The following is a 57671-nucleotide window of genomic DNA, read 5'->3' as shown; positions in this document are numbered from 1 at the left end:
CGATCACACTACGAGCGCAGGGGCGAACGTGTGGGGTCGGCCCGACACGCCGTACCCTGTTGCCATGCCTTGGTTGACGGTGGATGGATCGCTTCTGCCCGTGGACGGCTTCTCGGCACTCGAAGTCGCGGCGGCGTCGCCGCAGGCGGTGCCGGCCGAAACCGAGGCCGTTGCTGCCGACGAAGCGCACGACACTCCGTGGGTCACCATCGTGTGGGACGACCCGGTCAACTTGATGCACTACGTGACCTACGTGTTCCAGAAGCTCTTCGGCTACAGCAAGGCCAAGGCCACCGAGTTGATGATGCAGGTGCACTCCGAGGGCAAGGCGGTCGTGTCGAGCGGCGAGCGCGATGCGATGGAGAACGACGTCAAAAGGCTGCACGCGGCGGGCCTGTGGGCCACCATGCAACAGGACAAGTAGTCAGCAGTTCGCCACCTCTACGTCAGAGAAGGACATCACCGACAGTGCGCACGTGGACGAGACGGAATTCGTTGTCCGGGGTCAAGATCAAGTCCGAGATCGACGCTCGTGAGGCGGCGGTGCTCAAGTCCCTGGTCGCATCCGTTCTCGGCCTGCTACGCGATCGTTCCGCCGCGGCACCCACCGACGAGCTCGCTGCGCTGACCGGGCTGCGTACCGGCCACAACAGCCCGCCGGACGATGCAGCGCTGGCCCGGCTGCTGCCGGACTTCCACCGCGCCGATCCCGAACACGACGATCAGGATCCGGCCGATCTGAACGGTGCCCTCCGCGGGTTGCACGAGCCCGAGATCATCGACGAGAAGTTGGCTGCCGGGGCAGTGATCCTCGCGACCCTGCCCGATTCCGGCGGAAAGATCGTGCTCACCCAGGAACAGGCCGATGCGTGGTTGACGGGTCTCAACGACGTGAGGCTGGCGCTCGGGACCACACTGGGCATCAGTGCGGACACTCCTGACGTACTCGACGAGGGCGATCCTCGTGCTCCCCATCTGGACGTGTACCACTGGTTGACCTGGATGCAGGATTCCCTCGTCCAGGTCCTCGTTCCCTAGGGTGCCGACGTGACCGCAGCCTTCTCGAAGCCCGGCCCCCGGGACTGCTTGACCGATGTGGCCGGTCTGTTGGTCGGCCATCATCACGAACTCGACGACGACGCCGCAATGGGGTCCGGTTCGGCCACCGGCTGCACTGTGGTGCGCGTTCTCGGTGGGGCGACGGCGGCCGTCGACGTGCGAGGCGGCGGACCGGGAACACGCGAGACCGATCTGCTCGATCCGAGCCATTCGGTTCAGCAGGTCGACGCGATCCTGTTGACCGCGGGCAGTGCGTACGGGCTTGCGGCCGCCGACGGCGTCATGCGGTGGCTCGAAGAGCACGAACAGGGCATCCCGATGGGCAGTCCGGCTCACGTCGTGCCGATCGTGCCGGCTGCGGTGATCTTCGACCTTCCGGTCGGCGACTGGGCCGCGCGCCCGACCGCGGATTTCGGCTACCGTGCTGCGGCCACGGCGGCGACCGAGTTCGCGACGGGATCGGTCGGGGCAGGAGTCGGTGCTCGCGCCGGCGTGCTCAAAGGTGGGGTGGGCACCGCGAGCACGGTGATCGAGGGCGGTCCGGCCGACGGAGTGACGGTCTCGGCGCTGATGGTCGCCAACCCTGTGGGCGCGGTGTTCGATCCGCGCACCGGGTTGTTGTGGGGCACCGGCACGCTGGGGCCTGCGGAATTCGGCATGCGCAGTCCCGACGTCGACGAGGTGCGGACCGCGGCGGCGCTCGAACCCAAGGCCACTGCTCTGAACACCACGATCGGAGTGGTTGCGACGGATGCGCCGCTGTCGTCGGCGTCGTGCAAGCGAATAGCCGTCGCGGGTCACGACGGACTCGCGCGGGCCATCAGACCTGCGCACTCGCCACTCGACGGCGACACCGTCTTCGCCGTGTCCACGGGCACCAGGGCCGTCACCGCCGAGTCCTCTGTGCCCGCAGCATTCTCCCCGGAACTACCGGTGTTGGCGGCGGTCACCGAAGCCGCGGCGATCGTCGTCGAGCGAGCCATCGTCCGGGCCCTGCTCGACGCCACGTCGGTGGCCGGCATCCCCACCTATCGCCAGATCTTCCCCTCCGCATTCACGGCGTCGCGTCTCTGACCGGCAGGTAGCCGCTACCGGTACCGTGGAGAGACCGAGGTTGGAGGCGATCATGAGTGAGACCGGCAAGCTTCCCGGTGAGCGAGTGCGGCCCGCGTGGATGCAGGCAGCCGTCTTCGTCGGAGGATTCGTGGCGCTGCTGTGGATCATCGAGATCATCGACGTCGCGAGCGGTTCACGGCTCGAGCAGAACGGTATCGAGCCTCGTTCCGCCGACGGCTTGTGGGGCATCCTGTTCGCGCCCGTGCTGCACGACGACTGGCAGCACCTGATCGCCAACACGGTTCCCCTGATCGTGCTCGGATTCCTGGTGTTGCTCTCGGGCATCGCGCGTGGTCTGGCTGCCACCGGGATCGTCTGGGTGATCGGCGGCGTCGGTACCTGGCTCACGGCCGGCACCTACAGCAACACGATCGGCGCGTCGATTCTGATCTTCGGCTTCATCACGTACCTGCTCGTTCGTGGATTCTTCACTCGACACCTCGGCCAGCTCGCGATCGGGGTCGTGGTGTTCGTGCTGTACGGCAGCGCGCTGTGGGGCGTGCTGCCGAGCGATCCGAACATCTCCTGGCAGGGCCATCTGTTCGGCGCAGTGGGTGGGGTCGTCGCAGCTCGGCTGCTGTCCGCCGACGCCCGGGCCGACAGAGCGCGCGCCAGAGCACTCGATCGTCCCACTCCGTAGGCGGTAGGTAACCGCGAGCACAGCTGTGTTCGGGCGTGAAATTCGCCGACTCGCGCGGTCAATACTGCCCGAACGTTTCGAGTGACGCGCTCGGCGTGGCAGCATGGCTTACATGCGAATTACCGTCCTGGGATGTTCGGGCAGTGTGTCCGGACCCGATTCACCCGCGTCGGGTTACCTCCTGGAAGAAGAGGAGACCGCGCCGGTCGTTCTCGATTTCGGGCCCGGCGTCCTCGGGGCGTTGCAGCGTTATGTCGATCCGGGTGACGTGAGCGTTCTGCTTTCGCATCTGCACGCCGATCACTGCCTCGATGTTCCCGGTCTGCTCGTGTGGCGTCGCTACCATCCGAACCCGCCGGAAGGGCGCGCGATCGTCTACGGACCGAAGGACACTGCGTTTCGGCTCGGAGTGGCGTCGGCCGAGTGCGGCGGTCAGATCGACGACATGTCCGACACCATAGATCTACGCCGCTGGGTGGACGGCCGGACCATCGAATTCGGACAGCTGTCGATTCTGACCCGGCAGGTGTTCCATCCGCCGGAGTCGTACGGCATGCGGGTCACCACCGGTGGCGGAAAGACATTCGCGTACAGCGGCGACACCGGTATGTGCCGGGCGGTGCAGGATCTGGCTCAGGGTGCCGATGTCTTTCTCTGCGAGGCGTCGTGGACCGACAGCCCGGATCGGCCCGAGGGCGTCCACCTGTCCGGTATCGAGGCCGGTCGCATCGCTCGGGAAGCCGGAGTGGGGGAGCTGCTGCTCACCCACATTCCGCCCTGGACGTCTCGCGAGGATGTCATAGCCGAGGCGAAGGCAGAGTTCAGCGGACCGGTGCATGCCGTCGAGCCAGGGGACGCCTTCACCGTATGACGACGCGCTAGGCTTCGAGGCGTGTCCAGACGAGAAGACGGCAGAGCGGACGACGAGCTCCGCACCATCAAGATCACCCGCGGATTCACCACTCACCCGGCAGGGTCGGTGCTGGTCGAATTCGGCAACACCAGGGTGATGTGCACGGCCAGCGTCGAGGAGGGCGTACCGCGCTGGCGGAAGGGATCCGGCCTGGGCTGGCTCACCGCCGAGTACGCAATGCTTCCCGCTGCTACCCACACGCGCAACGGACGCGAGTCCGTCAAGGGCAAGGTCGGCGGACGCACGCAGGAGATCTCCCGACTGGTCGGACGCTCACTGCGCGCGTGCATCGATCTGGCAGCGATCGGCGAGAACACGATCGCCCTCGACTGCGACGTGTTGCAGGCCGACGGCGGCACCCGTACTGCTGCCGTGACCGGGGCGTTCGTGGCTCTCAGCGACGCCGTCACCTACCTACGAGCAGCTGGACGCCTGGCCGACCCGCAGCCGATCTCGTGCATGATCGCCGCGGTCAGTGTCGGCGTCGTCGACGGCCGGGTGCGTCTCGACCTTCCGTACGAAGAGGATTCGCGAGCCGAGGTCGACATGAACGTCGTTGCGACCGACACCGGAACTCTGGTGGAGATCCAGGGAACCGGCGAGGGCGCGACCTTCCCGCGCACGACCCTCGACAAGCTCCTCGACTCGGCGTTCGTCGGTATCGACAAGCTGTTCGAGGTGCAGAGGGAGGCGCTGGCGTTGCCGTACCCGGGGGATCTGCCCGAGCCTGCCACCGCAGAAACGAAGAAGAAGTTCGGTGCCTGACACCAAGCTGCTGGTAGCCAGTCGTAACGCCAAGAAGCTGCGAGAACTGCGACGGGTACTCGACGCCGCCGGCCTCGTGGGTATCGAGTTGGTCGGTCTCGACGAGGTGCCGCCGTTTCCCGAGGCACCCGAAACCGGAGCGACGTTCGAGGACAACGCGGCGGCCAAAGCGCGCGACGGTGCGGCGGCAACCGGATTGCCCTGCGTCGCCGATGATTCCGGGATCGAAATCGACGCGTTGAACGGAATGCCCGGGGTGCTCTCCGCGCGCTGGTCCGGAACTCACGGGCAGGACGAGGCCAACACGGCGCTCGTGCTGGCGCAGCTGAGCGATACCCCCGACGAACGGCGCGGGGCGGCTTTCGTGTCGGCATGTGCGTTGGTGGTCCCGGGCGGAGCCGAGACCGTCGTTCGCGGCGAGTGGCGCGGCGTTGTAGCGCGAGAGCCGTTGGGGGAGAACGGATTCGGGTACGATCCGATCTTCGTGCCGGAGGGGGACGGCCGCAGTGCCGCGCAGTTGGCTCCGGACGAGAAGGACGCGGCCTCTCATCGTGGCCGCGCGCTGCGCAAGCTGGTTCCTGCTCTCGAAGCGTTGACGGGGCGATAAACGTGGCGGCGCGGGCAGTGTTGACGAGAACCACGGCCGTATTCGCTGCCGCTGTCCTGTGCCTGCTCGGCACCCCTGCTTCGGCAGCGCCGGTCGCGGGATCGTTCGCCGAGGCCTTGGTCTACTCGGTGGCTCATCCCGGTGCGACGCCGGCGGGCGCGAACGATTATTCGTGCGTTCCCAGCGCTCGGCATCCCGAACCGGTGATCTTGGTACACGGGTTCCTGGAGAACTCCTACGCGAACTGGTCGTCGCTGTCACCGGCCCTGGTCGACGCCGGATACTGCGTGTTCGCACTCGACTACGGCAACACCGGGCCGGTGCCCGCGTTGGGAGCGCTGGGAACGATTCCCGAGAGTGCCGCGGAGCTGTCCACGTTCGTCGATTCCGTCCTCGAGTCGACTGGCTCATCGAGGGTGTCGATCGTGGGTCACTCGAAGGGCGGGACGGTGCCGCGCTACTACGCCCGCTTCCTCGGCGGTGATCGCACCGTCTCGCGCATAGTGGCGCTGTCTCCGCCGAACTATCCGACCGCCGGTCCGCCGGTGCAGGACGACGTGCTCGAGCGGTTGAACGAGGGCAGCGACACAGTCGCGGGGATCGATTACACGACGATCGTGACTCGATACGACCAGGTTGTCGTTCCGCACACGGCGTCGCTCCTTACCGGAGCGGGGAATACGAACGTGGTGCTGCAGGACGTGTGCCCCGGCAATGTCGTCGAGCACACAGGAATCTCGTACGATCCGCTGGCGCAGCGGCTGGTGGAGAACGCGCTGGATCCGGAGAACGCACAGCCGATCACCTGCTGACGTCAGACGCCGAAGTCGGCCTTGACCTGCTTGGTGCGCTTGTGTTCGACGTAGAACGACAGGAACGGAACAGTTCCGGCGAGCAGCGTGCCGATGGTCCGACCGGCCGGCCACCGCACCTTGATGGCAAGGTCGATCGTCAGGATCAGGTATACGAGGTAGACCCAACCGTGCACTACCGCAATCCAGTTGGGCACATTCTCGACCTTGAAAATGTACTTCGCGACCATTTCGGTCACGAGGACGAGCAACCAGATACCGGTGACGTAGGCGAGCACGCGATAGCGCAGCAGCGCCGACGCGATCTTCCGAGTCTTGTTGGTGGACGCCTTGGTCTTGTCCGGTGCCGAACTCACGTGGTGCTCCTGTCGGTCCCGCGGGATTCGTTCAGCTCCGCGAGGTAGCTGTTGTACTCGAGAAGTTGCCTGGCCTCGGGGTCGTCCAGATCGCCGACGTCCGGGTCTGCCACGCGGCGCTGGGGGAGCAGATCGAGAGGGACCTCGGTCGGTCCTTCGGGCTGCCCGGCTTCGGGCTCGTCCTGGTCCTCGTCTTCGAGGCGGACGAACTTGCGGTAGGCGTAGACGACGAACGCCGCGAACAAGGGCCACTGGAACGCGTAGCCGAGGTTCTGGCCGTTGCCGCCGACCGCCTCGAAGCGTTCCCACTGCCACCAGCCGAGACCGAGACACACCGCCGCGGATACGATCACCAGCGCAATGAGCGCGGGTCGACGCTTCGGGCGGGATGAGGTCACCACTCGACGGTACCGGAGCAACTACTACCGAAGGTAGTCACGTCGGGTGGCCGGCCGGTGATTCTCACCATGGACGAGCCGGGTGCGACTCATGGCCGACGACGGTTCGCCCGTGCTTCGGCAAGTTGCTCGGCACCGGGGCCGGTGATGTCGGCGAGAGCGCTGCTGCGCCCCGTCAGCACCAACGCCAGGGTGCCCGCCGATCCTTCGACGACGGGGCCCTCGCCCCGACTCCAGTCCAGATCGGTTGCGCGCCACTGCAGTCGAAGATCGGGTCCTTTGAACGGTGCCGCACCGCTTTCCGGCACCAGGAAGTCGAGCATCGTAACCATGCGGTGCTCGGGAACGTGGTGCTCGATTCCCAGCGGCCTGCACACATCGAGCCCGTGCACGATGACGTCGGACAACGGGGCCAGCGGACCGTGGCCCGGCGGGGTGAACTTCTTGTCTGCGTGAGCTGTCAGGAGCGCGGGTAATTCGTCGCCGTGCTTGCGCTTGATTCGCTGGGTCATCATCTGATTGGCCCGGTCGAAGTTCCCTCGAGTGCGCACCATGGCGAGTCCGAACTGCCAGAGCGGGACGATCAGCGGCACCACGAGATGGGCGGCGACGTCGCGGACCGTCCAGGCGTCGCACAGCGATTGGGTGTCCCACTGTTCGGGTGTCAGGGTGTCGAAAGTGCGTGCGAGAGAGCGTCGTTCGTCGGAAGTTTCGGCGAAGATCGCGTCGTCGTCGGGATCGCTGGACATACGAGCCACCTTCACACGTTGAAACCGGTAGACCTGGGAGTCTCGAGAAAAGCCGGGTCGAACGACCGTTGTGCGCGAGGGGGGACTTGAACCCCCACGTCCTGAGACACTGGAACCTAAATCCAGCGCGTCTGCCAATTCCGCCACTCGCGCGTGCCGGTGAAGTCTACAACCGATGCTGCTGTGCGTGCGACGCGGTTCTTCGAGCCACGTCGACGTCCGATTAGGCTCGCCGGGTGGTGAAGAAGGAGAACTCGTTCGATCCGGCGCGCATCCTCGAACTGCTGTGGCGGGTCGACGCGAAACCTAGCCGAACCGGCCTGAGCGTCGACGCGATCGTCGACGCGGCAATCGAGATGGCCGATGCGAACGGGTTGGAGTCGGTGTCGATGCGCAATGTGGCCGAGCATCTGGGGGTCGGTGCGATGTCGCTGTACACCCACGTGCCGGGGCGTCAAGAGTTGACGGACCTGATGATCGATCGGTCTCTGGCAGATCTGTACGCACACGTCGACGAGCCGGCATCGGTTTCCGGAGGGTGGCGGCCCGCGTTGCGATTCGTTGCCGAGCGCAATTGGCAACTCTATCAACGACATTCGTGGCTGCTCGACGCCGTCGGTGCGCGTCCGGTGCTCGGTCCGCACACCAACGACAAGTACGAGGCAGAGCTGCGCACCCTCGTCGGTACCGGGCTCGGTGACGTCGAGATCGATTCGGTGTTGACACTGGTTCTCACTCACGTCTCGGGGACCGCGAGGGCCTCGGCCGCGGTCGATCGGGTGAAGAAGCAGTCGGGAATGTCCGACGCTCAGTGGTGGGCGGCTACTGCACCCGTCATCGAGCGGGTGATGACGCGCGAGCGTTTTCCGGTGTCGTCCCGCATCGGGACGGCCGCGGCGACGTCGTACGACGCCGCCAGCGACCCCGTGCATGCCTATCGTTTCGGTGTGGAGTGCATCCTCGATGGCGTCGAGGTGATGATTTCGCAGAGGTGATGATCTCGCAGAGTCAGCTCGCCGATCGGAGCGCAGCCTCGGAGTGACGCTGCGGCGGTCTGCGCAGCTTGTGCTGGTAACGCCAGAGCGCGTGCTCGAGCGAGGCGAGATCGACGTGAAGTGCGTCCGCTACGGCGTCGAGAATCACGGGGGAGCGATCCTCGGCGATGTCGGCGGCCAGGTCTCGATGGAGTGGTTCGAGAGCGTCGGCGACGAACGCGGTCAGATGTGCGGTCGCCTTGTCGGTGCGTACGCCCAGATGCATGAGCATGCACTCCCAGGTGGTCTCGCCGAGGCCAGGGATCGCGCGGAACGCATCGAAATGTTCCTTCGTGTGCTGCTCGAAACCGGTCGAACGGCTCAACCCCGACGTGATCAGCGTCTGCGCAGCCACAGCGGCTGCCGACGCCTTGGTTCGGCTGTTTCCTGGAACGAGCTGACGGTTGGACAGGATCTGCACGAGCTGATCCGGATCCGAAGTCAGTTCTGCAAGGGTTGTCAAGTCGTCGAGTCGGTTATCGCCGCGGTGTGACCGCCACCGTCCGATGACCGCTCGCACCCCACTGGTCGGTCCTCCGTAAGGAGCGCGCGCGGAGAAGATCGCGTCGAGTAGCGCCGCCTCGGATTCGCCGCGCCACCCCGGTGTCCAGTGCGGCGAATTCGATTGCGAGGCAAACGATTCGATGTGCGACAGCATTGCTTCGAGCTCGCCCGTCGTGCAAGTGTCCGTAACCGATGAATACATGAATTCCCCCCGGAGTTCGTGGACCGCCCTGTCGGATGCGGTTCGTAGGAGAAAGCTAGACGACCCCACCGACAGGTCACCGGACGCTCACGGAGTGCTCGAGATCACATCACAAAAAGATAACGAAAAATGCGAGGGTTCCCTCATGTTTCGCCCGCGCCGCCGAGTCTCCCGCCAGGGTCGATACGGGTTACTCACGAGTTGGGTAAACAAAAAGTAAAGGCGCTTGCGCGGACGTACTCGCTGGTAGCACTCGGACGTCCGAGCAAACCTGAGGATTTCCTCATGATTTTGTGTCAACCTGGAGCAGCGCGAAGGAGACCTGTCGACGAAGACAGGCTCACGCTTTGCCCTGTTGCCCACGACGCACCACGGCAGTCATCACAGCGAACGCCTCGACCCCCCGAGACGTCCACGAGAGGAATCTTCAGCCTTGACGATCAACGAGAGCACACCATCACACGGACGCGGCTCGCGAAGCACAGGCAACGCAGGCAAAGCCCCTAGAAGCAGTGGCGGCTCTCGGACTTTGGCAGATCGATTCGCCGCGGGCGAGCCGTACGCTCTGGCGTTCGGTGGTCAGGGTGCGCCCTGGCTGAGTTCGCTCGAAGAGCTCGCGCGCGATTCCGCACTCGAGCCCGAACTGACCGATCTCGTCAACGAGGCCGCTGCAGTGCTCGCGCCCGTGTCCGACGAGCTGCTGGTCGTCCGCTCGGTCGGCTTCGACCCGATCGGTTGGATGCTCGAGCAGGACCTCGCCGGCGACGACACCGCCGGCTCCTACGGGCCCTCCGAAGCGGCACTGACCTCGGCTGCGGTGTCTCTGCCGGGCGTCTTCCTCACTCAGGTCGCCGCGTTGCGTGCGCTGAAGCTGCAGGGACTCGACCCCGCCCAGACCCCGCCGGTCAAGGTGGTCGGACACTCGCAGGGCCTCATCGCCGCCGAGTCCGTCGCCGCGGACGGCGCACAGGACGCCAATTTCCTGGCCATCGCGCAGTTGGTCGGTGCTGCTGCCGGACTCGTCGGACGTCGCCGCGGCATCATCGGTGCCGGTGACCGTGCGCCGATGGTCTCGGTCGGCAACGTCGAGCCCGAACGTCTGCAGGCGATCGTCGACGAGCTCGAGATACCGGGAGCACCCGAACGCTCCGCTGCTCTGGCCATCCGCAACGGTCGTCGCCGCGTCGTGCTGTCCGGGCCGCCGGCTCAGTTGGCTCGCGTGCAGGAGAAGTGCGAGCAGATCGCGGCTCGGGAAGAACGTGAGCGCGATGCCAAGAAGCGCGGCGGCGCGGTGTTCGCACCCGTCTTCGAGCAGCTCCCGGTCGAGATCGGCTTCCATCACCCCGCATTGAACGACGCCGTGGAGCTCGTCGACGCCTGGGCGCAGCGTTGCGGTCTCGACGCCGCCCTGGCCCGCGAACTGGCGCAGAAGATCCTCGTCGAATCCGTGGACTGGGTCGACGCCATCGACGGTGTCGTCGAGGCCGGCGCGGACTGGATCCTCGACCTCGGACCCGGTGACCTCCTCACCCGCATGACCACCCCGGCGCTGCGTGGACAGGGCGTCGGCATCATCGCGGCATCCTCACGCGGCGGCCACCGCAATCTGCTCACTCCAGGAGCCGCACCCGAGGTGCAGCCGGCATGGTCGGCATTCGCACCCAAGCCCGTGACGCTCCCCGACGGCCGCGTCGTCGTCGAGACCTCCTTCACCAAGATGACCGGACGTTCGCCGATTTTGCTCGCCGGCATGACGCCGACGACGGTCGACGCGAAGATCGTCGCGGCCGCAGCCAACGCAGGCCACTGGGCCGAGCTCGCCGGTGGCGGCCAGGTCACCGAGGACATCTTCACCGACCGCGTCGCCGAGCTCTCCACGTTGCTCGAGCCCGGCCGTGCCATCCAGTTCAACTCGCTCTTCCTCGACCCGTACCTGTGGAAGCTGCAGCTCGGCGGTCGCCGCATCGTGCAGCGGGCCCGTGCAGCGGGTGCGGCCATCGACGGCGTCGTCGTCACGGCAGGCATCCCCGAACTGGACGAAGCAGTTGCTCTCATCGAAGAGCTCTCCGAGGCCGGAATCAGCTACGTCTCGTTCAAGCCGGGTACCGTCGCGCAGATTCGCGCCGTGATCCGCATCGCCAACGAGGTTCCGTCCTACCAGGTAAACGTCCATATCGAGGGTGGCCGCGCAGGCGGACACCACTCGTGGGAAGACCTCGACGACCTGCTGCTGACCACCTACGCCGAGCTCCGCTCGCGCCCCAACCTGGTGATCTGTGTCGGCGGCGGTATCGGAACACCCGAGCGGGCCGCGGACTACCTCACCGGAACCTGGTCTGCCGTGCACGGATACCCGAAGATGCCTCTCGACGGCATCCTCGTCGGTACCGCTGCAATGGCCACTCTGGAAGCCACGACGGCTCCCGAGGTCAAGCAGCTTCTCGTCGATACCCCGGGAACCCCCGACTGGGTCGGTGCCGGAACCGCCAACGGCGGAATGGCCTCCGGCCGCAGCCAGCTCGGTGCCGACATCCACGAGATCGACAACGCGGCATCACGTTGCGGTCGGCTGCTCGACGAGGTCGCCGGTAACGCCGACGCCGTGGCCGAGCGCCGCGACGAGATCATCGCAGCACTCGACGGCACCGCCAAGCCGTTCTTCGGCGACGTCGCCGAGATGACCTACCAGCAGTGGCTGAGCCGCTACCTGGATCTGGCCATCGGAACGGACTCGCGCAGTGATTTCGATTGCGGCGGTGAGTTCACCGATGCCGTGACCGAGGCACGCGAATCGGTCTGGCTCGACATCACCTGGCGCACCCGCTTCCTCGAAATGCTGCAACGCGCCGAGGCACGCTTGCACCCGGTCGATCGCGGACCCATCCCCACCCTGTTCGCCGACGCCGAGGTACTCGAGCGTCCGCGCGCAGCCCTGAAGTCACTGCTCGCTCAGTTCCCGGACGCCGGTGACGTGGTGCTGCACCCGGCCGACATCACCTTCTTCACCTCGCTGTGCCGCATGCCCGGCAAGCCGGTCAACTTCGTTCCCGTCGTCGACGGTGACGTACGCCGTTGGTGGCGCAGCGACTCGCTGTGGCAGGCACACGATGCCCGTTACTCGGCCGATCAGGTCTGCATCATCCCCGGAACCGTTGCCGTCGCAGGTATCACTCGCGTCGACGAGCCGGTGGGCGAACTGCTGAACCGCTTCGAGAAGGCCACCGCGGACCAGCTTCTCGCCGAGGGTGTCGAGCCGGCGGCCATCGCCAGCCGACGCCACGCCGAGATCGCACCGGGACTGCTGGGCATCGTGCTGGCAGCTCCCGACGTCACGTGGGCCTCGCGCATGACGCAGAACCCCGTTGCACGCCTGGGAGATCCGGCCGACTGGACCGTCGACTCCGATACGGTCGCCTCGCATCCGCAGACCGGCTCCACGTTGACCGTGCTCGACTCCGAGCACGTCGAACTGCTGGTCCCGCTCGCTCCGGGCAAGGAAGTACGGATCCGTCTGACGGTGCCCGCCTCCACCATCGACGGCGGCGCTCCCGTCGTCACCGCACAGGATGCTCAGCAGGCCATGTCGGCGCTGCTCGGAGTTGCTGCCGGACAGGAGCTTCCGACGGTCAAGAACGGTGTCGCGCGGCTGAACATCGCCTGGATCCCCGATCTGATCGCCGACCACGCCGGCGTCACCGGATCCGGACTGCCCGACACACTGACCGTCAGCGGCAAGGCCGTTCCCGACGTTCTCGTCGGTGCCTGCTGGCCCGCCGTCTTCGCTGTTCTGGGTGCCACGCGCAACGCCGAGGGCATCGACGTCATCGAGGGCATGCTCGACTTGGTTCACCTCGATCACAGTGTCAACCTCGTCGGTGAGTTGCCGACCGACACTTCGATTCTCGTGGTCAAGGCCGCTGCAGGGGAGGTGCTCGATACCGACCTCGGTCGCGTCGTCGAGGTCACCGTCGAGATCGGTGCCATGCTCGGTGAGGGGCTCGACGCCCCGGCCGTCGCAACTCTGGTGGAGCGCTTCGCCATTCGTGGACGCACCGGCAAGGGCGAGTTGGTGGATCCGGCTCGCGCCGGCGGTTCGCTGAGCGCCGATGCCAAGGACACCCCGCGTCGTCGCCGTCGCCAGGCCACCATCGTGGCCCCGCGCAACATGGCCGCATTCGCGCAGGTCTCGGGCGACCACAACCCGATTCACACCTCGGATGCCGCGGCGTTGCTCGCCGGCCTCGGGAGCCCGATCGTGCACGGCATGTGGCTCTCGGCTGCGGCGCAGCAGACCGTCACCGCGGTCGACCACGAGGACACCAAGACTCCTCCGCGTCGTCTGACTGCCTGGACGGCTCGTTTCCTCGGGATGGTCCGTCCCGGAGCGGAGATCGACGTTCGCGTCGACCGCACCGGATTCGACCAGGGTGCCGAACTGGTCGAGGTGTCCTGCCGAGTCGGCGGCGAACTGGTCATGGTCGCCACCGCGCGCACCGCCGCGCCGAAGACCGTCTACGCGTTCCCCGGCCAGGGCATCCAGCGCCCGGGTATGGGACTGGACGCACGCGCTCGCTCCAAAGCCGCGCGTGAGATCTGGGAGCGTGCCGACAAGCACACGCGCAGCGCGCTCGGCTTCTCGATTCTCGCTGTCGTGCGCGACAATCCGACGTCGCTCAAGGCCCGCGGGGTCACGCACAAGCATCCCGACGGCGTGCTGCACCTGACGCAGTTCACCCAGGTTGCGATGGCCGTTCTCGGTGTCGCACAGGTTGCCGAACTGCGTGAATCCGGTGCGTTCGTGGAGAATTCGATTCTCGCCGGCCACTCGGTGGGTGAGTACAACGCGCTGGCCGCCGTTGCCGGTGTGCTCCCGCTCGAGGCTGTTCTCGAGGTCGTCTTCCAGCGTGGCTCGGCCATGCACGCACTCGTTCCCCGTGACGAGAACGGCCGCAGTGACTACCGCATGGCTGCCATCCGCCCGTCCCAGATCGGCCTGGCCGACGAGGACGTGCAGGGCTTCGTCGCCGGTGTCGCAGAAGAGTCCGGTGAGTTCCTCGAGATCGTCAACCTCAACTTGCGTGGCTCGCAGTACGCCATCGCGGGCACCGTTGCCGGCCTCGGTGAGCTCGAGAAGAAGATTGCCATCCGCCGGGCAGAGTTCGGCGGCAAGGCGGCCTACATCATGGTTCCGGGCATCGACGTGCCGTTCCACTCGACGGTTCTGCGCGGGGGAGTCGACGACTTCCGTAGCCGCCTCGAGACCCTGCTGCCCGAGCAGCTCGATCCCGCGATCCTGGTCGGTCGCTACATTCCGAACCTGGTGCCCAAGCCGTTCTCGCTCGACCGGGCCTTCGTTCAGGAGATCGCCGACCTCGTACCGTCCGAGCCGCTGAACACCGTTCTCGCAGAGTTCGATTCGTGGGCCGCACGGCCGAGCGATCTGTGCCGCGTGATTCTGACCGAATTGCTCGCATGGCAGTTCGCCAGCCCGGTCCGGTGGATCGAGACTCAGGATCTGCTCTTCGCAGACGAGTCCGACGGCGGTATGGGCGTCGAGCGCTTCGTCGAGATCGGGCTCGGTGCAACACCGACCGTGGCCAACCTCGCGTCGCAGACTCTCAAGCTGCCCGGCCGCTTCGGCCACCCGGTCGAGGTGCTGAACCTCGAGCGCGAAGCCGCGATTGTCTACGGCACCGATACCGACCCGGCTCCGGCCGACGAGGACGAGGCGACTCCCGCTCCCGAGGCCGCTGCTCCTGCAGCCGCGGCCGCTCCGGCTGCAGCACCCGCTCCAGCCGCTGCACCGTCGGGTGGACCTCGTCCCGACGACATCGCGTTCGTCGCCGCCGATGCGACCAAGATCCTCATCGGACTGTGGACCAAGCTGCAGCTCGATCAGATCGGGCCCGCCGACACCATCGAGGCGCTGTGCGACGGCGTGTCCTCACGTCGTAACCAGCTGCTCGTCGACCTCGGTTCCGAGCTCTCGCTCGGTGCCATCGACGGCGCAGCAGATGCCGACATGGGCGCGCTCTCGGGCACGGTCAACAAGCTGGCTCGTACGTACAAGCCCTTCGGTCCGGTGCTCAGCGACTCCATCAACGATCACCTCCGCAAGGTCTTCGGCCCCTCGGGACGACGCCCGGCGTCCATCGCCGACCGCGTCAAGAAGACCTGGGAACTGGGCGACGGCTGGGCGCATCACGTCACTGCCGAGGTCGCTCTCGGTACCCGTGACGGCGCGTCGGTCCGCGGCGGTGCACTCGGTGGCCTGGCCGACGGCGCTCTCGCCGACGGCACTGCCGTCGACAACGTCATCGACGCCGCGGTTGCGTCGGTTGCCGCTCGTCGCGGAATCGCAGTGTCCATGCCGCAGGCAGGTGGCGGGGCCGGCGGAACCGTCGACGCTGCTGCTCTGGGCGAGTTCACCGAGCACATCACCGGTCGCGACGGCGTTCTCGCCTCCGCAGCCCGGTTGGTGCTCGAACAGCTCGGCCTGGCGGACGCACCCAACGCGCTGCTGGCCGAGAACCCCGATGCTGCTCTGGTGGAGCTGGTTTCGGCCGAGCTCGGCTCCGACTGGCCTCGCCTCGTCGCCCCCGCGTTCGACGCCAAGCGCGCCGTGCTGATCGACGACCGGTGGGCCACCGCCCGCGAGGATCTGGCTCGGTTGTGGCTCGGTACCGCAGGTGATGTCGCTGTCGAGTCCTTCGCCGGCGCAGGCAATGCCGTTGCAGCACAGGCTCAGTGGTGGAAGGCGAAGGCCGACTACGAGAACAAGGCCGTGCTCGCCGAGACCTTCGGACGCATCGCAGACATCGCGGTCGCATCCGAGGACAAGGGGCAGTGGGCCGACGACGTCGCAGTCGTCACCGGTGGCAGCAAGGGATCCATCGCCGCGGCCGTGACCGCTCAGTTGTTGGCCGGGGGAGCGACGGTCTTCGTCACCACCTCCAGGCTCGACGACGAGCGCCTGGGCTTCTACCGCTCGCTGTACCGCGACAACGCTCGCAACGGAGCGTCGCTGTGGGTGGTTCCGGCCAACATCGCGTCGTACACCGACGTCGATGCCCTCATCGAGTGGATCGGCAGCGACTACATCGACACTGCCGGTGGCGCAAAGACATTGGTCAAGGCAGCTGCCACTCCGACGATGCTGTTCCCGTTCGCCGCACCTCGGGTCATGGGCGAGATGTCCGACGCCGGAGCTCGCGCCGAGATGGAAATGCGCGTGCTGCTCTGGTCGGTCGAGCGTCTGATCACCGGACTGTCGAAGGTCGGCTACGACAACGACATCGACACTCATCTGCACGTGGTGCTCCCCGGATCGCCGAACCGCGGAATGTTCGGTGGCGACGGTGCCTACGGTGAGTCGAAGGCTGCACTCGATGCAGTCGTCGCGAAGTGGGGCTCGGAGAAGAACTGGGCCGAGCGGGTGTCCATCGCGCACGCTCACATCGGGTGGGTTCGCGGAACCGGCTTGATGGGCGGCAACGATCCCATCGTCGAGGCCGTCGAAGCCGAAGGTGTCCGTACCTGGTCGACCGAGGAGATGGCGACCGAGCTGCTGCGCCTGTGCACCTTCGACGCACGTCGTCGGGCTGCTCAGGAGCCCATCGTCGCCGATCTGACAGGTGGCTTGGCCAACACCAAGCTCAACCTCGTCGAGCTTGCTCGCGACGCGGCGGCTGCTGCGGCCGAGAAGACCGAAGAGGCCGTGGACAGTTCGGTCATCGCCGCGCTGCCTGCACCTCCGCGGCTAGCCCCGACGACCGCTCCGGCGTGGCCGACCCTCGATGTCGATCCGAAGGACCTGATCGTCATCGTCGGTGCGGGTGAGCTCGGGCCCTACGGTTCGGCGCGTACTCGCTTCGAGATGGAGGTCGACGAGCAGCTCTCTGCCGCAGGCGTTCTCGAACTCGCGTGGAACACCGGCCTGATTGCCTGGGAGAACGATCCCAAGCCGGGCTGGTACGACATCGAGTCCGGTGACCTCGTTCCCGAGGAGGACATCGCCGACAAGTACCACGACATCGTGGTCGAGAAGTGCGGTATCCGTACGTACGGCGACGACGGCGCAATGGTCGGTAACACCGCTCCGCTGATGACCTCGATCTTCCTCGACAACGACCTCACGTTCGTCGTCGGAACCGAGATCGACGCACGGTCGTTCGCGGCTGCCGATCCCGAGCACACGCTGATCACACCGGTTCCCGATTCGAGCGACTGGCAGGTCACTCGCAAGGCGGGCACCGAGATTCGCGTTCCGCGCAAGATGAAGCTCACCCGTACCGTGGGTGGTCAGATTCCGACCGGATTCGATCCCACCAAGTGGGGCATCTCGCCCGACATGGCGAGTTCGGTGGATCGTGTTGCCCTGTGGAACATCGTCACCACGGTCGACGCCTTCATCTCCTCGGGCTTCAACCCGTCGGAACTGATGCGCTGGGTGCACCCGACGCTGGTCGCCAACACTCAGGGCACCGGCATGGGCGGCATGGAGTCCATGCGCTCGCTGTACATCGACACCCTGCTCGGCGATGCTCGTGCGAACGACATCCTGCAGGAGGCTCTGCCGAACGTCGTTGCTGCACACGTGGTTCAGTCGTACATCGGTAGCTACGGCGCGATGGTTCACCCCGTCGCCGCCTGCGCCACCGCGGCCGTCTCGGTCGAGGAGGGCGTCGACAAGATCAAGCTGGGCAAGGCACAGCTCGTGGTCGCCGGCGGATTCGACGACCTGAGCACCGAAGGCATCATCGGCTTCGGCGACATGTCGGCCACCGCGGACTCGGCAGCGATGTCCGCCAAGGGAATCAGCGATCGACGCTTCTCCCGGGCCAACGACCGCAGGCGTGGAGGGTTCGTCGAATCGCACGGCGGCGGAACGATTCTGCTCGCTCGCGGCGATCTGGCACTCGAGATGGGCCTGCCCGTCCTCGGAGTGGTGGCCTACGCACAGTCGTACGGCGACGGAGTGCACACGTCCATCCCGGCTCCGGGACTCGGCGCACTCAGCGCCGGTCGCGGCGGCAGGGATTCGGCACTTGCGCTCTCGCTCAACGCACTCGGCGTCAGCGCAGACGACGTGGCCGTGATCTCCAAGCACGACACCTCGACTGCAGCCAACGACCCCAACGAGGCCGAGCTGCACACCCGCCTGGCCAAGGCCATCGGCCGATCGGACGGCGCTCCGCTGTTCGTCGTCTCGCAGAAGTCCCTTACCGGCCACTCGAAGGGTGGAGCGGCTGCCTGGCAGCTGATCGGCCTGTGCCAGGTGTTGGCCAACGGCGTCATCCCGCCGAACCGCAGCCTCGACTGCGTCGACGACAAGATGACCGGTTTCGAGCACTTGGTGTGGGCTCGTGAGCCGCTGCGCTTCGGTGACTCGGTTCCGCTGAAGGCGGGTCTGCTCACCTCGCTCGGCTTCGGGCACGTGTCCGGACTCATCGCGTTGGTGCACCCGCAGGCATTCCTCGAGGCCGTTCCGGCCGAGCGGCGTGCGGAGTACATCGCGAAGGCGAACGAGCGTCGTATCGCCGGTCAGCGCAGGCTGATCTCCGCGATGGTGGGTGGCGACTCCCTCTACGAGCGGCCCGACGATCGACGACTGGGACATGACGGGACGCCGGCCAAGGCGTCACGCGAACTGGAGGCCAACGTGTTGCTCAACGAGTCCGCTCGTCTCGGCGAGGACGACGTCTACTCCTCCGGTCTGCCGGGTGCCATCTGATGGCAATTTTGGGAGTGGGTTTCGACCTGGTGACGGTGTCCGACTTCGCCGAGCAGATGGAAAAGGTCGGCACGACGATGATTCGCGACAGCTTCACCGCGGGTGAACGTCGGCACGCGGCGACCAAGAGCTCCGACCCGACGCGGCACTACGCAGCACGGTGGGCAGCCAAGGAAGCAGTTCTGAAAGCCTGGGCGACATCACGTTTCGCACGGCCGCCGCAGATCGGCGACAATCCGTACCCGTTGATCGAGGTCGTCAACGATGCGTGGGGCCGACCGTCCATCAAGCTGCACGGCATGGCACAGGAGTTTCTGCCGACGGTCAAGATTCACCTGTCGCTGACGCACGACGGCGATATCGCCGCCGCGGTGGCGATCCTGGAGGAGTAACTCCGCGCTGAACGACGACAAAGGCCCGTCCGATCCACGATCGGGCGGGCCTCTCGTGTGGCTGAAGCGGGCGGGTCAGGCGTCGTCGGTGTTGACCGACCCGCCGGAGCGCCTGCTCTCCTTCTCCGCGACGAGCAGATACGCCATCATGATTCGCTTGAGTTCGGCCACGGCATCTTCGTGGCTCTGGCCGTCCTGCACCGAGAAGTTCAGCATCGAGTAGACGATGTGCACCAACACCTGGGCCATCAGATTGCGACGATGCCGCGGTGTGCGCGGCGTCAACGGTCCGAGCATGCGTGAGACCTGATCGGCGAACTCGCGCTCGTGAATGACCCCGGTGGCGCGGGTGGACGGTGTCGACTGCATCGCGAGCCAAACCTCGCGGCGCGACGGGTCCGTCATCCACATGCCGGCCATGTGGTCGACGAAATTGTTCAGGAACCGCACCCAGTCCAGGGACGGGACCTCGCCGTCGAACTCTGCCAATTCCTGTTGGACGCCCACGAGGTCCTGACGATTGAGTTCGCAGACGATGACGTACTTGTTGGCGAAGAACTGGTACAGCGTGCCGATCGGCAGCTCTGCCCGTGACGCGACTTCTTCACAGGTGAACGACTCGAAGCCCACGTCGCTGAGCAGTTCACGCGACGCCTGGAGCAACGCGTCGAATTTGCGTTGGCTGCGTTCCTGCGTGGGACGGCGCCTCGGCATCAGCTCCTGAGTCTGCGCCGTCGACTCGAGCGCGGCGTCGAGACGGCGCGAGGACTGGGCACGAGCAGAGGATTCCACCCGGTCAGGCTATCCGTCGCGGGTGCACGGTATCCACTTCTGTCGTGAGGGTCGCATCGCCCACTCCGGATTCGGTCGTTCTTGTGGGGGACCGCTGTGTGCGTCGACAGCTGTCGGACCGTCTTGCTGTGACAATCCCCAAGTTCAATATGGGCCAGCCAAACGGGGAACCGGTATGGTTATAGGTATTGAATCAATTTCCGTGCAGGGTGGCCGTCGTTCGTGTCCGTGGGACGACGTTCATGGTCGGGAGCCTCACCCCGAGCACAGGGAGACTGCAGTGGCAACAATCGGTACAGCGATCGAATCCGGCTCGATGCAGACGGTCCTGCTCGAGCCGACCTCGGGGGAGGTGCTCGCGCACTCCACCACCTCGCTCGACCCCGACGTGACCGCCGTTCTACCGCGCGCGATCTCGGATATGCGTGCCGAGGCAGCAACGCTGAACGTGTCGGTCGACGCCGTCGCCGTCGTGCATCGGTCCGAGTCCGAGCGCGCCGAACTCGCCACGGCAGTGACCGACGAGTCGACGGTGTTCGTCTCGGCATCCCAGTCGTTCCTGTCCTGGTTGGCCCGTACGAAGGACCTCGCCGACGCGAGCACGGTGCTGCTCTATTACATGGGCGAACGCGGCGTATCCATCTCTCTCGCCGACGCAGCCGATGCCACACTCACGCCCGCCAAGAATGCTGCCCTGGACTCGATGTCCCCCGAACGAATCGGCAGCACGATTCCGCTGGCCTGGGAAGTGGTCGACGAATCCGGCAAGAAACCACAGGCGGTGGCGCTGTTCGGAGACAGATCGAGCAACCGGGACTTGATCGACATTCTCTCCCTCGGTCTCGGTGTGCCCGTCGTGCGGGTGGGTGCCGCAGATCGAGTCGCCGCCTGCGGAGCGGCCTGGCTCGCATCGGTTTCGGTCGAGGATCAGACCCTCGTGGTTACGGAGGCAGTCGACGAGTCCGAAGAGGCCGCAGGGCCGGAGACGATTTCCTCGGTGCTCACGGCTCCGGTGACAGCAACGGGCAGGTCGAGTTCAGCCACCGGCGGCCGCAAACTGATCTTCGCTGCCGTGCTGCTCGCCGGGTTGGCCTCGGCAGGTGTCGCCGTCGCAGCCACGCTGCCGAGTAATGGGGATGCGACCGCCGGGCAGAGCGTCGACCGACGCAATGGCGGTGCCGATTTGGCCGGCGCAACGCGATACGTCGATCCGACGACTGTTGCGCCTGCGCTGCCGGTCGACGCCCTGCCCAAGACGCTCCCGCCCACGGCGGAATCGGCCCTCGCGCCGACCACCACACCGCCGACTGGGACGACGCAGCAGTGGACTCCACAGCAAGGGACTCCGCCGTCCTGGGTGCCGCAGGGCGCTGCGCCTGCAGGTACCCCGCAGCCCGCTCCGGTGACTGTGGATCCGCCGCAATTGACTGTGCCCACCGTCGTTCCCGAGCCGGGTAAATCCCAGGAGCAACTCGAGCAGGAAGCCTGGGATCGGCACTGGCAGCACACAGGTGATTGGATCGCGCAGGAATTGGCCGGAGGCTGACGTGTCGCTTCGGTAGGTGCGAGCAAATGACAGACTGGCGAGAGCCCGTCTGTCATTTCTCGTCTGGAGGAACCATGCCGACCGATGCACGCCCCGCCGACATTCGATCCGCGATCGCGGAGTCGATGACTCGCGCGAAATCGGAGCTGGCAGAACTGGTCCGGTTCCGATCTGTGCACGATCCTCGGCAGTTTCCGGTGGAGGAATGCGTCGGTGCAGCGCAATGGGTGCAGCGGGCGTTCGTCGACGCCGGAATTCCCGACGTGCAGTTGATCGAGACCAACGACGGCTCACTGGCTGTCGTCGGTTCTCGGCCGGCGCCGGCGGGGGCACCGACTGTTCTGTTGTATTCGCACTACGACGTCCAGCCTCCCGGCGACAGAAGCTATTGGGACAGTGAGCCTTTCGAGCTGACCGAGCGTGACGGTCGGTGGTACGGCCGAGGCGCGGCCGACTGTAAGGGCAACGTCTTGATGCATCTGCTGGCGCTGCGCGCGGTGGGGGAGTCGCTCGACGTCGGCGTGCGGATCGTCTGCGAGGGTTCCGAAGAGATGGGCACGGGCGGGCTCGAAGCACTCGTCGACGAGCGGCCCGAGTTGTTCGCTGCCGATGTCGTGGTGATCGGGGACACCGGCAACACTGCGGTGGGTCTGCCGACGGTCACCACCACCCTGCGTGGGATAGCCAACGTCGTCGTACATGTGGAAACGCTTGCCGGAGAAGTGCATTCGGGAATGTACGGGGGACCGGCACCCGATGCGCTCGGCGCGCTGATCCAGGTGCTGGCAACTCTGCGTAACGAGCACGGTGACACCACGGTCGACGGTCTCGATGGCACGCGGACCTGGGATGGGGTGCCGTACGACGCCGAGCAGTTCAGATTCGACGCCGGGGTGCTCGACGGAGTCGCACTGGCAGGTTCGGGCACCGTGGCCGACGCGGTATGGGCACGGCCGGCTCTGACCGTTCTCGGAATCGACTGCCCGCCCGTCGTGGGCTCGGCCGCCGCAATCTCCCCTCGAGCCTCGGCACGGCTGAATTTGCGAGTTCCGCCAGGGATGGATCCGCAGCAGGCGCAGGATGCGTTGGTGGCGCATCTGGAGGCACGCACGCCGTGGAATGCGCGTGTCACCGTCGAGCGTGAGGCGATCGGTTCGCCGTTCCGGGCCAGAACGGACGGCCCGGGCTACGCGGCGTTGTCAGGTGGCTTGGAAGAGGCATTCGGACGTCCCATGGGGACGGCGGGGCAGGGCGGGTCCATTCCGTTGTGCAACGCGTTGGCGGAGGCATTGCCGGACGCCGAGATCGTGCTCATGGGCGTCGAAGAGCCCCGATGCCGGATCCACGCCCCCAACGAGAGCGTGGACCCGACGGAAATCGAGAAGATGGCCGTCGCCGAGGCGCTGTTCCTGCAGCGGCTGGCCGGTTCAGACAGCTAGGTCGCGGCGGAGCTTGGCGACGTGGCCGGTGGCGCGGACGTTGTACTGCGCCACCTCGATCTTGCCTTCCTCGTCGACCAGGAACGTCGAACGAATGACGCCCTCGTAGACCTTGCCGTAGTTCTTCTTCTCTCCGAACGCACCCCAGGCCTGCAACGTCGTCTTCTCCTCGTCGGAGAGCAGCGGGAATGTCAGCTCCTCCTTGTCGCGGAACTTGGCGAGCTTGGCGGGCTTGTCGGGCGAGATGCCGATGACTTCGAGGCCTTCGCCGTTGAGCTCGGCGAGGCTGTCGCGGAAGTCGCAGGCCTGTTTGGTGCAGCCAGGGGTGCTCGCGGCGGGGTAGAAGTACACGATCACCTTCTTGCCGGAGTAATCGGCGAGAGAGACATCGTTGCCGTCGGCATCGGGCAGGGTGAACGCCGGAGCGGTGTCGCCCGGCTCGAGCTTGCTGTATTCGGTCACCGCACGAGAGTATCGAAATACCGCCGTGCTCTAGGCTCGAGTACGACCAAGACTATTTGCAGACAAGTTGGAGGACACGTGGCCAAGGACACCGACCGAATCGAGCGCGAGATCGAGGCCGCTCGCAATCAGCTGGCCAGCACGCTGGACGAGCTGAGCGTCCGTGCCAGCCCCAAGAACATCGTCGCCAACACCAAGCAGACGGTGGTGGCCAAGCTCAACGAGCCGGCCGTGAAGTTCACTCTGCTCGGAGTCGGCGCAGTGGTAGCAGTTCTCGTGGTTCGCAGGATCTTCAACTGACGCAACAGGTGCCTTGACCAGCCGATTTCACATCTGGCCGCATCTGCTGTTAATGTTTCTCCCGCACCGCAGAGAACACGCGGTGCGGATCGGCGCCATTAGCTCAGTTGGTTAGAGCAGCTGACTCTTAATCAGCGGGTCCGGGGTTCGAATCCCTGATGGCGCACAGCGAAATGCCCGTTCACCGAAGTTGGTGAACGGGCATTTCTGTTCGGTAGCCCGCGTCGTCAACCCATCTCGACCGTTTCCGCCGCTGAGTGCTCGGATCCAGTCGAGCGGCAGGGAGAAACAGTCAGCAACTCGGCCGGCCACCACGCCCCTTCGAGTCGCTCATCCCTCGGCATCTCGCAACAGCCGGCTGTACTCGGCTGAGCCCTCCACTATTTGCGGGAGTCGCCGACCTGAAACTGTCCGCTGCGCAACAGCTCTTGCGTCAGATCGATTCCAGTGTGGTTGACGATCATTGCTATGTAGACCTCCAGCGTGTGAAACAGGCCGTCGGGCATCGGACCCTCGCCGTCGGGGTCATAGCCAGCCTCACGCATGCGATCTCGCCAGGGGCTGTCAGGTTCGTCGAAACCCGGCCCGTCCTTCAGGAGCGCATCGAACATAGCGGTTCGAGCACCGTCGACCCACTGGGCGAAATTACTGTGGCCGACCTGATTGGCGAACGTGAGGGCCTCGCCACCGATCGACAGCGGTGCCATCAGCTCATCGGCCAACCCTGCCACCGACCTGCAAAGCTGTGCCCGTGGCGTTCACCATCAGGCTCACGACTTCGATCGCGGCGAACCCCGCTGACGTGTTCGATCTGGAGTCGGATGCAATCGTTCACGCCGAGTCTCAGGGAGCGTACGGAGAGAGTGTGCGAGTCGATTCGAAGCGGAGTGCTCTGCGTTTGGGCGATGAAATCCATATTCGCTCCAGGCATCTCGGTGTGTGGTTCACCTTGACCAGCTGCATCACCGAGTACGAGCCCGCGAGATATTTCGTGGACGAGCAGGTCACCGGACCCTTTGCCTCGATGCGCCACGAGCACTTCTTTCTCGCACGCCGGGGTCAGACGCAGATGGTCGACATCATGTCGGTCGAATTCCGTGGCGGACGACTCGGCGCTGCGGTCCTGGATATTCCAGGCAAGTTGTATCTCCGGCGCGTCCTGTGCGTTCGGAATGCGTACATCAAGAAGCGCGCCGAAGCGAAGCGTTGAAGCGACGGCTGGTAGGGGTCTGCAAACTTACACCGACACAACGGTTCTCGACCCTGTTTTTCGCCCCGTTCGGCTGCATTCGGTCGAAAGATGCTGATCGGTATTTTTTGATGCAGACTGGCAACTCGGACATAGTTCACGCGAACCAGGAGGATTGCCATGCGATCGACCAGTCGGATTCTGATCGGAGCGCTACTTTGTGCGCCAGCACTAGCGGCGTTTCCAGCGACGGCATCAGCGGCGCAATCGACAGACGTGACGTATGCGTTCGAGGTCGACGGATCGACGGTGACCAACACGATCACCAACAACTCCGGTAGCGACTTGGCCTGCGGCACATCGTTGGCTCCCGCACCGGGCGGAGTGCTGCCGCCGGTGTGGGAGGTCGTCGGTAACGGCCAGTCGCTGTATTCGACCGACGACGGGGGCCAGATCGGAATCAGCACCCAACACGTCACCGATATCCCGGCCGGCACCTATGTCGCGCTCGCATCGTGCGTAACCGAAGGCGTCGATCCGACAACAGCGTGGGTCTCCGATTACCCCGGGCTGCCCGACGTCCTCGCGACCCTGCCGTGGAACTCTTATACGGTGCAGCAGGCTTCTCCGATCGTGACGATCGAAGACTGAGCGCCTGCACTGGATTCGAGCCTCGGAAGCCGCAACCACCGAGGTGTCGCTGCCCCGTTCTTGTGGACGGTCAGCGGCCCTTGGATCGGAGGAAGTCCGCCACCGTGGTGACGGCGGCGGGGTTGCGTGGTCCTTCGACGAGCGCTGCGTAGGGGAGGGCAATGATGTTGTTCTCACGTACAGCGGTGGTGCCGGACATCAGTGGCTGTGCACGTAGTTGCGCGATCTTGGCGTCCACCGAATTCGACGGTCCGGCACCGTAATCGACGATGACGATGAACTCGGGGTTCCGTTGGGCTGCGGCTTCCCAGGACGCGGTGGTCCAGGAATCGTCGAGGTCGTCGAAGATGTTGCTGCCACCGGCTTCTCGGATGATCTGCGACGGAGCTGCGGTGCGGCCGGAGGTGAAGGGCTCGGGATCGGCGCTGTCGAATAGGAACACCCGCGCCGGGTCTCGGCCGTCCGGAGCCCCGGCGTTCGCGGCACCGATCTGGTTCTCGTAGTCGGTGACGAGTCGGTCGGCCCGGTCACGAACTCCGAAGAGGTCGCCGAGGTTTCGTAGGTCGGTGTAGAGCGCGTCGAGGGGCTCCATGACTCCGCGTGCAGTACTGCCGGGTTGCCGGCATGCTTCGGTGAGTTGGTAGGGAACTGCGCCTATGCTGCGAATCCAATCGGGAGTCACACCGGTCGACTCCTTGTAGCCGTAATTCCAGCCGGCGAAAACGAAGTCCGGGTTCGCCGACTGAATCACCTCACGGGTGAAGGCGTCGGCCAGTTCCGGTGCCGCGTCGAAGTCGCTCTTCCACGGCGAGGAGTCGATGTCTCGCTCCTTGCCCGGGTAGCTGGTGTATCCGACGAGGCGGTCGGCGAGGCCGAGGGCGAACATCATCTCGGTGATGCCGGTGTCGTTGGTCAGTACCCGCTGTGGGGTACCGGTCACGGTCAGCGGCTCGCCGCAGTTGGTGACCGTCACCTGATCGCCACCCTGCTCGGTGGCTGTGTCGACCTGGGCTCCGCACGAACTGACCAGTGCTGCAACAGCGGTCGCGGCAATGGCGATCGTGCGAGGCCGGCGAAAGAGGTGGGTCATCGAGTGTCCTTGTCGTCGAAGAGAACCTGGGGAACTCCGAGGCGTGGGTGGGTGACGATGTGTCCGCCGATCCCGAACCAGGTCGAGAGCACCTTCTCGGTCACGACTTCATCGGGTGAACCCGCACAGACGATGCGGCCGGCGTGAAGTACGACCAAGCGGTCGCAGAATTGGGCGGCGATATTCAGATCGTGAAGCGCGGCGATCACCGTGATCTGCAGGCTCGCAGCGGCGCTCAGCACTGCGTATTGGTGTCGTATATCGAGGTGATTGGTGGGTTCGTCGAGCACGAGCACGTTCGGTTGCTGGGCGAAAGCCCGTGCGATCAGAACACGTTGGCGTTCGCCTCCGGACAATGACAGGAACGATCGGTCCAACAAATGTTCCACGTCGGCGACGGTCGAGGCACGAGCGCACGCGTCGTCGTCGTGGGTGCGGTTGCGTCCGAACGTGGAGTTGTGTGGAAGACGTCCGGTGGCGACGACCTCGCGTGCGGTGAAGTCGAAGTGCATCGAGGAGTCCTGGGTGAGTGCTGCAACCTGACGTGCGTTCTCTCGCATGGTGATTGCGGTGATGTCGCGGCCACCTACCTCGATACGTCCGGTCGAGGGCTCGGTCGCTCGATACAGACACCGCAGCAGTGTCGACTTGCCGCTCCCGTTCGCGCCGACAATGCCGACGATGCTGCCGGCGTCCAGGCTCATGGTGATGTCGTCGATGATGCGGGTGCCGCCGATATCGACTGCGACGTCGGCGTAGTCGACGCGCATCAACGGTCGCCGATCATCGCGCCGCGGCGACGCATCAGCAGCACGAACGCCGGAACTCCGACTGCCGCGGTGATCGCCCCCAGGGGGAGCTCTTGCGGCGGTAGAACCGTTCGGGACACCAGATCTGCGGTGACGAGGAAAGCCGCACCCAGGACCGGGGTGATGACGACAAGCCTGCTGTGGTCGGCCCCGACCAGTAACCGTGCTACGTGAGGGACGACCAGACCGACGAATCCCACTGCGCCACAGATCGACACGTAGCACCCTGTCATCGCTGCGGATGTCACGAAGAGAGACAGACGTAGACGTGCCGCGTTCAAGCCCAGTGCCGCGCTGACTTCGTCTCCCATCGACAGCGCGTTGAGTCTGCGGGCCGTCAGAGCGGTCGCGGCTACTCCGGCCACGGTGACGGCGGCGGCCAGCGGGACGCTGGCCCAGGTGGCACCGGCGAGGCTGCCGAGCAACCAGAACATCACACTGCGAGCGCCGTCGCCCTGAGGTGCCAGGAAGATCAGCACGGTGGTCATTGCAGAGAATCCGTAACCCAACGCGGTACCCGTCAGGACCAGGCGCAGTGGCACCAGCCCTACCGGGGAGCGTGCCATCAGATACACGAGGGCGGTTGCGGCGAGTGCGCCGAGGAATGCTGCACTCGAGAGTGCGTAGATGCCCAGGGCACCGAATGTGCCGAACAGGACCACCGACGTCGCGCCTACCGATGCACCCGAGGAAATTCCGAGAACGTAGGGATCTGCGAGTGCGTTGCGCACCATCGCCTGCACCACCAGTCCGACCACAGCCAGACCTGCTCCGATGACCGTCGCCAGCAACACTCGAGGCAGCCGAGAATCGATGACGATGCGGTAGTCGGGGACATCGCCGACGGCGATCGTGCCGCCGGACAGCTGGGCCCACAGGTAGCCCATGGCGTCGGTTGCCGGGATGTGCGCGGCCCCGAACATCAGTGCCGAGAGTGCTGACACCGCCCAGATCGCGGCGGCGAGCACAGTGAGGGGCAGGACCGATCTGGACTGCATGCGCAACTTTCTCCGCTGATCCCTGACCTGGCGACCTGCGAAAAGCGCGGTATCCGAGGCGAATCCGCGCAGCGCGAACGACGACCTCGTCGACCGTGTCCCTCGGGATCGACAGGCGACCACGCCGGCGGCGCAGCCGCGGTGGCAGGTCTTCGGACTCGCGGACACGCCATCCGACGACGTTCTCGGACGACTCCTATTGGCGGTCGCTTCCCGGGACGAATCCCAGTGCTCGATGACCGCGGTCGTTTCCACTCACCGCTGCGGGGCAGTTCCGGGTTCTCACCGGATTCCCTCTTACGATCCGATGACCAGCACGGCCATCGAAAACCAACGCCCACGCACGATAACAGCTCAGGCGTGACGCGTTGTGTCGGTCGGCTTCGGTGCAAGTCAGCGGATGTACTTCGCGGCGGATGAGGCGAAGCGTTGGGGAGAGTAGTAGTTTTCTGCCCACCGTCCACTGGAATAATTGAACCTTCATCGACGCTGATGGGTTCGTCCATCCCGAATCGAGAGGTACCCAATGCACCTGGGCGTAGACAGCTTCGTCTCTTCCGTGACCGATCCGACCGACGGCCGCGTCATCGCGCCTGAGGAGAGGATGGGGCACCTACTCGAGGAGATCGCCCTCGCGGATCAGGTCGGTCTTTACTCGTTCGGCATCGGTGAGCACCATCGCAGCGAGTACTACGACTCCGCTCCGTCGATCATTCTGGCCGCAGCAGCCGCGCGCACCGAGAACATCCGGCTCGGCAGCGCGGTCAAGGTACTCAGTGCCGACGATCCGGTGCGAGTGTTCCAGGAGTTCGCCACTCTCGACCTCATCTCGAAGGGCCGGATCGATTTGGTGGTCGGCCGAGGCTCGTTCACCGAGTCTTTACCACTGTTCGGACTCGACTTGGCCGATTACGACTCCTTGTTCGCCGAGAAGCTGGATCTCCTGCTGCAGATTCGCGACAACGAGGAGATCACGTGGTCCGGCCGGCACCGGCCGGCGCTGAACCGTCAGGGGATCTATCCTCGTCCGCTGCAGGATCCGCTACCCATCTGGGTCGGTGTCGGCGGAACCCCCGAATCGTTCGCTCGTGCAGGGCTTCTGGGCCTACCCCTGATGATCGCCATCATCGGTGGAGAACCGCGCCAGTTCGCGCCGCTCGTTGACCTGTATCGACGCGCGGGCGCGCAAGCGGGTCACCCGCCGGAGAAGCTGAAAGTCGGATTGCACGTGTTCGGATTCGTCGCCGACACCACCGAGGCGGCAGCCGACACCATCTACCCGGGCTGGAACGAGATGTTCACCAAGATCTCTCGCGAGCGCGGCTTCGCTCGACCGAGCCGACAGCAGTTCGACGCCACGTCGGGACCCAACGGTGCGTTCTTCATGGGAGACCCGAAAACCGTCGCCGACAAGATCGTTCGGGTAAGCGAGCAACTCGGCGGTGTGGATCGACTGTCGCTGCAGATGACCAATCCGCGTCTCGCCCACGGTGATCTGTTGCGCGGCATCGAGCTACTCGGTACCGAGGTCGCTCCGCTGGTAGCCGACGCGTAAGCGGCAGCGAGCGAAAATCAGTTTGCGGCCCATTCCATTTCGTCCACACCGGCGACCGGGGTCGACAGCGAACGTATCTCGCTCGCGTACATCGTGCGCTTGATTTCGCCGAGCACAGGGCCGCGGGTTCCGATCAAATCCGTTGCCCGAGAGAGTGCGTCGTCACGCAGCCGATCCTCGGTGGACACTGCGTCCACCAAGCCGAGGGCGGCTGCGTCCACTCCGCCGTAGCGTCGGCCTGTGGTCAGTGCTTCGTGGAACGTGTGCGGGGCGAGCTTGGCTCGGACCATGTCGACTGTTCCCGGGCTGTAGGTGGCACCGATGTTGACGCCAGGAAAGCACAGGAAGCCGCGATCGGAGCGCATGACGCGGTAGTCGTGTGCCATGACGAAAAATGCGGCACCCCCGTAGGTGTGCCCCTGCATGGCCGCCACCGTCTGCATCGGGAGGGTCAAGAACCGCACCAGCAGTTCCTGCACCGTTCCGATGAACCGGTTGATCTGGTCCAGGTTCTCGGCACCCCAGGACAAGTCGACTCCGGTGGAGAAGTACTTGCCGGTGGCCGTCGTGACCAGTGCAGTCGGGCCACTACTGGCTTCTACCTCGTCGAGCAGAGCGTTGACCTCGGCCACCCAATCCGGCCCCATCCGGTTCTCGGTGTCCTCCACGTCGCGAGTGCCGAGATTCAATACGAACACGTCCGCGACACGATCCAGGTATGGCATGTCCCGAAGGTACCCAGCTTTCGTTGTTCTACCCCACAGCGACAGAAGGCAAGTGTGTTTGCCGGCAGGTACACCGGGTAGTTGTATCAGTACAAACGATCGAACGGAGGACCAGCATGCCCACCAACGATGACCAGCCCCAGCTCAAGGACCAGGATCTGTACGAGAAGCTCCGTGACGAAGGAAACTCGAAGGAGAAGTCGGCGCGCATCTCGAATGCCGCGGCCAACGAGGGCAGGAAGAACGTAGGCAAGAAGGGCGGCGAGTCCGGATCGTACGAGGACTGGACCGTCGACGAACTGACCGATCGAGCGAAGGAGATCGGCCTGGAGGGCTACTCCAAGCTGAACAAGAAAGAGCTGATCGAGGCGCTACGCAATCACTGACGTCATTCCGGCCGCAGAGACGAGTAGTACTCCTGCTGTGCGGGGTAGTAGTCGTCGAAGCTCGGCAGCGGTGCGGCGTCCCTGGATGCGATCAGCATGTCCAGGTAGTACTCCCAGCCCGGACCTATGTCGCCGATGCCGTCCGTGCTGTCGAGGCCGTGGGTCAACACGACGAGTGTGTCGCGGCCCTTCTCGGTGAGCCTGACCTCGAGCGGCCAGCCGCCCTCGTCCGACATACGGACGGCCAGTCGTTGGGGCGGCTCGCAGGCGTCGATTGCCATGTCGGCGACGGGTTCGCCGTCCTCGAAGATCATGGTGACGCGGATGCTGTCGTCCGTCACTCGTTCCCAGGGCCCGAACCACAACGCGGTCCGAGAGGATTCGGTGAGGCTGGCCCACACGTCCTCTCGTGACGCGGCGACGGTTCTGCTCAGCTCGAGGGCGTAGCCGGTCTCGGTCTCGCGCAGCGTGCCCGTGGGTATCGGTGCCATCGGGTCATTATGCGTCGTGCGACGATCCACCGTCGAGCACTCATCCTGTCAATCGGTGAAATCGATCCGCACAGATATCGGGTCGGTCTGGAGGGCGCGAAAACCTGCGCCGATGAGCCGCCTGAACAGTGGGTTCGCGGAAAAGGTACGCGCTCGCGCACTGACGTCATCCTCGGGTACGAACGTAGCTGTGCCCGCTCGCCACCGATCGCCGACGCGAATCCTGATACGCGGCTCGTCGCCGATGTTGGCTCCCCAACCGGACCTGGTTCCGTGCTGGGAGATCACCCACGCTCCTGCCCGGTCGAACGACGCAGAGACCGGTACCTGTCGGCGCAGACCGGACCGACGGCCCACGGTCTCGATGTCGGTGACCAACGATGTTCTGAATCCGACCGACGTCAGCCCGTTCACGAGCGGGTTGGCGACGTGCTTTCCGATCCACCGCTCCCGGCGGAACTTCGCGGCTGCGGCGGACGCTGTCGTGGTGCCCCCGGCGCGCCGACTGCGAAACGCGTCCCAGCCGTTGCGCTGCACCATTGCTATCGCTGTTCGCCAGGCGGGGCGTCCCGAATCGGGTTGCTTTCCATCGCCGATGAGCTGCAGTTGGTCGGTGTGCCACTGCAAGTCCAGAGCGCCGTTGATCTGTTTGAAAGCACCAGCTTTCGACGGAACTCGCAACGCGACGAGCGGAGTCTCGACCCGATCCAGTGAGCCGTCGACCAGTGAACGGGCTACTGCCGGGGCGAGAGCAGTCGGGCGACCGAGACCGACGACGTCGCACTCTCCCGATCGTACGGCCGCACTCATCACCGAGCGGGTGCGGAAACCACCGGTCACTGCAAGTGGAACGCTCCCGGCTGCCTCGCGCACCGTGTGGGCGTATTCCAGGAAGTAGGCTTCGCGATCGCGAGTGCTGGAGGTGCCCATCATCGCGGGTGATTCGTAACTGCCGCCACTGATTTCGATCAGATCGATCGCTTCCTCGACGAGATGCTCGACGGTGATGCGAGATTCCTCTTCGCTGAATCCGCCGCGCTGGAAGTCTGCGGAGTTCAGTTTGATTCCCACTGCAAAGCCGGGGGACACGGCCGCTCTGATGGCGCGCACGACGTGAAGAACGAATCGCATCCTGCCGTCGAGGTCTCCGCCCCACGCGTCCTCGCGTCGGTTCGACAGTGGTGAGAGAAACTGGGACACCAGGTATCCGTGGGCACCGTGGAGCTGCACACCATCGAAGCCGGCCGCCTCCGCTACCGACGCGGCCAGGGCGAACCTGTCGATGATGTCTCGAATCTCGTTCTCGCTCAACGCACGCGGTGTCGGTAGCCCGGGTACGCCGGACGCGATGGCAGACGGGGCGACGGGCGTGGCACGGGTGACGATCGGATTGGCCTGTCTTCCAGGGTGATTGAGCTGCACCCAGATGGGGACGCCACCGTCGGAGGTCGATTTCGCCCAGCGCGCCAGCGCATCGTGGTCGCGGTCGTCTTCGATGACGACGTTGCCGGGTTCGCCCAGGTGAGATCGGTCGACCATCACGTTGCCGGTCACCACCAATCCGTAGCCACCCGCGCCCCAACGGCGGTACAGCGTTTCGAGCCGGGTATCGGGCGCGTGCTCGGCAGTCCCAAGGCCCTCGCTCAAGGCCGCTTTCATCACGCGGTTCGGAAGGGTCTGCCCGCAGGGAAGTGGGAGCGGGGTGCTCAGTTCGACGACGTCGGTCTCGGTGGGCATGGCGTGACTCCGGTTCAGCGATAGCGTGACGGGATATGATTGCCGTCATAGTCACACGCGACTGTAGATGTAACTCGGTGTCACGTCAATGATCGTGTTCGGAAAGGTGATGGATGGCGAATCGAAGCAGTGCTCGTGAGGACATGCTGCGCAGTGCTGCGCAGTTGTTTCGGCAGCGCGGAGTCGAAGCGACTTCGTTGGCCGACGTCATCGAGCACGCAGGTGCGCCGAGAGGCTCGATCTATCACCACTTTCCACGGGGCAAGCCTCAACTGGTCGAGGAGGCCACGCGAACGGCCGGCGCGGCGATGGGGGCAATGATCTCCGAGGGGTTGGCTCAGGTCGGGCCGGCGGCGACGGTGCGCGCGATCATCGAGGGCTTTCGCAGTGAACTGTCGAGCACCGATTTCGTGTCCGGTTGCCCCATTGCTCCTGCCGCACTCGAGGGGGCGAACGCCCCCGGTGCCGTCACCGCGGCCGGGGAGTCGTTCTCGTCGTGGGAAGACACGATCGCCGCATCGCTCTGGCAGCACGGGTTGACGAGAGAGCGGGCCCAGGCGCTCGCGACGTTCTCCATATCGGCGATCGAGGGTGCGCTGATCGTGGCGAAAGCGCAGCGATCGACCACCGCGCTGGATCGGACCGAGGGGGAGTTGTTGGCTCTGCTCGACGCGGTCCTGGACGCAGCGGGCGGGCAGAGTTACCGATAGCGACTATTGCTATAACGCCGAGTTACAGTTACTTTCCCTTCAGGAACTATGTCATCCGTCATAGCCGGAGGGGATCTCATGCCGTCACTCACCACTTCTCGACACCGCGTAGAGGGTACGAAGCTTCGCGGCCGATATCTGGCTCTACTCGTGATCTGCGCAGCGGAGCTGCTCGTCGTACTGGACAACACCGTCGTCAACGTCGCCCTGCCGTCGATGGGGCTACAGCTACGCGCCGACATCAGCGGCTTGCAGTGGGTGGTCGACGCCTACACGCTGACGTTCGCGGGATTGCTTCTCGCTTTCGGCCACCTCGGAGACCGATACGGGCGCAAGAAGGTGATGATCATCGGCCTGGCGGGCATTGCGCTGATGTCGGTGGGCGGCGCGGTCGCCGCCGACCTCGGGCAGGTCGTCGCCGCCCGCGCCGCGATGGGAGTCTGTGCGGCGGCAGTCTTTCCGGCCACGTTGGCTCTCATCATCAATATCTTCACCGACGCCAAAGAGCGAGCGCTGGCCATCGCAGCGTGGACGGCGATGGCAGGTTTCGCCATCGCCATCGGTCCGACAGCGGGCGGCTTTCTGCTGGAGCACTTCTCGTGGCATTCGGTGTTCTGGATCAATGTTCCGGTTGCCCTGCTCGTTCTGGTGGCCGCACTGGCCTGCGTTCCGGAGTCGAGGGCCGAACATGTGGGCAAGTACGACCCTGTCGGAATCGTGCTGTCCTTGACGGGCATCACGGTCGTGGTGTGGGCGATCATCGAAGCGCCGCACAACGGTTGGTTGTCACCGGCGAGCATCGGAGGCTACATCGCCGGATGCGTCGCGCTTGCTGCGTTCGTGTGGTGGGAGTTACGAACACCGTCTCCGGTACTGGACCTGAATCTGTTCCGAATCAGACGATTCTCGCTGCCCGCCTTGGCCATTGCTGTGGGGTACTTCAGTATGTTCGGCTTCCTGTTCATGATCACCCAGTATTTTCAGGGTGTCATGGAGTTGACGCCGTTGCAGTTCGGCGTTCATTCACTGCCGTTCGCGGTATCCATCGCGGTCGGGGCACCACTCGCCACACTGATCGCGCAGCGAATAGGAACGACAGCCGTCATCGTCTTCGGACTCGTCGTGATGAGCATCGGCATGTTCATTGCCGGCCAGGTCGAGGTCGAAACCCCGTACCTGGGACCGGTCGTCGTCTCGATGATCTTGATGGGCCTCGGGTTGGCGATCGTGCAAGGCCCGGCCACCGAATCCATCATGTCGTCGGTGACGCTCGACGAAGCAGGTGCGGGCTCGGCGGTGAACGACACCACCCGTGAGGTGGGTGGAACACTCGGCGTCGCGGTGCTGGGCTCGATCGTCGCGTCGATCTACACCACGAAAGTGGGCCCCCGAATCGACGCCATTCCCGATGCAATCATGGAGCCCTACCAGAAGGCCTTTGCCCGTGAGACCGTCGTCAGCGTCATCGAAATCGTCAAAGCGCCGACCAACCCGATCTTCACGACGCAGAAGGCGGAGCTCGTGTATGCGATGAAAGCCGCGTCTCTGGAGGGATTTCAGCTCGCGTCGTTCGTCACCGTCGGGGCCGCCATGGCATGCGCGATCGCTGTGGCGCTCTTCTTGCCATGGCGGCGACCCGAAGGAGACGGGGTGCTGTTGGCGTGGCGGGCGTCGAAGTCCGGAGACCCCGAGATCAGTTGAACGGGGTGCCCCCGGTGACCGCAATGGTCTCGCCTGTGATGTAGCTGGACTCGTTCGAGGCCAAGAAGACGTAGGCCGGAGCCAACTCCGCGGGCTGGCCCGGGCGGCCCAACGGAACCGTCTCGCCGAACTCGCCGTACTTCTCGGCAGGCATGGTCGCAGGAATCAGGGGAGTCCAAATAGGTCCGGGCGCAACGGCATTGACTCGAATGCCGCGGCCGGCGAGGTCGCCGGCCAGGCCCTTGGTGAATGCGACGATGCCCGCCTTGGTGGTGGCGTAGTCCAGCAACTCCGGCGACGGATTCGATGCCTGAATCGAGGTGGTGTTGATGATGGTGGCGCCCGCACCCATGACGGCGGCGGCGTGCTTCGAAATCCAGAACAAGGCATACAAGTTGGTCTTGAGCACACGGTCGAACTGGTCGGTGGTGATATCGGCGATGCCGCCCATCTGGGCCATCTGGAACGCGGCGTTGTTGACGACGATGTCGAGGCCTCCGAGAACCTCCACGGCAGTGTCGACCAACTTGGTGCACTGCGTTTCGTCGGTGAGGTCGCAGGCGATCGCTCGGCCCGACCGTCCAGCGGCTTCGATCAGGTCGACGGTCGCTTGGGCATCGGGGCCCTCGGATTCGAGATGAGCAATGACGACATCGGCACCTTCTCGTGCGAATGCCAGCGCCACCGCTCGTCCGATCCCGGAATCACCACCGGTGATCAACGCTTTTCGGCCGTGCAACCGATCCGAACCCCGGTACGACTTCTCGCCGTGATCCGGTGCGGTGACCATGTCGCGAGTCAATCCCGGATGCTCGAGCTCGGGCTGGTCGTCCCGATCGGGCATGGAGAAAGCAGTGGTGGGGTCGCTCTTGGTGAACTGGTCGGACATTGTCGATCCTTGCCTCGTGTGAAGAGGACCCATTGCGGCAAAACCAAAGCCGCCCCAGTTCTCGAGACGATTCACGGTCGTTACCGACTGGAGTCGCTGTCCACACGAGGTTTGCCGGTTGCACCGGCACGCAAACCTTGCGAATCAGCGCGCGGAGGGATCTTCCCCGATGAAGCTCGCACCCACCGCATCGAGCACCCGGCGCGCCGGCCGGGTAGGAGCGAAGACCTCGACGCGTCCGTCGGAACGTTCGACAGCATCGACGATCACGCTCGCGGCACCCGAGTACATGAAGTCCACCGCCGACAAGTCCAGCAGCACAACTGCATTGCCCCGTAGGGCACCGTCGAGGGCGTTCACCAAATCTGCTCGTGCACTCATGTCCAGCTCGCCGACGGCGCGAACAACAGTCAGATCGGGGGAGTAGGACTCGATACCGATCGAGTGGCGTCGAGCGGGGGCGGTGGAGCGAACATCGGTGAAATCGGAAACAGTCACGGTGCGAACCTCTCAGTTCGGGTGGCCTATCGAACCGGCGTGCTCGGTGTGGAACCCGAGGGCTGCAGGTTCCGGTGCACGCTGTCCCGTAATCCTGACAGCGCAACATCACCGAACCGAGCCTGCAACATCACGGATTCGTCGCTACTTGGTAACGGCAAGGTAACGCAGTTCGATGCCCGGCATCAGGGCAGTGTGTGACCCGCTGCGCGGAACAGGCCGTACCATTCCGCCCTGGTCAGGCGGATGTCCGACCCCGTAGCGGCCTCTACTATCCGATCCGGCGTGGTGGTCCCCAGGACCACCTGAATGTCGGCCGGGTGGCGTGTTATCCACGCGACCGCTATCGCGGACGGTGTCGTGTCGTATCGGCCGGCAATGTCGTCGAGCGCATCGTTTAGGGCAGGGTAATTCTCGCGATCTCCGACGAACACACCCGACGAGGTCCCGCTCTGCAGTGGCGACCACGCTTGCACGGTGATGCCGCGTGCCCTCGCGTAGTCGAGCAACCCGTTGTCACGATCCACCGACTGGTCCAGCGCGCCGATGTTGGCGGTCAGGCCCGCAGCGATCAGCGGTGAATGGACGACGCTCAACTGCACTTGGTCGAACAGAAGTGGTTGTGTGACTGCTGTTTCGAGCAATTCGATCTGACCGGGAGTGTGATTGGAGACGCCGAAACCGAGCACTTTGCCCGACGTGTGCAGTGTGTCGAATGCCGCCGCGACCTCGTCGGGCTCGACCAGGCTGTCCGGTCGATGCAGCAGCAGGGTGTCGAGATGATCGACGCCGAGAGCCGAGAGCGAACCCTCGACGGTCGACACGATGTGGTCTTCCGAGAAGTCGAAATAGCCGTCGCGAATGCCGACCTTGCTCTGAATGCTGACGCGCTCACGCTGCGACGGAGTGAGTGTCACCGCTTGTCCGAAGCGCTCCTCGCACCCGTGGGGTCTGCCGCCGTAGATGTCGGCGTGATCGAAGACGGTCACACCCACGTCCAGGGCGGTGTCGACCAACCTGCGAATCCTGTCGTCGTCCAGGTCGAGGATGCGCATGAACCCGAGGACGATGCTCGACACGGTTGTGCCGGTCTGGGGGTGCGTAAAGGTGCGCAAGGTGAGTCTCCCTCTGTGCGGACGTGGTCGCAGTCGAGTGTGTCAAACCGCGGACCCAGTACGCCCGCGCCTCTGTTGCGCAAGGTGTTGACAATATTGCGCAACTTCTGTCATCGTTGTGCTCGACATCACAAAGAACCCAGGAGGTGAACCGTGCCACCCACGCTCACGCAGGTCGCACAACGAGCAGGTGTGTCGCTGTCGACGGCATCGCGCGCCTTCAGCAACCCGGATCGAATCGGGGCGGACACGTTGGCTCGGATCATCGCCGTCGCCGACCAGATCGGCTATGTCGCGGCCTCGGGGCGCTCCTCCGACACCCGCGTCTCGGCGACGACGGTCGCAGTCGTGGTACCCGACATCGGCCACACCGTCTTCGCCAGCTTCGTCAAGTCCGCGCAAGCGCAGGGCTGGCATCGCAGACAGACCATCGTCCTCACCGACACCGACGGAAGCGCAGACCGTGAGCGTGAAGTGATCGGTGACCTGCAGGGCCGAGTCGACGCTCTGATCGTCTGTGCTCCACGACTACCGGCCGAGGACATCGTGCAGCTGGCGGGCGACACACCGCTGGTGCTGGTCAACCGATCCTCCAGCGAATGCGATTGTGTCGTGGCCGATTCCGAGGACGGTATCCGGCAGGCCGTCGATTACCTGGCAGCTCTCGGTCACACACATCTCGCGTACGTCCAGGGATCACCGCAATCGTGGTCCAACGAGCGACGCGTCGACGCCGTCGAACAGTTCTGTGCAGCACGAGGAATCGTGCTCGATGTACTGGGGTGGCAGCAGGAAACCTTGGCCGGTGGCCATGCTGCGGCTGCCAGCGTCGTTGCCACAGGTGCGACCGCCGTCATGACCCACAACGACCCCATGGCCATCGGCGTCATGAACGGGGTCCGGTCGATGGGCCTGGCAGTACCGGAAGACCTCAGCGTCATCGGCATCGACGATTCGCCCCTGGCCGAACTCGCGCATCCCGCTCTGACGAGTATCAACGTTCCGATGGGCCGTGCAGGTCTGGTGTCCTCCGATCTGGTGTTCCAGCGGGCAGCCGAACCGGAGTCGTCGCCCAGAACCATCCACCTCCCTACCCAACTCGTGGTCCGCGGCTCATCGGGGCCCGCTCGGATTCGCACTCTCGCACCAGGAAAGGACGACTCGAAATGAAGGTCGTCATCGCAGATTCCAACCTCCTACCGCATCGTGGCCGCTTCGAGAGCCGAGTCGCCTCCGATATCGAGCTGTCGTGGCACGAAAAGTTCGACGTCGATGCACTCGTCGCGGACATCGCCGATGCGACCGTGTATGTCGGCGGAAAGTTCCCGGCCGTTCTGGCGGAGGCGGCACCCGATCTGCAGCTGGTGCACGTTGCGGGGGCAGGCACGGACGGCATTTCCTTCGACGACCTGAGCGCTCGGACATTGGTGGCCAACACTTTTCACCACGAACGCTCGATCGCCGAATACGTCGTAGCCACCGCCGTCGTGCTCCGGCGCGGGTTTCTCGGCCAGGACCGCCTCATGCGTGAGGATCGGTGGGCGTCGCCGGTGTACGACCGGACGCTTCGGCAGTCGACTTCGCTGGGTTCGGCAACGGTGGGATTCGTGGGCTTCGGTCATATCGGTGCGCAGTCGTGGCAGTTGCTGCGGGCCTTCGGTTGCCGGGGCATCGCGGTCACAGGAAGCGGATCGGTGAACGCAGCCGAGAACGGATTGGCCTGGGCCGCATCGACCGATCGTCTGTCCGACCTGATGACCGAAGCAGATGTCGTCGTGGTGTCCGCACCACTGAACGAGCGCACCACCGGCATGATCGGCGACACCGAACTCGCAGCTCTCGGACCGGACGGCGTGCTGATCAACGTGGGGCGTGGCCCCCTGGTGCAGCAGGATGCACTGTTCGACGCGCTGTCCGCCGGATCGCTCGGGAGCGCCGCCATCGACGTCTGGTACGACTACCCGTCGGCCGACGGCATCGGTGCCCCCTCGCGTCATCCGTTCCACACGCTGCACAACGTCCTGATGACACCTCATTCGTCCGGCATCACACGCGAAACCTTCGAGGGCCGGGTCGACGACATCACCGCCAACATCGGTCGACTCGCCGCGCGCGAACCGTTGACCGATGTCGTTGCCGGAGAGAACTTCACGGAGAAAGCAGAGCGCTCGTGACCGACAAGATCGTTGCTGCCGACGTCATCGTCTGCAGCCCCACGCGTAATTACGTCACACTCAAAGTGACCACCGCAGACGGGGTCGTCGGCTACGGCGACGCGACCTTGAACGGCAGGGAACTCGCGGTGGCGTCGTACCTGCAAGATCATGTCGCGCCGCTTCTCATCGGCCGGAATCCCGCACGCATCGAGGACACCTGGCAATACCTCTACCGCGGTGTCTACTGGCGCCGTGGGCCGGTGACGATGGCCGCGATCGGTGCCGTCGACCTCGCCTTGTGGGACATCAAGGGCAAATCCCTCGGGCAACCCGTCTACCAGCTGCTCGGTGGAGCCGTCCGCGACCGCATTCTCTCGTACACCCACGCCACCGGCTGGGACACGTCGGAATTGATCGATTCCGTCGATCGTCGTCGAGCACAGGGTTTTCGCGCCGTGCGGGCCCAATCAGGTGTTCCCGGCCTGGAGTCCGTGTACGGAGTGCACCGAGGCGCGCAGGGATACGAACCCGCAGGCCGTGGTGCCGTTCCCGTCGAAGAGGTCTGGGATACCGATGCGTATCTCAATCACGTTCCCAGGGTGCTCGCAGCGGTGCGTGACCACGTGGGATCCGAGCTCAAGCTGTTGCACGACGCGCACCACCGACTGACACCGCAACAGGCTGCGCGACTGGGCAAGTCGCTCGAGGACGTCGATCTGTTCTGGCTCGAGGACGTCACCACCGCCGAGGATCAGAGCGCCCTGCGGCTGGTGCGTCACCACACCACGACCCCGCTCGCGATCGGTGAAGTGTTCAACACCATCTGGGACTGCCAGCAGTTGATCTCCGAGAAGCTGATCGATTTCATTCGGGTGGCCATCGCCCATGCCGGCGGTATCAGTCATGTCCGAAAGATCTTTTCGCTGGCCGAGGTACACCAGGTTCGTTGCGGACCGCACGGGCCCTCCGACGTCTCGCCGATCACCCTCGCCGCGAGCGTGCACCTCGGGATGGCCACTCCGAACTTCGGCATTCAGGAATTCATGGGCTACGACCCACTGGTCGACGAGGTGTTCCCACACGCATGGTCGTTCGCCGACGGCTACCTGACCCCCGGTGACGCCCCCGGCCTGGGCGTCGACATGGACGAGTCGTTGGCGGCGCGGTACCCGTACGAGCCCGCGTATCTCCCCGTCGCTCGCCGCCTCGACGGCTCGATGACGGACTGGTGACGAGATGAGCGAATCCAGACTGACTCGTTCGGCACTCGCTCGCTCGGGCGTCGTCCCGGCACGACCGGACGGCACCGGGATCGTCCATCTGGGGCTGGGCAACTTCCATCGCGCGCATCAGGCCGTGTACACCGCTGCGGCACTGGCGCAGGACGGCGGTTCGTGGGGGATTCTGGGCGTAGCGAACAGATCTCGCACGATTGTCGACGCCATGCTCGCTCAGGAACTGCTCTACGGCGTCGTCGAGATCTCGCCGTCGGGATCGAAGGTGAGCGTCCCCGGAGCACACACGGGAGCCATGGTCGCCGCCGACGACCCCGCCGCCGTCGTACGGGCCATTGCGGACGAGGACGTCCGAATCGTGACGATCACCGTCACCGAGTTGGGCTACACGCTGTCGTCCCGGACGGGCTCTCTCGACCTCGAATCGACTGCAGTGCAACAGGACTTGCAGCGGCCGGAAACGCCGACGACCACAGTGGGGCAGCTCGCGAGGGCTCTGGCGATGCGGGCGCGAACGCACGGGGCTCCGATCACCGTGGCCAGCTGTGACAACCTGCTGGGGAACGGTGATCGCACCGCTGCACTCGTGCGTCAGTTCTTGGACCGTTGCGGTGCGGACGATGTGCTCGAGTGGCTGGCCGCGGCAGTGACGTTCCCCAACTCCATGGTCGATCGCATCGTTCCGTCCAGCAGTGCGTTGTACGACGCCGAGTCCACCGCCGAGCTGGGCGCTGTGGACACCATTGCGGTGCCGGCGGAGCCGTTCACGATGTGGGTGATGGAGGACGAGTTCGCCGCAGGACGTCCCCGCTGGGAAGCCGGTGGTGCCGTGTTCACCGAGGATGTCGAACCGTACGAACTGATGAAGGTTCGACTGCTGAACGGAACCCACTCTCTCATTGCCTATCTCGGCGCACTCGACGGTCGCGCGACAATTCCGGACTCGATCGGTCGCCCGTTCGTGGAGGCCGCAGCTCGAGCGGTGTTGGTCGACGAATACCTCCCGACCGTGCCCGTTCCGGACGGGGTGGATATCGACGACTACATCGCCCAGCTGTTCGTGCGGTGGTCCAACTCCGCTCTGGGGCACAAGACCGCGCAGGTCGGTTCGGACGGCTCGGCGAAGCTCGCGCAGAGGATCCCGGACCCAGCGCTCCACCACCTACGAAACGGTGTTGTACCGCAACACCTTTCCCTGACCATCGCCGCCTATCTCTGCTGCGTGTGCCCGCCCGACGGTTTCGACCCGGGCCCGCATGCACATGCGATGGCCGACCCTGCACGTGCGCGTTTGGCAGGACTTGCCGCTTCGGCAGCGTCCAGTGAGGATTTCGTCCGCTCGGTTCTCGAACGCGGCGACATACTCCCCATCGAGTTGGCGCAGTTTCCTGAATTCATCACACGCACAGCGGAATTCATGGATACTGTTGTTCGTCACGGTCCGATGGCCGCAGCCGTCGAAGCGGCGAGTTCTTCGCTCCGCCCCGTCGTCACGGCATCTCCGACCGCACTCGACTGACCCATTCTCCTTCCTTCGTTCGGCCGAAGCCGAAACTCACCCGAGGACAACCATGGACACGACCACAGAACCGGAAGATTCTCCCAGAATAGCTCCGGCCCAACATGATCCGTCCGCCGTACGACGCGCAGCGTGGGCCGGTCTCATCGGAACCACACTCGAACAGTACGACTTCGTCATCTACGGCACAGCGTCCGCGCTGATCTTCAACAAGTTGTTCTTTCCCAACATCTCCCCGGCGGCCGGCATCATCGCCAGCTTCAGCGCGTACGCCGTCGGATTTCTCGCCCGGCCACTGGGTGGACTGTTCTTCTCACGCTACGGTGACCGGCTCGGGCGCAAGTGGGTTCTGGTCGCCACGCTGATGCTGATGGGCGGCGCGACCATGGCGATCGGTCTGCTGCCGACGTTCGAGCAGGTGGGACTTTTGGCACCGGTGTTGCTGGTCCTGTGCCGGTTCTTCCAGGGCTTCGGCGCTGGTGCCGAACAATCAGGTGGCGCAACGCTTCTGACGGAAACGGCCGCGATCGGAAAGCGTGGCAGATTGGCCGCTCTTGTCATGACCGGCGCGGCGCTCGGCACCGCTCTCGGAGCCATCGCCTGGATCCTCGCCCAGTTGCTCCCCGACGATCAGCTCATGTCCTGGGGCTGGCGGATGGTGTTTCTGAGCAGCATCCTGGTCACCGTGGCCGCGTTCATCATCAGGCGCAAGCTCAACGAGTCACCGGTGTTCCAGGAACTGAAGGCAGCACAGGAGCGGCCCAAGGCACCGGTGAAGGAAGTGTTCACCAACGGCAAGCGACCGCTGTTCATCGTCATGTTCATGACCGTCGGCATCAGCGCTCAGTCCTACACGTACCAGGTGTTCATGGCCTCCTACATGAAGAACGACATCGGCGTCGATCCCACGTTCATACCCAAGGTTCTGCTCATCGGCGCAATCTGCGGCGGCATCGCGGCCTGGGGCTTCGGATGGCTATCGGACAAGGTGGGTCGTAAGCCTGTGTACATCGGTATCGTCAGCCTGCTCGTTGTTCTTCCGGTTCCCACGTTCATGGCTCTCAGCACCGGTTCGCACGTACTGATCACCCTGGTGATGATCATCGGATTCATCCTGGCGTGCCAGGGGGCCGTCGGTGTCACGATGAGCTACTTTCCGGAGATCTTCGGGGCTCGATACCGGTACGCCGGAGTCACTCTCGGTCGCGAGTTCGCGTCCGTCTTCGGCGGCGGAATCGCTCCGTTGCTGTGTGCGGCACTGATCACCGCGTTCTCCGGATCCTGGGTGCCGGTCGCGGTCTACATGATGATCATGGCCGTCTCGGTGCTCGTCGCCGCAACCTTCGCACCGGAAACTCGGGATCGCGATCTGACCGATCCGGCCAACGCAACCGATCCGGTGCTCGACCGGGTCTGACCTGCCCACCTCGAACGGAACGGACGACACGATGACCACCGAACCGAATCCGGTGCCCGACAGAACGGTCGCCCTGATCGCGTACGGCACCGATGACATCCGCGTCGAAACAGTGGCGGTGGCCGACCCCTCGCCGGACGAGGCCATCGTCGCAATTGCCTACGGCGGAATCTGCGGATCCGATCTGCACTACTGGAAGCACGGGGCGGCAGGGCAATCGGTACTGAAGGCGCCGATGCGATTGGGACACGAGGCGTCGGGCACCGTGGTTCGGCGCGCAGCAGACGGCAGTGGCCCCGGTGAAGGCACCCCGGTCACCGTCCATCCGGCGACTCCCGCCGCCACCGGAGCGAAGTATCCGGTCGATCGTCCGAACCTGTCTCCCGGATGCCGCTACATGGGAAGCGCCGCGCAGGTACCGCACGACGACGGTTTGTTCATCGGTCATGTTGCCGTCCCGACCCGAATGCTCAGAGTGTTGCCCGACGGTCTGGATCTGAGAATTGCTGCGTTGGCCGAGCCGGCGAGCGTCGCGTGGCATGCCGTCGAGCGCGCCGGGACGGTGTCCGGCAAGACGGTTCTCGTCGTCGGGACAGGTCCGATCGGTGCCCTCATCGTGGCGGTCGCTCGTCGAGCCGGTGCAGCGCGGATCGTCGCGGTCGACCTCGAGGACTACGCCCTGGAAGTGACGCGTCGACTCGGAGCGCATCGAACAGTCGACGCCCGAGACGGGGCGGAAGTCGCGGCGGTCGAGGCCGATGTGACGTTCGAGTGCTCGGGCAACCATCATGGTCTGGCGTCTGCAATTAACGGCACGGCTCGCGGCGGTCGTGTCGTCATGGTCGGGTTACCTGCGGCGGGGCCTCAGCCGGTGCCGCTGTCATTGGCGATCACCCGGGAGATCGACCTGATCGGCTCGTTCCGGTTCAACACCGAGATGGACGACGTGATCCAAGCTCTGGCCGACGGTTCACTCGATGTGGCACCGGTCGTCACTGCGGAGTATCCGGTGAGGGACGCCCTCGACGCGTTCGCACTCGCAGCCGATGCATCCCGGTCGAGCAAAGTCCTGTTGACGTTCTGACGGGCTACTACTCGAATTCGGTTCGTATCGACTGTGTCGTGAGCTGGAGCATCAGCACGAAGCCGGTCAGCGTCACCACGATCGGGGCCCACAGCACCACCGCCACGAAGGTGTCCACATCCCGTTCCAGCACTATGTACACCGCGACGATCGACGTTCCCAACAGGCACAGGGCGATGTGAGCAGCGAGTCGCCATTTGTCGAAGAAGAACCCGGCCAACATTCCCATCGGGATGAGGAAGGTGCATTTGCCGAGGGTGACTTCCGGCGCGAAATTCGCGGTGATGGTGGCTCCGAAGATCGAAAGATCGGCGATGACGACGAAGGCGAAGGCTTGCCCGAGCGTCGGCCACGGTCCGAACCACCAGAACGCGCCCATGACGTACGCGGCGATCATGCACGTCCATTGCACGATCGCGGGGATAGGGGTGGTCGCGCCGTACCCGAACGCCAGCTCGAGGGTGACCACGACGGCCATGGCCAGGGCGGCGGCGGACACGATCCGCTTGACGAGGGTCGTGACAGCGAGCGACGTCATCACGCCCATGCCCCATTGGTAGTGCTCGTTGGACCTCGTCAGTGCGCGAGTCACAGTGCCCCCTCGTTCCAATCGGGAGTCGATTGAAACACAGTCGCACGGCTCGACGTTCGGCTTTCACCGAGTTCCGGCCGACGGCGCGGCACGATCAGCTGGTCAATTGGTGTAACAGCTCCGGCAGTGTCTCGCTGATGTCGTGCCGGCTGGCCACCCGATAGCGGGCGGCTTCACCGAGCAGCCGCCGTCGATCGGCGTCGTCGACCACCGCCGAGACGGCGGCAGCGAGAGCATCCGAGTTGCCGGGCTCGACCAGAATTCCAGCACCGTCGGCGAGAAATTCGTGCGTGCCACCGTGATCGCTTCCGATCACCGGCAATCCGTGCGACATCGCTTCCAAGACCGACAACGGACCTGCCTCGGGAGAAGTACTGGCCGACACGACGACATCCCACCTGCGAAGAGCGGACTCGGCATCGGTGTGCCCGAGGAACTCGACACGTCCGGCAAGATCCGGTTCCGCGGCGCGCGCGCGGAGTTCGTCGACGTATTCGCGATCACCGGGGAAGCTTCCCCCGGCCAATTCGACTCGGACGTCGGGGAGCATGGCGACGGCGTCGAGCAGCACGCGGTGCCCCTTCCACGGCGTCAACAACGCCAGCATCCCGACGACCGGCGGAGAGTGCAGCGCACCGCCGAACCGCGGAACCGGCCACGGCACGCCGTTGTGTGACACCACCACGGGGAGGCCGGCCTTTCGGAGCGGTTCTGCGGTGGCCTCGGACACCGATACCGCAACGCGAACGGCCGGCCGGGCGAACCGGACCACCACACGCTGCTTGAGAGAGGTCATCGTGTCGTGGACGAGCCACGACGCCCCGCGAGCGGGCCGCGCAAACCGCGCCACCGGAAGCGCGAACAGCGAGTTGACGACCGTGGCGGTGCCCGGTGCGCGGGCGATCGTGCGCACGGCGCGCGCCGCCCCGACCCATCGTGCGACCATCCTGATCGCCGCGATACCGCGCGCGGCACCTCGTTGCCCACCCAGTCCGAGCTCGTCGATGCGGATGTGCCGCGTCGTGTCGGGTAGACGGTCTGCCAATGGGCCTGCGGGGCAGGCGATCACGGTGGCATGGCCGCGGCGCGTGGCCTCGTCGATCAAATCCAGCAGCACCTTCTCGGCACCGGACACCTGGCCGGTGTGCGCGAGGAAGAGAACTGTCGATTCGTCGGTCATGTATCGGCCCGTCTGTGCGGCGAAGGTGGTTCTGGCGGATCAGTACGCATCGCGGAGCAGTGCCACTGGGTCTTCACACATTCTGCGTAGCGCTGCATCCATGACGGCCACATCGACCATCTTGCTGCAGAACGAGGCCGTATAGGTTCGGCCACCGGCGATTTCGGCGATGAGCATCGTGCAGCCGTCCGGACCGTCCGGTTCGAGCGACGCGGCCATCTGCGGGGGCCTGCCGTCGTCGGCCCAGTCGAGGTGGTCGAACACCCGCACTTTCCCGAGGTCGCTCACGGCCAACCGCAAGGTCTCGGGTACCTCGACGACCGAATTCTTGTCCTGCGACGGTGCAGACGGCCGAATGCGTGACGCCACATCGCGGAGATGCGACATGCCCAGTACCGCGATGGGCCAGCCGGATTCGATCACCTCGCGCATCGATGCGGTGATTCGGACGGGCGTCGTGTCGGCAGGAAGATGCAGGGGGATACCGACGGCAAAATTCCCGTGCGCGCCCTGCTGGGCCGGATCGAGATAGCGGCGGCTGTTGAACAACACCATGATGTGATCGTCGACGTCGACGGATTCTGCTCGTAGCGCCGCGCTCCACAGGGCAATCGAGATCGACGCAGCGGTCGCTCCGGGCAGGTTCTCCGCAGTCCAGTTCTTCAGCTCGTCCACGTGGGCTTTGCTCATGTACCCGGCCCGGCTGACCTTTCCGGCTTCCCAGTTCTCGATCCGACGACGGGGACCGGACCCGCCGTCCGCTGCGCGCCGGTGTCGAGCACGCAGGGACCAGAAGTCCGCCAGCGTCTTCGGATGCCGAGAGTAGTGTCGCCACAGAGCTTTCCAGGTCGTGCTCGGTGGCAAGCCTGCGGCGAGGCCGGGAACCAGTGATCCGTCGGCATCGTCGCAGAATGCCGCCAACATCAGGACGCCGATCTGGCCGTCCCCGATTCCGTGCGAATAGTCGATGGCGAGGTGATCGTCGAACACGACCACCTCGAGTGGACCGCGAGCACCTTGTCGCGACCGAATGTCGGTGAGCATCTGCCCCAGGTCTTCGGTGCCGCCACTGCTCGTGGTGACATTGTCGCCGGCGATGTTGCTGCGGTAGCGCCACCGTCGAGCATCGGAGCGTGGTTCCAGCGCGATGTGCGGCTCCGCGTCGACGTGTTCGGCGGCGGTGAGCGTTCGACGCGTCCGCTCGATGTCGAGACCGCGGACGGGCCCGACCGCGGTGACTATCCGGGTGTCGGCAAAGACGCGATCCAGTGCAGTCGAGCGATAACTACGCTCAGCGGACGGCATCGACGACCTCCTGCATTCGACTGCGGAAGTTGGCCCGTGAGAAGCCTTCCGCCCATCTACGAATGGCGGCGCGATCATAGTCGGCCGGGTCGAACGAGCGCATGGCCTCGGCGAACCCGGCGATGACGGCCTCGTCGGAGCCCGGCTGTACATGCAAGCCGGTCTCACCGGGAATCACCGAGTCCACGGCCCCGCCGTCTCCCAGTGCGATGACCGGTGTTCCGGTGGCCATGGACTCGACCGGGACTATGCCGAAATCCTCCACTCCGGGCATCAGCAGGGCGCGCGTCGTGCGGTGCAGTTCGAGAAGCTTCTCGTGCGAAACCCGCCCTAAGAAGGTCGTTTTGGGTCCGGCCAGTTCCCGGCAGGCGTTCATTGCACGGCCGTCTCCCGCCACCACGAGGGGAACGTCGGCCTCGGCGGCGGCGCGAACCGCGATGTCAGGACGCTTGTAGGGGACCAGGCGGCCGGCAAGCAGGAAGAAGTTCTCACGCTCGATCGACGGATCCGGCGTGAAACCCTCGGTGTCGACCGGAGGATGGACCACCACGGCGTCGTCTCGGCCCCACCAGTCATCGATGCGCCGAGCGACCGCTGTCGAATTGGCCACCACGGTCGTCAGTTTCGGTGCGGCGGCGATCTCGCATCGACGGGCAACAGCCGACAGTGCCGTCAGTATCGCAGCTCCGGCTCTGCCGCCGCCTTCACCTGCGCGAAGTTCGGGGTCCCAGGCCCATCGTGCGGGACTGTGCACGTAGGCGATCACGGGGGAGTCGGTGGCGAACACGGCCTGAGTCGCGAAGGCGTGGTGGCTCACCACGACGGCGTCGTAACCGCGCAGTGGCATCCGCCGAAAGGCCAACGGCATCATCGGAAGAACGGGTGCGTACGACCGTTGGCCCAATGCGTTGTACACCCGATTGAGGGCGGACGTGTGCGGCGCGCGGCTGATTCCGGACGGAACCCCGGACGGGCGGGAGATGGGCGCGAACACTTCGGCAGCGGGCCAGTGCAAGGCCAGCTGTTCGATGACGTGCTCGGATCCTGCGATCTCCGTGAATCTTTCGTGTACGACGGCAATTCTGTCAGCTGGCATGGCGTTGGCCTTCCGGCGCGATCGTCTGCGCGGTCTGTTCTGCTCGTCGGGTCGAGTTCTTGTTCTGCAATACCAGGTGTACGGGAATGTCGAAGTCGTCGAGCCGTCGCAGCGCCGCAGTTGCTGCCTTCTTGTCCCGTCCACGCTTCGACACCAGCACGACGACGGTCTCGACATCACCCACGTCGGTGTACTGCCACCACTGCTCCGACAGGCCGAATTCGGCGGTGGCTCGATGGTGGCCGGTGGTCGGTCCGTCGCCGTGCGTCGACTCGAAGACTGCACCTTCGCCGACCAGGACGAGAATCACGCTGTCGCCCTTCGGAGCTGCGTGTCGCGCACTTCTCGATGCCGGTCGGTCGCCACGCTCGAGAGCAGCGATCCGGGAAGCCACGACGGGCGGTACCGTGTCGCCGGTTGCCGGGTCGAAGTGTGCACCGTATTTTCGGGACACCCGACGAGCCCAGGAGCGAGAGGGCTTGCGGCCGAGTCTTCCTCGAAGCAACACGATCAGTTCGGCCGCGACGATGAGAGCAGCCAGAGCTGCGACGAGTGCCTCCGAGACCGGTTTCGGTGAGACCGGAGTTGTGCTCTGCTCTGGTTTCGACAACACGACCAGTCGATCTCCGCTGGCAGCTGCTTCGAGTTCGCTCTGCTGGGTGCGTAGTTGGGCCAGTTCGGACAGTGCCGCAGGTCGACTCGGATCGTCGGCAGGCAGGGCGTCCACCCGAGCCTGTTGCGCGTCGACGGTGGACTGTCCCTCGGCCGTTCGTTCCTGCGAGTCGCGGATCGCGTTGGCCGAGGACGTACTTGCCATCGTCGACACCATCGCCTCGGCCAGTTCCGCGGCGAGTTCGGGAGATCGGGTCGTCACGGTCACTGTCAGCAGCGCGGGTGAGGTGCCAGGAGACAGTTCGACGCTCGAGGCCAGTTGCGATGCGTCCATATCGGCGTCGACCTGTTCCAGGACCTGATCGAGAACGCCGCGGTCGGTGGCCAATTCGATGAACGGTGCGCGCATCTGCTCGATGAACGCGTCACCGGGAACGAGCGTTTGGGCAGGTTCGATCTCCGCGACGATCGACGCGGCGTACTGCTTGTCGGTGACTTCGCTCCTGAGGTAGAACATGCCTGCGCCGACCAACACTGCAATGATCACGGCGGGCAGCAATGCCCGGCCTAGCTCACGCATGTGTCCTGCGAGGTCGATCGGTGGGGGCACGTCGCCCCGGTGTACGGCATCGTGGACGGACATCAACCGCGTACCCTTCCGTCTTCGATGCGAGCGGATGGACCGCTTCGGTGGTTCGTGGAGCCGACAGACTCAATGATAGCTGGGTGTGGACACAGTCCGCGTAGCCGTGCCGACTGCGAATGAAACTGCATCTCAACAACATTGGAATAGCGGGGGTGGTGGTCGGAAAAGATTGCGAAACCGAACTTCGACTCCGGATGCTGCCGCCGGAATCGGGAGATTCGTCTGTTGTGTGTCCGCTTCTCACTGCACGTGCGCACGGTGTCGTCCTTTCTCGGCTGATCCCGGCATCGGTGACTCGACGAGTCCGATGGCAACGAACGCTGCGAGCGAGGTCGCGACCAGTAATGCCGCGCCGACGGACACGAGCAGCCACAGGCCGGGGTAGTGCTGTACCAGGAACCAGCCGCCGACGGTGGCGGCCGCGGTGATCACGACGACAACTGAAAGGGACTGCACCGGAAGTAGTCTGGAGATGGGCATGCTTCGCGCTATCACGATCCACAGCAGGACGAGGGTGGTTCCGATCGTCGCGACCGTGGAGATGGCAGCGCCGTCGTACGACATCCGTGGGATCAGCACGAGGTTCAACCCGATGTTCAGGGCCAGGCCGACCAACGCAACTACGGGGTAGTGGCGCTGCATCCCGGCCGAGGCCAGCAGGAAGATTCCCAGCATCACCAACGACATCAGTGCCGCGCCGATGACGAGCAGCCGGGCCGCGTGCGCTCCGTCCACGAATCTGTCGCCGTACAGGAGGCCGATCAACGGCTCGGCCGACGGTACGAATGCCGCCACGGCCATTGCACCGAAGACTGCGAACAGCAGTGCGGCCGAACGGGTGCGCGCTCGAAATGCAGTGGTGTCGTGAGGCCACGATGCCACGAGCAGGGTGCTGATCGGTGCCACTGCCGCCAACACGAAGGTGTCGATCATGTCGGAGAATTTGTAGCCGATCGAGTACAGACCGACGGCCTCGAACGTGTCGAGGAGGCTGAGCATCAGCATGTCGATCTTGAGCATGGCAATGGTGAGGGCGAAGCCGATGGCGAGGGGCACGGCCTCCCTCAGGTACGGACCCCAGCGGCGCACCTCGATGTGCCTCGACGGTCGCAACCCCATGGAACGGTTGCCGATGCCGAACCCCTTGGTGATCAGTTTGAACACTTCGTTGACCACAGCCGGCAGCACGAAGATCAGCAGGGTGGGAGCGAGCACGGCCGCCAACACGGTCAAAGCCAACTGGATTGCCTGACCGGCACTTTCGGCCACCGCCACCAGGATCAGCCGGTGACGACTCTGGAAGAGGACGCTCAAGGCGTGGCCCGGTGTGGCGAACACGACCACCAGTCCACCCAGCACCGTCGCGAGGACCACCTCGCTCGGATACTGCAGCAGGAGAACGTATGCCACGGCCAGTACGTAACCCACCAGTCCGAGGGCAGTACGCAGGGCCAGAAACGACGACGCGGTTCGACCGATTTCCTCGGGATCGTCGTCCATCAATTTCGCCAGCACGACGCGTCCGACTCCCAGGTCGGTGACGACGGACATCAGGCCCAGCAGTGCGAAGACGAAACTGAACTGACCCCAGTCGTCCGCTCCGAGGGACCTCGCGACGACGACACTGCCGACCCAGCCCAGCGCCGCGATGATCACTCTGCTGATCAGAACGGCAATCGTCGCCTTGGCTGCGGCCTTCGGATCCGCTGCGATCGCGCGGTAGTCCGGGGGCTGCTCTGTGCCGTCGAGCGCGAGCTCGTCCGACATCAAACCACGCCCGCGGCTCGATACGCGTCGGCAGTGAGCTCAGCCGTTCGACGCCAACTGATCTCGCGAGAGGCGTCGGCTGCCGCGCCGACGAGGGCTGCGCGTGCATCCGCGTCGAAAGCGATGGGTTTCATCGCGTGCACCCAGTCGTCCACGTTCTCCGATGCGACGAGCACGGCACCGTCGCCGACGACGTCGGGGAGGGCACCGACTGCACTGGCGACGACCGCGCCACCCGAGGCCATGGCCTCGATGGGTGGGAGCCCGTAGCCCTCGTAGCGAGAGGCGTACGCGGTGACGGTCGCAGCTGCATAGAGGGCAGGCAGGTCCTCGACATCGACGTACCCGAGCCCGCGGGAATTGCGGGGAGCGTGGGGACCGGTCGAGCCGGCTCCGGCCAGCAGGCACGGGATACCCAGATTCTCCGCTGCGTCGGCCACCAGCTGAACGTTCTTGCGAGGCTCCACCGTTCCGACCTGCATGACGAAACGGTCCGGTAGGTCGTACTTGGACCGAACAGCGTCCACTCGGCTGTCGGTGGGGACTTCTGCCCACCCTGCGGGTGCCAGGCCGACGACGGTGGCGTCGCGGCCGCTGACGGCCTTGATCCGGTCGGCAGTGAACTGCGAGACAGCGATGAGCAGATCGGCACGGCGCAGAGCTCGCCGCACCAGTCTCTGTTCACCGAGCGCGCGAAATTTACTGGAGGCCGACGGCATGTCGATGACCGAAAGATCGTGCACCGTGGCGACTGTGAAGGCCTTCGTGAGAAACGGAAGGTCGACGTCCAGGCCGTGTACGACATCGCACCGGCCGACGGGGAGTGCGCCGAGCACCGCCCGAGCCGCACCACTGGTGACAGGCCGTTCCATCGCCCGAACCGAGGGCGGCAGCTCACCGACGGCGTCGCGCTGCACGACCGCGGTGAGATCGGCGTCGGGCAGACGATCCGGTAGCTCGTTCAGGAGCTCGCGAATGTAGGTCTGTACTCCACTTCCGCCCGGCCTGAGGGCGAGCGCCCCGAAGACGATTCGTGTTGCGCTGCTGCGCATCCCACCACTCCTAACAAGAGCCAGAAATAGACATCGATCGGAAAGATCTCGAAATACGTGGAGACCAGACTGGCGAACATGGCGGCGACGATCGAAGCGCCGACACCGAGAGCGAGCGCCCCGTCGTCGCCCCGTAGTGCCCGGGACAGGCGTGTGCACCACAGCAACGACGTCACCAACAGTGCCACCACCGCCCAGAGGCCGATCGGCCCCAGTTCGAGCAGGGCCTTCACGTAGTAATTGTCGGGTTGGTAATTGGTCGAGAGTCCAGATTGAGTGAACGCTCGGCCCTCGGCGGTGGAAATGCGGTCTGCGGCAGACCCACTCGATCCCAGACCCGTGCCGAAGGGATGAATCAGGATGCTGGCGATGATATTGGCCCAACCGTCACCGCGTTGACCCAGACTGCTGGACGAGAAGAAGACCGACGTGATCTTGGGTACGAAGGGGACCGTGACGGCGACGGCCAGTGCCGCCAGAGCAAACGGCGCGGCGAGGTATCGAAAACGCACGGCGATCAAGTAGATGACCCCGACCGCGAGCCCGAGAATCGCGCCACGCACGATCGAACTGGACATCGCGACCACCATCATCGGAGACGCGCACAGAAACAACAGGTTTCGCCGACGGCGCGGATCGGCCAAAGCGACCGCACCACCGACGAGCAGCGCCAACATCACGTACAGCCCGAATGGGAACGGCAGGTTGAACGTGCTGAACGTGCGCAGTAGCCCGCCCGATGTTCGGACCTGCGTGCCGTATTCGTAACCCAGCGATACCAGTGCGGCGGGCCCGGCCACCAGTTGAGCGATGCCAACGACAGACGTGAACACACCCATGCCCATCAGAACCGAGACGAGGTGGTCACGGTCCCTGGCGTCGAACGGCGCGAGCCACATGACCACAACCAGCAGAACGTAGAAGAAGGTGACCTTGATACCGAACAGACCGACTATTCCGAACGTGGCGAATGCAGACACGCTGCCGAACACGACGAACACCGCAGCGGCCGGCCACCACGGCACGAACACCCGAGCAGGCGAGCCGGGAACTTGTCGTGGTCGGCGTAGCCACGCACACAGAACGGTGAAGACGACAAGGCCTTCCTTCCAGCCCGACACGACCCCGGGAAGGGGAACGAGAACCAGAAGTCCGTGCAGTGGAACCAATCCCGCCAACAGCAACACTCCACGTTGTGGGCGGCGGTAGATCGCCGATGCCACCGCGCAGCCGAGCGCGAGGACCAGCGCTGCGCCGAAAGCAAGCGCAACGTACGTGATCACGGGGTCACCCGAACGTGGCGGTGTTCGGCGTAGACCACGATCAGTCCTCGGCGCGTTTCAGAACGGCGAGCACGGTGAGAAACAGGATCTTGACATCGAGCCAGATGGACCAGTTCTCGATGTAGTAGTTGTCCCACTCCGCGCGGTCGGCAATGGACGTCTGGCCCCGAAGGCCGTGCACCTGAGCCCATCCCGTCACACCGGCCTTGACCCGGTGCCGTTCACCGTACCGACGGATCTGCATCTCGAACAGGTCCACGTACTCGGGCCGCTCCGGCCGGGGGCCGACCAAGCTCATGTCGCCACGAAGGACATTGAGCAGCTGTGGCAGCTCGTCCAACGAGGTCTGTCGCATGATTTTGCCGATACGCGTTCTCCGGTCGACACCCTCGACGCCACCTGGTGCGTCCCCGGCCTTCCGCTCGAACGCCGCGTCGGATGCCCGTGGAGGCCGCATGGACCGAAACTTCAGGCAGTCGAACGGCAGCCCATCGCGGCCGATTCGTTCCTGCGCGAAGAAGATCGGGCCGGGGGAGCTCAGGCGCACGAGCAGCATCAGCGTCAGGAAGACGGGGGAGAGCAGCAGGAGTCCGATTGCCGTCAGAACTCGATCGAGTACACCCTTCAGGGCGAACTGCCAACCCTTGGGGTTCACGTGCGGCAGCACCATCAGCGGCAGGCCGCCGATGTGCTCGACACGAGTGTTGACGCCGACGGCGTCGTACAGCCTGGGTACCACCCACACTCGCATTCCGAGCCGGTGCGCAGTCCTGATCGCGCCGACCAACACTTGGTCTTCGGTCGGAGCGAATGCCACGATCAGCTCCTCCGCACCGGTCCTGCGCGCAACTGCCTCCAAATCGCTGGGCAGTCCCAGGTGCGGCAGATCGGGCAGCTCGCCTCCCGATGAGACGTCGGCGACGGGGATTTCTCCTACGTAACCGACCGGAACAAGACCGTACTCAGGAAATTGTCTTGTGCGAGAGACGAGTTGATGCGCGATCGGGTCGTTGCCGAGCACGATGGTCGGTGCTGCCGATCCGAATTTGGTGCGAATCACGCGCTGGACGACGATGCGTACGAGCCGGACGATCGCAATCGTGAATGCGCTGAGCAGCCACAGTCGCAACACGACCGCGCTGGGCCGGTACTCGGTGTCGGCCAGGAACATCACGACCATCAACGCGAGCGCAGCGAATGCAACAGCCGTTTCGGCAGGCCCGATCTCGTCGAGAAAGTTGCGACGAAGGCTGCGCCTGTACATCGACTTGCCCGCCATGATTCCGATGAGCAGCGGGAGGAAGAGCCATGGCAGCCAGCCGGTGTCGACGAGACTGCCCGAATACCACAGCAGCGCTCCGGTAACTGCGACCGCGGCACCGAACACGTCGACCGCAACATTGACGGCGGTGTTCAGCGGATCGACCCGTAGTCGGTCCGCGAGTGTGCGACGGGCTACGACGACGTCGGGCTCGGCAGCCCGCGGGCGAGTGTGGGGTGATTCCAGTGTTTCGGGCACGGCTTCTTCCGGTGGTTAGTTTCGAATGAGGTCGGTCCTGAATATCCCAATTAATGTATACCGCCACGAAAGTGGACACCCGGTCGACTTCACGAAAAAAACTCGAAGTCGGTTGTAGGTCGAAAATGCTAATACTTGTCGGGGAAAGCGCCCCTTATTCGAAAACTCGCTCGCGAATAATCCAGGCCAAGTCCTGCAGTATCTGAACGTGGCCGGTGGTCCACTGCCGCGGCTGTCGATCCCACACGCACAGGGTTCCGACGGAATGGCCGTCATCGTCGGTGAGCGGAACTCCGAGGTAGGAAACAAACAGGTTGCTCTGGACCGACGGATGATCCTTGAGGGCGTCGTTGAGTCTCGCGTCTTCCACCACCAGCGGCTGGCCTAGATCGATCGCATAACGGCAGATGGACGCTTCGAGAGGAACCTCTTGCGCGCCAACGAGTTCCGACGGCAGTCCGAGTGCACTCTTGAAGTACTGACGCTTGTCGTCGAGAAGCGAGAATGCGGCAGACGGAGCGCTCAATGCATCGGCGACCATCGCGACGATCCGGTCGTAGCCGGAGTCGGATCCGGTGTCCATCAACCCTGTCCGAGTCACTGCTGCCAGCCTCTCGGGGTCGTCGATCGGCGTACCGAATGCCCGCGTCACCTCGGCCGGTTCGACGCCCTTCTCCGAAGCGGCCTGCAAAGCCCGCAGCAACGCACCCACGTCGGAATCCTGATCGTCGGACAGTTCGCGAACGAGGCGATCGACGACAGCTCGTCGAATGAATTCATCGGTCCCGAGGCCGGATTTCTCCGCCTGCCGGGCGAGTAACTCGTTGAGACGCTCGTCGAAACCG

Annotated in this window: 52 protein-coding genes, 2 tRNA genes and 1 riboswitch (1 of these 55 running past the window's edge); of the genes, 27 read left to right on the top strand and 27 right to left on the bottom strand. The window is 64.8% G+C overall.

Going from position 1 to position 57671, the window contains the following annotated elements:
• Positions 1-64: 64 nt before the first annotated feature.
• From clpS to VF34_RS09945, 8 genes are all read left to right on the top strand, one after another.
• Positions 65-424: an ATP-dependent Clp protease adapter ClpS gene (gene clpS, locus VF34_RS09980; RefSeq protein WP_228139244.1), complete on the top strand. Its 360-nt coding sequence runs from the start codon at positions 65-67 to the stop codon at positions 422-424.
• A gap of 44 nt (positions 425-468) precedes the next feature.
• The gene (aosR, locus tag VF34_RS09975; protein WP_027497669.1) at positions 469-1038 is read left to right on the top strand and encodes an oxidative stress transcriptional regulator AosR; all 570 of its coding nucleotides are present in this window, start codon (positions 469-471) and stop codon (positions 1036-1038) included.
• 9 nt (positions 1039-1047) lie between these two features.
• Positions 1048-2133 carry a P1 family peptidase gene (locus VF34_RS09970; RefSeq protein ID WP_032370158.1) on the top strand — a complete coding sequence of 362 codons (1086 nt, stop codon included), beginning with the start codon at positions 1048-1050 and terminating at the stop codon, positions 2131-2133.
• A gap of 100 nt (positions 2134-2233) precedes the next feature.
• Entirely contained in the window at positions 2234-2815 is a 582-nt protein-coding gene (locus VF34_RS09965; RefSeq protein WP_371128990.1) for a rhomboid family intramembrane serine protease, read from the top strand.
• 112 nt (positions 2816-2927) lie between these two features.
• Complete coding sequence (locus VF34_RS09960; protein WP_196248936.1) at positions 2928-3686, top strand: cyclic nucleotide-degrading phosphodiesterase; 759 nt, start codon at positions 2928-2930, stop codon at positions 3684-3686.
• Positions 3687-3707: 21 nt separating this feature from the next.
• On the top strand, positions 3708-4493 hold the full coding sequence (gene rph, locus VF34_RS09955; RefSeq protein WP_027497665.1) for a ribonuclease PH: 786 nt from the start codon (positions 3708-3710) through the stop codon (positions 4491-4493).
• Positions 4486-5100, top strand: coding sequence for an RdgB/HAM1 family non-canonical purine NTP pyrophosphatase (gene rdgB, locus VF34_RS09950; protein WP_032370160.1), 615 nt, complete (start codon positions 4486-4488; stop codon positions 5098-5100). The genes rph and rdgB overlap by 8 nt, the downstream gene beginning before the upstream one ends.
• Positions 5101-5117: 17 nt before the next feature.
• The gene (locus tag VF34_RS09945) at positions 5118-5912 is read left to right on the top strand and encodes an esterase/lipase family protein (protein WP_231578207.1); all 795 of its coding nucleotides are present in this window, start codon (positions 5118-5120) and stop codon (positions 5910-5912) included.
• Between the two features lie 2 nt (positions 5913-5914).
• Here VF34_RS09945 and VF34_RS09940 read toward each other — a convergent pair whose 3' ends face one another.
• The 4 genes from VF34_RS09940 to VF34_RS09925 form a co-directional block, all read right to left on the bottom strand.
• A complete protein-coding gene (locus VF34_RS09940) occupies positions 5915-6268 on the bottom strand; it encodes a DUF3817 domain-containing protein (protein WP_027497662.1) in 354 nt (117 codons plus the stop codon).
• Positions 6265-6666, bottom strand: coding sequence for a glucitol operon activator (locus VF34_RS09935; protein ID WP_032368537.1), 402 nt, complete (start codon positions 6664-6666; stop codon positions 6265-6267). Before VF34_RS09935 ends, VF34_RS09940 begins: the two co-directional genes overlap by 4 nt.
• Before the next feature lie 89 nt (positions 6667-6755).
• Positions 6756-7415: a maleylpyruvate isomerase family mycothiol-dependent enzyme gene (locus VF34_RS09930; RefSeq protein ID WP_032370352.1), complete on the bottom strand. Its 660-nt coding sequence runs from the start codon at positions 7413-7415 to the stop codon at positions 6756-6758.
• 71 nt (positions 7416-7486) lie between these two features.
• Positions 7487-7568, bottom strand: a tRNA-Leu gene (locus VF34_RS09925).
• 83 nt (positions 7569-7651) lie between these two features.
• Between VF34_RS09925 and VF34_RS09920 the strand changes: the two genes are divergently transcribed.
• Positions 7652-8410 (top strand): TetR/AcrR family transcriptional regulator, encoded by a 759-nt coding sequence (locus VF34_RS09920; RefSeq protein WP_045841320.1) that lies wholly within the window; start codon positions 7652-7654, stop codon positions 8408-8410.
• 13 nt (positions 8411-8423) lie between these two features.
• Here the strand turns inward: VF34_RS09920 and VF34_RS09915 are convergent, their stop codons facing one another.
• Positions 8424-9107, bottom strand: coding sequence for a hypothetical protein (locus VF34_RS09915; RefSeq protein WP_052718655.1), 684 nt, complete (start codon positions 9105-9107; stop codon positions 8424-8426).
• Positions 9108-9588: 481 nt separating this feature from the next.
• Here VF34_RS09915 and VF34_RS09910 point away from each other — a divergent pair, with 481 nt between their 5' ends.
• The gene (locus VF34_RS09910) at positions 9589-18888 is read left to right on the top strand and encodes a type I polyketide synthase (RefSeq protein ID WP_045841318.1); all 9300 of its coding nucleotides are present in this window, start codon (positions 9589-9591) and stop codon (positions 18886-18888) included.
• A complete protein-coding gene (gene acpS / locus VF34_RS09905) occupies positions 18888-19280 on the top strand; it encodes a holo-ACP synthase AcpS (protein WP_008715184.1) in 393 nt (130 codons plus the stop codon). Before VF34_RS09910 ends, acpS begins: the two co-directional genes overlap by 1 nt.
• Positions 19281-19355: 75 nt before the next feature.
• Here the strand turns inward: acpS and VF34_RS09900 are convergent, their stop codons facing one another.
• A complete protein-coding gene (locus tag VF34_RS09900; protein ID WP_080729227.1) occupies positions 19356-19994 on the bottom strand; it encodes a TetR/AcrR family transcriptional regulator in 639 nt (212 codons plus the stop codon).
• 358 nt (positions 19995-20352) lie between these two features.
• On the opposite strand from VF34_RS09900, the gene VF34_RS09895 reads away from it, so the two are divergent.
• Both VF34_RS09895 and VF34_RS09890 read left to right on the top strand, forming a co-directional pair.
• Positions 20353-21618: a hypothetical protein gene (locus tag VF34_RS09895; protein WP_052718654.1), complete on the top strand. Its 1266-nt coding sequence runs from the start codon at positions 20353-20355 to the stop codon at positions 21616-21618.
• Positions 21619-21692: 74 nt separating this feature from the next.
• Positions 21693-23057: a dipeptidase gene (locus tag VF34_RS09890; RefSeq protein ID WP_045841317.1), complete on the top strand. Its 1365-nt coding sequence runs from the start codon at positions 21693-21695 to the stop codon at positions 23055-23057.
• Here VF34_RS09890 and bcp read toward each other — a convergent pair.
• Positions 23046-23519: a thioredoxin-dependent thiol peroxidase gene (bcp, locus tag VF34_RS09885; protein ID WP_045841316.1), complete on the bottom strand. Its 474-nt coding sequence runs from the start codon at positions 23517-23519 to the stop codon at positions 23046-23048. The genes VF34_RS09890 and bcp overlap by 12 nt on opposite strands.
• Positions 23520-23597: 78 nt before the next feature.
• On the opposite strand from bcp, the gene VF34_RS09880 reads away from it, so the two are divergent.
• Both VF34_RS09880 and VF34_RS09875 read left to right on the top strand, forming a co-directional pair.
• The gene (locus tag VF34_RS09880) at positions 23598-23819 is read left to right on the top strand and encodes a DUF3618 domain-containing protein (protein WP_027497653.1); all 222 of its coding nucleotides are present in this window, start codon (positions 23598-23600) and stop codon (positions 23817-23819) included.
• A 92-nt stretch (positions 23820-23911) separates the two neighbouring features.
• A tRNA-Lys gene (locus VF34_RS09875) sits at positions 23912-23985 on the top strand.
• A gap of 214 nt (positions 23986-24199) precedes the next feature.
• On the opposite strand, the gene VF34_RS09870 is transcribed toward VF34_RS09875, so the two are convergent.
• A complete protein-coding gene (locus tag VF34_RS09870) occupies positions 24200-24541 on the bottom strand; it encodes a DUF6461 domain-containing protein (RefSeq protein WP_156158512.1) in 342 nt (113 codons plus the stop codon).
• Between the two features lie 143 nt (positions 24542-24684).
• On the opposite strand from VF34_RS09870, the gene VF34_RS09865 reads away from it, so the two are divergent.
• The gene (locus VF34_RS09865; protein WP_156158511.1) at positions 24685-25029 is read left to right on the top strand and encodes an SRPBCC family protein; all 345 of its coding nucleotides are present in this window, start codon (positions 24685-24687) and stop codon (positions 25027-25029) included.
• A 159-nt stretch (positions 25030-25188) separates the two neighbouring features.
• A complete protein-coding gene (locus VF34_RS09860; protein WP_032370176.1) occupies positions 25189-25659 on the top strand; it encodes a hypothetical protein in 471 nt (156 codons plus the stop codon).
• 70 nt (positions 25660-25729) lie between these two features.
• Here VF34_RS09860 and VF34_RS09855 read toward each other — a convergent pair whose 3' ends face one another.
• Genes VF34_RS09855 through VF34_RS09845 form a run of 3 tightly spaced genes read right to left on the bottom strand, consistent with a single transcriptional unit; the run spans position 25730 to position 28556 of the window.
• Complete coding sequence (locus VF34_RS09855) at positions 25730-26749, bottom strand: ABC transporter substrate-binding protein (protein WP_032370177.1); 1020 nt, start codon at positions 26747-26749, stop codon at positions 25730-25732.
• Positions 26746-27519: an ABC transporter ATP-binding protein gene (locus VF34_RS09850; RefSeq protein ID WP_045841313.1), complete on the bottom strand. Its 774-nt coding sequence runs from the start codon at positions 27517-27519 to the stop codon at positions 26746-26748. The genes VF34_RS09855 and VF34_RS09850 overlap by 4 nt, the downstream gene beginning before the upstream one ends.
• Positions 27519-28556, bottom strand: coding sequence for a FecCD family ABC transporter permease (locus VF34_RS09845; RefSeq protein ID WP_045841377.1), 1038 nt, complete (start codon positions 28554-28556; stop codon positions 27519-27521). Before VF34_RS09845 ends, VF34_RS09850 begins: the two co-directional genes overlap by 1 nt.
• 126 nt (positions 28557-28682) lie before the next feature.
• Positions 28683-28906, bottom strand: a riboswitch (cobalamin riboswitch).
• Positions 28907-29082: 176 nt separating this feature from the next.
• On the opposite strand from VF34_RS09845, the gene VF34_RS09840 reads away from it, so the two are divergent.
• A complete protein-coding gene (locus tag VF34_RS09840) occupies positions 29083-30111 on the top strand; it encodes an LLM class flavin-dependent oxidoreductase (RefSeq protein WP_045841312.1) in 1029 nt (342 codons plus the stop codon).
• A gap of 17 nt (positions 30112-30128) precedes the next feature.
• Here the strand turns inward: VF34_RS09840 and VF34_RS09835 are convergent, their stop codons facing one another.
• The gene (locus VF34_RS09835) at positions 30129-30836 is read right to left on the bottom strand and encodes an enoyl-CoA hydratase-related protein (RefSeq protein WP_032368246.1); all 708 of its coding nucleotides are present in this window, start codon (positions 30834-30836) and stop codon (positions 30129-30131) included.
• A gap of 116 nt (positions 30837-30952) precedes the next feature.
• On the opposite strand from VF34_RS09835, the gene VF34_RS09830 reads away from it, so the two are divergent.
• Positions 30953-31222, top strand: coding sequence for a DUF7218 family protein (locus VF34_RS09830; RefSeq protein WP_027497643.1), 270 nt, complete (start codon positions 30953-30955; stop codon positions 31220-31222).
• A 2-nt stretch (positions 31223-31224) separates the two neighbouring features.
• Here the strand turns inward: VF34_RS09830 and VF34_RS09825 are convergent, their stop codons facing one another.
• Positions 31225-31713: an SRPBCC family protein gene (locus tag VF34_RS09825; protein WP_037146609.1), complete on the bottom strand. Its 489-nt coding sequence runs from the start codon at positions 31711-31713 to the stop codon at positions 31225-31227.
• A gap of 48 nt (positions 31714-31761) precedes the next feature.
• A complete protein-coding gene (locus VF34_RS09820; protein ID WP_045841311.1) occupies positions 31762-33450 on the bottom strand; it encodes a nitroreductase family deazaflavin-dependent oxidoreductase in 1689 nt (562 codons plus the stop codon).
• Positions 33451-33563: 113 nt separating this feature from the next.
• On the opposite strand from VF34_RS09820, the gene VF34_RS09815 reads away from it, so the two are divergent.
• Together VF34_RS09815 and VF34_RS09810 are read left to right on the top strand one after the other, a co-directional pair.
• A complete protein-coding gene (locus VF34_RS09815; RefSeq protein WP_230073914.1) occupies positions 33564-34160 on the top strand; it encodes a TetR/AcrR family transcriptional regulator in 597 nt (198 codons plus the stop codon).
• A gap of 78 nt (positions 34161-34238) precedes the next feature.
• Positions 34239-35861 (top strand): MFS transporter, encoded by a 1623-nt coding sequence (locus VF34_RS09810; RefSeq protein ID WP_045841309.1) that lies wholly within the window; start codon positions 34239-34241, stop codon positions 35859-35861.
• Here the strand turns inward: VF34_RS09810 and VF34_RS09805 are convergent.
• The 3 genes from VF34_RS09805 to VF34_RS09795 form a co-directional block, all read right to left on the bottom strand.
• A complete protein-coding gene (locus VF34_RS09805) occupies positions 35854-36750 on the bottom strand; it encodes a glucose 1-dehydrogenase (protein WP_045841308.1) in 897 nt (298 codons plus the stop codon). The two genes, VF34_RS09810 and VF34_RS09805, sit on opposite strands and share 8 nt — an antisense overlap.
• A gap of 144 nt (positions 36751-36894) precedes the next feature.
• Positions 36895-37248 carry an STAS domain-containing protein gene (locus VF34_RS09800; protein ID WP_027497637.1) on the bottom strand — a complete coding sequence of 118 codons (354 nt, stop codon included), beginning with the start codon at positions 37246-37248 and terminating at the stop codon, positions 36895-36897.
• 185 nt (positions 37249-37433) lie between these two features.
• Positions 37434-38363 (bottom strand): aldo/keto reductase, encoded by a 930-nt coding sequence (locus tag VF34_RS09795; protein WP_045841307.1) that lies wholly within the window; start codon positions 38361-38363, stop codon positions 37434-37436.
• 153 nt (positions 38364-38516) lie between these two features.
• Between VF34_RS09795 and VF34_RS09790 the strand changes: the two genes are divergently transcribed.
• The 6 genes from VF34_RS09790 to VF34_RS09765 are packed head-to-tail and all read left to right on the top strand — an operon-like array spanning position 38517 to position 45774.
• Positions 38517-39533, top strand: a complete 1017-nt coding sequence (locus VF34_RS09790) for a LacI family DNA-binding transcriptional regulator (RefSeq protein ID WP_045841306.1) — start codon at positions 38517-38519, stop codon at positions 39531-39533.
• The gene (locus VF34_RS09785; RefSeq protein WP_045841305.1) at positions 39530-40537 is read left to right on the top strand and encodes a 2-hydroxyacid dehydrogenase; all 1008 of its coding nucleotides are present in this window, start codon (positions 39530-39532) and stop codon (positions 40535-40537) included. The genes VF34_RS09790 and VF34_RS09785 overlap by 4 nt, the downstream gene beginning before the upstream one ends.
• Complete coding sequence (gene manD, locus VF34_RS09780) at positions 40534-41751, top strand: D-mannonate dehydratase ManD (protein WP_045841304.1); 1218 nt, start codon at positions 40534-40536, stop codon at positions 41749-41751. The genes VF34_RS09785 and manD overlap by 4 nt, the downstream gene beginning before the upstream one ends.
• A 4-nt stretch (positions 41752-41755) precedes the next feature.
• A complete protein-coding gene (locus tag VF34_RS09775; protein ID WP_032390915.1) occupies positions 41756-43273 on the top strand; it encodes a mannitol dehydrogenase family protein in 1518 nt (505 codons plus the stop codon).
• A gap of 52 nt (positions 43274-43325) precedes the next feature.
• Positions 43326-44690 (top strand): MFS transporter, encoded by a 1365-nt coding sequence (locus VF34_RS09770; protein WP_045841303.1) that lies wholly within the window; start codon positions 43326-43328, stop codon positions 44688-44690.
• Between the two features lie 31 nt (positions 44691-44721).
• A complete protein-coding gene (locus VF34_RS09765; RefSeq protein WP_037219425.1) occupies positions 44722-45774 on the top strand; it encodes a zinc-binding dehydrogenase in 1053 nt (350 codons plus the stop codon).
• 7 nt (positions 45775-45781) lie between these two features.
• On the opposite strand, the gene VF34_RS09760 is transcribed toward VF34_RS09765, so the two are convergent.
• The 10 genes from VF34_RS09760 to VF34_RS09715 all read right to left on the bottom strand — a co-directional run.
• Positions 45782-46366 carry a hypothetical protein gene (locus tag VF34_RS09760; RefSeq protein ID WP_027497630.1) on the bottom strand — a complete coding sequence of 195 codons (585 nt, stop codon included), beginning with the start codon at positions 46364-46366 and terminating at the stop codon, positions 45782-45784.
• A gap of 94 nt (positions 46367-46460) precedes the next feature.
• A complete protein-coding gene (locus tag VF34_RS09755) occupies positions 46461-47546 on the bottom strand; it encodes a glycosyltransferase family 4 protein (protein WP_045841302.1) in 1086 nt (361 codons plus the stop codon).
• Positions 47547-47585: 39 nt separating this feature from the next.
• Positions 47586-48851 carry a hypothetical protein gene (locus VF34_RS09750; protein WP_052718653.1) on the bottom strand — a complete coding sequence of 422 codons (1266 nt, stop codon included), beginning with the start codon at positions 48849-48851 and terminating at the stop codon, positions 47586-47588.
• Positions 48838-49947 carry a glycosyltransferase gene (locus VF34_RS09745; protein WP_032368233.1) on the bottom strand — a complete coding sequence of 370 codons (1110 nt, stop codon included), beginning with the start codon at positions 49945-49947 and terminating at the stop codon, positions 48838-48840. Before VF34_RS09745 ends, VF34_RS09750 begins: the two co-directional genes overlap by 14 nt.
• Positions 49937-51202: a YveK family protein gene (locus tag VF34_RS09740; protein WP_231578206.1), complete on the bottom strand. Its 1266-nt coding sequence runs from the start codon at positions 51200-51202 to the stop codon at positions 49937-49939. Before VF34_RS09740 ends, VF34_RS09745 begins: the two co-directional genes overlap by 11 nt.
• A gap of 243 nt (positions 51203-51445) precedes the next feature.
• Positions 51446-52972: a flippase gene (locus VF34_RS09735; protein WP_045841300.1), complete on the bottom strand. Its 1527-nt coding sequence runs from the start codon at positions 52970-52972 to the stop codon at positions 51446-51448.
• Positions 52972-54024 carry a glycosyltransferase family 4 protein gene (locus tag VF34_RS09730; RefSeq protein ID WP_045841299.1) on the bottom strand — a complete coding sequence of 351 codons (1053 nt, stop codon included), beginning with the start codon at positions 54022-54024 and terminating at the stop codon, positions 52972-52974. Before VF34_RS09730 ends, VF34_RS09735 begins: the two co-directional genes overlap by 1 nt.
• Complete coding sequence (locus VF34_RS09725; protein ID WP_045841298.1) at positions 53934-55307, bottom strand: O-antigen ligase family protein; 1374 nt, start codon at positions 55305-55307, stop codon at positions 53934-53936. The genes VF34_RS09730 and VF34_RS09725 overlap by 91 nt, the downstream gene beginning before the upstream one ends.
• A 40-nt stretch (positions 55308-55347) precedes the next feature.
• Positions 55348-56826 (bottom strand): sugar transferase, encoded by a 1479-nt coding sequence (locus VF34_RS09720; RefSeq protein WP_027497623.1) that lies wholly within the window; start codon positions 56824-56826, stop codon positions 55348-55350.
• Positions 56827-56980: 154 nt separating this feature from the next.
• On the bottom strand, positions 56981-57671 hold the 3' portion of the coding sequence (locus VF34_RS09715; protein ID WP_045841297.1) for a GAF domain-containing protein. 17 nt of this gene lie beyond the right edge of the window; the window shows 691 of its 708 coding nt (coding positions 18-708); its start codon lies beyond the right edge, outside the window; its stop codon occupies positions 56981-56983.

It is taken from the genome of Rhodococcus sp. PML026, assembly GCF_000963615.1.
Taxonomy (GTDB): domain Bacteria; phylum Actinomycetota; class Actinomycetes; order Mycobacteriales; family Mycobacteriaceae; genus Rhodococcoides; species Rhodococcoides fascians.
The sequence above is the reverse complement of the archived record's forward strand: the minus strand, read 5'-3'. Positions and strand labels throughout refer to the sequence as shown.

What these genes read in the sequence shown, in the direction of transcription:
- VF34_RS09855 (WP_032370177.1), bottom strand. Translation starts at nt 26,749, where the DNA reads ATGACCCACCTCTTTCGCCGGCCTCGCACGATCGCCATTGCCGCGACC.
- VF34_RS09775 (WP_032390915.1), top strand. Translation starts at nt 41,756, where the DNA reads ATGAGCGAATCCAGACTGACTCGTTCGGCACTCGCTCGCTCGGGCGTC.
- VF34_RS09755 (WP_045841302.1), bottom strand. Translation starts at nt 47,546, where the DNA reads ATGACCGACGAATCGACAGTTCTCTTCCTCGCGCACACCGGCCAGGTG.
- clpS (WP_228139244.1), top strand. Translation starts at nt 65, where the DNA reads ATGCCTTGGTTGACGGTGGATGGATCGCTTCTGCCCGTGGACGGCTTC.
- VF34_RS09890 (WP_045841317.1), top strand. Translation starts at nt 21,693, where the DNA reads ATGCCGACCGATGCACGCCCCGCCGACATTCGATCCGCGATCGCGGAG.
- VF34_RS09840 (WP_045841312.1), top strand. Translation starts at nt 29,083, where the DNA reads ATGCACCTGGGCGTAGACAGCTTCGTCTCTTCCGTGACCGATCCGACC.
- VF34_RS09825 (WP_037146609.1), bottom strand. Translation starts at nt 31,713, where the DNA reads ATGGCACCGATACCCACGGGCACGCTGCGCGAGACCGAGACCGGCTAC.
- VF34_RS09835 (WP_032368246.1), bottom strand. Translation starts at nt 30,836, where the DNA reads ATGCCATACCTGGATCGTGTCGCGGACGTGTTCGTATTGAATCTCGGC.
- VF34_RS09750 (WP_052718653.1), bottom strand. Translation starts at nt 48,851, where the DNA reads ATGCCGTCCGCTGAGCGTAGTTATCGCTCGACTGCACTGGATCGCGTC.
- VF34_RS09740 (WP_231578206.1), bottom strand. Translation starts at nt 51,202, where the DNA reads ATGTCCGTCCACGATGCCGTACACCGGGGCGACGTGCCCCCACCGATC.
- VF34_RS09960 (WP_196248936.1), top strand. Translation starts at nt 2,928, where the DNA reads ATGCGAATTACCGTCCTGGGATGTTCGGGCAGTGTGTCCGGACCCGAT.
- VF34_RS09785 (WP_045841305.1), top strand. Translation starts at nt 39,530, where the DNA reads ATGAAGGTCGTCATCGCAGATTCCAACCTCCTACCGCATCGTGGCCGC.
- VF34_RS09900 (WP_080729227.1), bottom strand. Translation starts at nt 19,994, where the DNA reads ATGCCGAGGCGCCGTCCCACGCAGGAACGCAGCCAACGCAAATTCGAC.
- VF34_RS09850 (WP_045841313.1), bottom strand. Translation starts at nt 27,519, where the DNA reads ATGCGCGTCGACTACGCCGACGTCGCAGTCGATATCGGCGGCACCCGC.
- VF34_RS09815 (WP_230073914.1), top strand. Translation starts at nt 33,564, where the DNA reads ATGGCGAATCGAAGCAGTGCTCGTGAGGACATGCTGCGCAGTGCTGCG.
- VF34_RS09860 (WP_032370176.1), top strand. Translation starts at nt 25,189, where the DNA reads ATGCGATCGACCAGTCGGATTCTGATCGGAGCGCTACTTTGTGCGCCA.
- VF34_RS09915 (WP_052718655.1), bottom strand. Translation starts at nt 9,107, where the DNA reads ATGCTGTCGCACATCGAATCGTTTGCCTCGCAATCGAATTCGCCGCAC.
- VF34_RS09765 (WP_037219425.1), top strand. Translation starts at nt 44,722, where the DNA reads ATGACCACCGAACCGAATCCGGTGCCCGACAGAACGGTCGCCCTGATC.
- VF34_RS09965 (WP_371128990.1), top strand. Translation starts at nt 2,234, where the DNA reads ATGCAGGCAGCCGTCTTCGTCGGAGGATTCGTGGCGCTGCTGTGGATC.
- VF34_RS09810 (WP_045841309.1), top strand. Translation starts at nt 34,239, where the DNA reads ATGCCGTCACTCACCACTTCTCGACACCGCGTAGAGGGTACGAAGCTT.
- VF34_RS09930 (WP_032370352.1), bottom strand. Translation starts at nt 7,415, where the DNA reads ATGTCCAGCGATCCCGACGACGACGCGATCTTCGCCGAAACTTCCGAC.
- VF34_RS09770 (WP_045841303.1), top strand. Translation starts at nt 43,326, where the DNA reads ATGGACACGACCACAGAACCGGAAGATTCTCCCAGAATAGCTCCGGCC.
- VF34_RS09745 (WP_032368233.1), bottom strand. Translation starts at nt 49,947, where the DNA reads ATGCCAGCTGACAGAATTGCCGTCGTACACGAAAGATTCACGGAGATC.
- VF34_RS09820 (WP_045841311.1), bottom strand. Translation starts at nt 33,450, where the DNA reads ATGCCCACCGAGACCGACGTCGTCGAACTGAGCACCCCGCTCCCACTT.
- VF34_RS09730 (WP_045841299.1), bottom strand. Translation starts at nt 54,024, where the DNA reads ATGCGCAGCAGCGCAACACGAATCGTCTTCGGGGCGCTCGCCCTCAGG.
- VF34_RS09845 (WP_045841377.1), bottom strand. Translation starts at nt 28,556, where the DNA reads ATGCAGTCCAGATCGGTCCTGCCCCTCACTGTGCTCGCCGCCGCGATC.
- VF34_RS09830 (WP_027497643.1), top strand. Translation starts at nt 30,953, where the DNA reads ATGCCCACCAACGATGACCAGCCCCAGCTCAAGGACCAGGATCTGTAC.
- VF34_RS09735 (WP_045841300.1), bottom strand. Translation starts at nt 52,972, where the DNA reads ATGTCGGACGAGCTCGCGCTCGACGGCACAGAGCAGCCCCCGGACTAC.
- acpS (WP_008715184.1), top strand. Translation starts at nt 18,888, where the DNA reads ATGGCAATTTTGGGAGTGGGTTTCGACCTGGTGACGGTGTCCGACTTC.
- VF34_RS09805 (WP_045841308.1), bottom strand. Translation starts at nt 36,750, where the DNA reads ATGTCCGACCAGTTCACCAAGAGCGACCCCACCACTGCTTTCTCCATG.